Raw genomic sequence first — 57218 nt, forward strand, 5'->3', positions numbered from 1 at the left:
CAGCCCCAGCTGATCCTCGCGCAGCGGCGCGCACGGCAGCGGGCGGGCACCCTTGGCATCCACCTCGCAGACGGTCTCCACGATCGCGTCCGGCGCCAGCTGCGGCACCGTCGTCCCGTTGCGGACGTTCAGGATCAGCCGGGTGCCGCTGTCGCCCAGGATGGCGTGCATCAGGGCCAGCGCCACCCGGTCGTAGCCACCGCCCTCCAGATCAAGGCTGTCGCGCTGCCAGCCGCCACCGGCCGCGCGGCTGTGCGCCATGTACGTCTCCTCGCGCTCCAGCCGGGTCCGCTCCCACAGCGCGTACGCCGCGTCCGGCCCGCCGGCCGCCGCGGCCCGCTTGAAGAACCCGCCCTGCTGCTGGTCGAGGAACTCCCCCCGGGTCTCCCGGGTGTCCCGTACGGAGTCCAGGGTCTCCCGGCGGAAGTAGTAGTAGTGCAGATACTCGTTCGGCAGGGCGCCGATCGTGCGCAGCCAGTCGGCACCGAACAGCCGGCCCTCCTCGAAGGAGCCCAGCGCCCGGTCGTCGGCGAGCAGCCGCGGCAGCAGTTCCGTGCCGTCGACGGTCAACGACCGCAGCCAGCCGAGGTGGTTGAGGCCCACGTAGTCGTACGACGCCCGGCCCGGGGCCGCGAACGCCGAGAGGTCCGCGCCGGCCGCGCGGGCCGCCCGCCGCACCAGTCCCACCGGGGAGTCGCAGATCCCGATGACGCGGTCGCCCAGCACCTGGGCCATCGCCTCGGTGACCATGCCCGCCGGGTTGGTGAAGTTGATGACCCAGGCCCGAGGCGCGAGGGCGGCGACCCGCTCGGCGATGTGCAGGGCCACGGGAATCGTCCGCAGGCCGTACAGCACACCCCCGGCGCCGACCGTTTCCTGGCCGAGCACGCCCTCCGACAGCGGGATCCGCTCGTCCCGGATCCGACCGGCCGTGCCGCCCACCCGGATCGCGGAGAAGACGAAGTCGGCGCCGGTCAGCGCGTCGTCCAGACCGTCCGCGAGCCGCACGGCCACCGGCGCGGGATGCCCCTGCGCCAGCTCGGTGAGCACCTCGGCTATCACCGCCACCCGGCGCGCGTCGGTGTCGTACAGCGTCACCTCGGAGACGGAGCGTGCCGGGTCGTCCAGGAGCGCGCGGTAGACCAGCGGCACCCGGAAACCGCCACCGCCGAGAATCGTGAGCCTCATGGGGCGGAACGTACCCCAGCATCAGGCACACTGGCCGCACGTGCCGGAACGAAAGGGGCGAGCACGGTGAACAGTGGCCGACGCGATGTCCGACCGCCCGCGGGCCCCGGTACCGGGTCGCCGGGCCTCGATCCGCTGGCCGCGGTGCGCGCTGACGGCGACCCGCACACCGACGTCTACCTGACCGGCACGGTCTTCCTGGACATCATCTTCACCGGCCTGGACTCCGCACCCGTACGCGGCACCGAGTCCTGGGCCCGCGGCATGGGCTCCAGCCCCGGCGGCGTCGCCAACATGGCCACCGCCCTGGCCCGCCTGGGACTGCGCACCTCCCTGGCCGCGGCCTTCGGCGACGACATGTACGGCGAGTACTGCTGGGAGGCGCTCGCCCAGGGCGAGGGCATCGACCTGGCCCTGTCCCGGACGATCCCCGGCTGGCACTCCCCGGTCACCGTCTCCATGGCGTACGAGGGCGAGCGCACCATGGTCTCGCACGGCCACGAGGCGCCGCCGCCGGAGTCCGCCTTCAACGGCAGGCACGCGCCGGGCTGCGGGCCGCCGTCCCGCGCCTGCGTCGCCTCGCTCGTGCCCGGCGGACGGGAGGGCTGGCTGGGCTGCGCGGCGGACCGCGGCAGCCGCATCTTCGCCGATGTGGGCTGGGACGACAGCGGCCGCTGGGACCCGGCCGACCTCGCCGATCTCGAACACTGCGAGGCGTTCCTGCCCAACGCCGAGGAGGCGATGCGCTACACCCGCACGAGCAACCCGCGCGCCGCCGCCCGCAAACTCGCCGAACGGGTCCCGCTGGCCGTCGTCACCATGGGCGCGGAGGGTGCCTGCGCGGTGGACGGGCGGACGGGCGAGAGCGTGGAGGTGCCCGCGATCGCCGTCGACGCGCTGGATCCCACCGGCGCGGGGGACGTCTTCGTCGCCGGGTTCGTCACCGGCACCCTCGCCGACTGGCCGCTCGCCGACCGGCTGGCCTTCGCGGGCCTGAGCGCCGCGCTGTCGGTGCAGGAGTTCGGCGGCTCGCTCTCCGCACCGGGCTGGGCCGAGATCGCCGCCTGGTGGCAGCAGGTACGGGCCTGCGAGGCGGGCGCGCCGGCCGCGCTGCGCCGCCAGTACGCCTTCCTCGACGAAGTCCTCCCCGCCGCCGGGCGGCTCTCCCCGCTGGCCCGCGCCGTGCCGACGATCGGCTTCCGCAGCCCGGCCTGAGCGGCGGCCCGCCCGCCGGACGGCAGGCAAGGACGTGCCGCGGCCCCGGCCCGCCACCCGGGCGGCGCAGGAAAACCCCTCGGGCCTGTCAGTGCACCGTCGTACCCTTGGTATCCCAAGGAGACGAGTCAGAGAGGGTTGAGCAGGCCACAGAGCCGGCCCATGACGCAGACACCCATGCAACCGCAGGCCAGCGCCCAGTTCACCGTCCCGGCCAAGCACCCGATGGTGACGGTGCTGGGATCCGGGGACTCGCTACTGCGCGTGATCGAGAATGCCTTCCCGGCGACCGACATCCATGTCCGGGGCAACGAAGTCAGCGCTGTCGGCGACGCTCACGAAGTCGCCCTCGTCCAGCGCCTGTTCGACGAGATGATGCTGGTGCTCCGCACCGGACAACCGATGACGGAGGACGCCGTGGAACGCTCCATCGCCATGCTGCGCTCGGCGGATGACGGTGAGGGCGTCGAGGGCGAGACCCCCGCGGAGGTGCTCACCCAGAACATCCTCTCCAACCGCGGCCGGACGATCCGCCCCAAGACGCTCAACCAGAAGCGCTACGTCGACGCCATCGACCAGCACACCGTCGTCTTCGGCATCGGCCCGGCGGGCACCGGCAAGACCTACCTGGCGATGGCCAAGGCCGTGCAGGCGCTCCAGGCCAAGCAGGTCAACCGCATCATCCTGACCCGCCCCGCGGTCGAGGCCGGCGAGCGGCTGGGCTTCCTGCCCGGCACCCTCTACGAGAAGATCGACCCGTATCTGCGCCCGCTCTACGACGCGCTGCACGACATGCTCGACCCCGACTCCATCCCGCGCCTGATGGCCGCGGGCACCATCGAGGTCGCGCCGCTGGCGTACATGCGCGGCCGGACGCTCAACGACGCCTTCATCATTCTCGACGAGGCGCAGAACACCAATCCCGAGCAGATGAAGATGTTCCTCACCCGCCTCGGCTTCGAATCGAAGATCGTCATCACCGGTGACGTCACCCAGGTCGACCTGCCGGGCAGCACCAAGAGCGGTCTGCGCCAGGTCAGGGAGATCCTGGAGGGCGTCGATGACGTGCACTTCTCCTACCTCACCAGCCAGGATGTCGTCCGGCACAAGCTGGTCGGCCGTATCGTCGACGCATACGAGAAGTACGACAGCCGCAACGGCCAGTGAGCCGCCCGGCCGCCCACCGCGGTCGTAGGCAACTGCCGGTCAGCCCCAAGAAGCGAGAAGTAACTCTCCCCATGTCGATCGACGTCAACAACGAGTCCGGCACGGACATCGACGAGCAGGCCGTCCTGGACGTCGCCCGCTACGCCGTCGCCCGGATGCGCATCCACCCGCTCTCCGAGCTGTCCGTCATCGTCGTGGACGCCGAGGCCATGGAGCAGCTCCACATCCAGTGGATGGACCTCCCCGGTCCGACCGATGTCATGTCCTTCCCGATGGACGAACTGCGTCCGCCGGCCAAGGACGACGAGGAGCCCCCGCAGGGGCTCCTCGGTGACATCGTGCTGTGCCCCGAGGTCGCCAAGCGGCAGGGCGAGGAGGCGCCGACCGGGCACTCCATGGACGAGGAGCTGCAGTTGCTCACCGTCCACGGCGTCCTCCATCTCCTCGGCTACGACCACGAGGAGCCGGACGAGAAGGCCGAGATGTTCGGCCTGCAGGCGGCGATCATCGACGGCTGGCGCGCCGAGAAGGGCCTGACCGGCCCCTCGCCCGCTCCCACCGTGACCTGACCGGCCGGCCCCTGATGACCACCCAGCTGATCGCCGTCGCGGTCCTGCTCGTCGTGATCGCCTGGCTCGCCGCCTGCGCGGAGGCCGGCCTCGCCCGCACGACGAGCTTCCGCGCCGAGGAAGCCGTCAGATCCGGCCGCCGTGGCAGCGCCAAGCTCGCCGCCGTCGCCGCCGACCCCACCCGCTATCTGAACGTCGCACTCCTGGTGCGGGTCGGCTGTGAGATGGCCGCGGGGGTCCTGGTCACCTACGCCTGTCTGCGCTCCTTCGAGGAGACCTGGCAGGCCCTGACCGTCGCCATCGCCGTGATGGTGCTGGTCTCCTATGTCGCCGTCGGCGTCTCGCCCCGCACCATCGGCCGACAGCATCCGCTGAACACCGCGACGGCGGCCGCGTACGTCCTCCTGCCGCTGGCCCGGGTGATGGGCCCGATCCCGCCGCTGCTGATCCTCCTCGGCAACGCCCTCACCCCCGGAAAGGGCTTCCGCAAGGGCCCGTTCGCCTCCGAGGCGGAGCTGCGCTCGCTGGTCGACCTGGCAGAGAAGGAGTCGCTGATCGAGGACGAGGAGCGCCGGATGGTGCACTCCGTCTTCCAGCTCGGCGACACCCTCGTGCGCGAGGTGATGGTGCCGCGTACGGACCTGGTCGCCGTCGAGCGCTACAAGACCATCCGCCAGGCGCTGACCCTCGCGCTGCGCTCGGGCTTCTCGCGTATCCCGGTGACCGGCGAGAACGAGGACGACGTCGTCGGCGTGGTCTATCTCAAGGACCTGGCCCGCAAGGTGCACATCAACCGGGACGCCGAGACCGAGCTGGTCTCCTCGGCGATGCGCCCGGCGGTCTTCGTGCCGGACACCAAGAACGCCGGTGATCTGCTGCGCGAGATGCAGCAGGACCGCAATCACGTCGCGGTGGTCATCGACGAGTACGGCGGCACGGCCGGCATCGTCACCATCGAGGACATCCTGGAGGAGATCGTCGGTGAGATCACCGACGAGTACGACCGGGAGCTGCCGCCCGTCGAGGATCTCGGCGACGGCCGCTACCGCGTCACCGCCCGGCTGGACATCGGCGACCTCGGCGAGCTGTACGGCCTGGCCGAGCTGGACGACGAGGACGTCGAGACGGTCGGCGGCCTGCTCGCCAAGCTCCTCGGCCGGGTCCCGATCGCCGGCGCGACCGCAGAGGTCGACCTCTTCGCCGACGGCTCGGCCGGGTCCGGGGGCGCCCCCACCGATCCGGGACTGACCGGGCTGCGGCTGACCGCGGAGTCGCCGGGCGGCCGCCGCAACAAGATCATCACGGTGTTGTGCGAACCGATCCGCGCGACGGCGGACGCGGGACACGGCCCGGACGAAGGCTGAGCGGCGCGGCGGGCGCGCTGCGGAGCGCGCCCGCCCGCACAGGGGCCCCGGACTAGCCGTCCTGGGCCCCTTTCGCGGTCAGCCGCGCCGCGCGCCACGGGCCGTCCGCAGCCCGAACGTCACCAGCACCGCGACCACCGCGACCAGCGCCGCGTCCAGGCCCAGCGCCAGCTTGATACCGCCGAGCGTGGCGTCCGCGAAGCCGGTGCCGTCGGCGCGAAGCGAGCCGATGTGTGCGGCGGCGACCGCGCTCAGCAGCGGGATGCCGATGGTGATGCCGACCTGCTGGGAGCTGGTGACCAGGCCGGTGGCCAGGCCCTGCTCGGCGTCCGGCACACCGGAGGTGGCGGTCACGCCGTAGGAGATGATCGCCCAGAGGTGCCCGAGGCTGGCGACGGTCACGCCGATCAGGGCGAGCCACATGCCGGACCCGGTGCCGAGCCCGAGCAGGGCGGCGGTGAAGCCGGCCTGCAGCAGCATGCCGACCAGCAGCGTGCGGCGGGCGCCGAGCCTGCCGATGACCTTCGGGGCGACGATGCCCGCTATCGCCGAGACGACTCCCTGCACCCCGAAGAGCAGACCGGTCTCAAAGGCCGACAGCCGCAGCACCTCCTGGAGATACAGCGTCAGCAGGAAGATCACGGTGCTCATCATCGCGAAGGTGGTCAGCCCCGCCAGATTGCCCCAGGCGACCGTACGGCGGCGCAGCATCGGCAGGGACACCAGCGGCTGGGCGGCCCGGGATTCCACGACCACGAACGCGACCAGCAGGGCCACGCCGGCGAGCAGGGTCACGATGACGTCCGGGCGGCCGAAGCCCTCCTCGACGGCGGTCGACAGGGCGTAGATCAGGGCGAGCAGCCCGCCGGTGACGGTGACCGCGCCGGGCACGTCGATCCGCGGTCGCTCCGGGTGCCTCGACTCCGACAACAGCACCGGGGCCGTGGCCAGCACGGCCACGCCGGTCAGGCTCAGCAGGCCCATGGTGGAGCGCCAGCCCAGCGCTTCGGTCATCACTCCGCCCAGCACCATGCCGATGGTGAAGCCCATCGACAGCACGGTCCCGCTGATGCCCAGGGCGCGTTCGCGCTGCGGCCCCTCGGCGAAGGTCGTGGTCAGCAGGGACATTCCGGTGGGCACGATGACCGCGGCGCCCAGGCCCTGGAGCGCCCGGCCGGCCAGGAAGGAGGCCGGTGACCAGGCCAGTGCGGCCAGTACCGAGGCGGCGGTGAACAACGCCAGCCCGATCAGGAACAGCTTGCGCCGGCCGAAGAGGTCGGCGATCCGGCCGAACAGCAGCAGGAAGCCACCGGAGGGCAGGGCGAACGCGGTGACCGCCCACTGGAGGTCGGCCTGGCCCATGCCCAGGTCCTTGCCGAGCACCGGCAGCGCGACGTTCAGGATGGAGAAGTCCAGCGCGATGATGAACTGCGCCGCGCAGAGCAGCAGCAGGATGAGCTTGGCGCGGGTGGTCATCCGCGCGGCCGCCGGCGGTGTGGGGGTTGCGGCCGTGGCGGCGGCAGGGGCCGGGGGAGCGGCCGGGGCGGCCGGCCGGGGTTCGGGACGGAGCGAGGTGTCGGTTGGCATGCAAGGAGCTTGCGGCCGCGGAATACGGGGTGGGGAGCGGGAACTTATCGTGGTGTCCGCACCACCAGCCACGCCGACAGGGGGAGAAACGTGGCCGTGAGCAAGGCAATACCCGACACCTCGCGCCGCAGGCAGGAACTGCGCGAGTTCTTGATGAGCCGCCGCGCCCGGGTCACGCCGGCCGAGGCGGGCCTGCCCGACGGCGGCCGCCGTCGCACGCCGGGCCTGCGCCGCGAGGAGGTCGCCGTTCTCGCCGGGGTCGGCGCGTCCTGGTACCAGTGGCTGGAGCAGGGCCGCGACATCACCGTCTCGCCGCAGGTACTGGACTCCGTGGCCCGCGTGCTGCGGCTCAGCGGCGCCGAGCGACGGCATCTGTACGTCCTGGCGGGGCTCAACCCGCCGCGGCGGCAGGACTCCGAGGAGCTGGAGGTCACCGATGTGTGCGCCGGTCTGCAGCGGCTGATCGACGCGTGGATGCCGTTCCCCGCGCACATCATGGACACCTACTGGAACACCGTCGCCTACAACGAGGCGGCCCATCTCGTCCTCGGCCACGGTAGCCCCGGCGTCTCGCTGAACTGCCTGATCGCGTTCTTCACCGATCCCGTCTACCGCGCGCGGGCGGCCAGCTGGGAGGCGAACGCCCCCTTGGTGGTGGCGCAGTTCCGGGCCGCGTGCTCGGAGCGGCCCGGGGACGAGGGATTCGACGAGGTCATCCGTGAAGTCGCCGCGGCGAGCGAGGAGTTCGCCGCGCTGTGGGCGCTGGGTGATGTCCAGGACGGCGGCCAGCTGCACAAGGAGATGGACCACCCGCTGGTGGGCACGCTGCTCTTCGAGACCACCCAACTCCGCGTTCCGGTACGCCCCGACCTCAACGTCGTGCTGCACAACCCGCGCCCGGAGACGGGCACCGCCGAGAAGCTGGAGTGGCTCACCTCGCCGGAGGGGCGGCGGGGCGGGATGTCCTCGGTCGCGGGCTGAGAGCGCGTCGCGGTCCGCGCGTACGGGGGCGCATCGGTTGGGTGGACCGGTGCGCCGGGAAGCCCGTGCCCCTTGAAGCCGTCGTACGGCGCCCCGCATATGCTCGGCCGTATGAGCGAAGCCGCACCGCTGGACCCCGAAGACCGCAAGATCATCACGCTCGCGCGCTCGGCGCGGGCCCGTAACGGCGTGCCCGAGGGGGCCGCCGTACGCGACGAGACCGGACGCACCTACGTCGCCGGCACCGTCGCCCTGGACTCGTTGCAGCTCAGCGCGCTGCGCACGGCCGTGGCGATGGCCGTCGCCAGCGGGGCCACGTCCCTGGAGGCCGCAGCCGTGGTCACCGAGTCCGAGAGCGCCGACGACGCGGACCGCGCCGCCGTGCGGGACCTCGGCGGCCCCGAGACGCCGGTCCTGGTCGCGGGCCTCGACGGCACCCTGCGCGTCACCGTCCCGGCGGGCGCGCCGCAGGGCTGAGCGGGCGCGGCGACGGCCCTTCCCGGGCCACATCGACGCGGCGCCGACGGACACCGCGCTCGCGCTCAGGGCCGTGTTCGAAGACCGAGCCGTGGGGTCGCGCCCTGCCGGGTGCGGCCCCACTACCGGCCCGTGTGGTCGGAGGGGCCCCGGGGATCGGGGAGAATGGGCGCCATGAGCGTTCGTACAGACTCCTCCGCCCCGCACCGCGCCGGCTTCGCGTGCTTCGTCGGCCGCCCCAATGCGGGCAAGTCCACCCTCACGAACGCTCTCGTCGGCACGAAGGTGGCCATCACCTCCAACCGGCCGCAGACCACCCGCCACACCGTGCGCGGGATCGTGCACCGCCCCGAGGCGCAGCTGGTTCTCGTCGACACCCCGGGTCTGCACAAGCCGCGCACGCTGCTCGGTGAGCGGCTGAACGACGTCGTGCGGACCACCTGGTCCGAGGTCGATGTGATCGGCTTCTGCCTGCCCGCCGACCAGAAGCTGGGCCCCGGTGACCGCTACATCGCCGCCGAACTCGCCGGCATCAAGAAGACCCCCAAGGTCGCCATCGTCACCAAGACCGACCTGGTCGACTCCAAGACCCTCGCCACCCAGCTGATCGCCATCGACCAGCTCGGCAAGGAGCTCGGCATCGAGTGGGCCGAGATCATCCCGGTGTCGGCCGTGGACGCCGAGGGCGCGGCGCGCAATCCCTCCCCGGAGGCCGGCGCGCGAGGGGCGGGACAGGTCTCGCTGCTCGCCGATCTGCTCGTCCCCATGCTGCCGGAGAGCCCGCCGCTCTACCCTGAGGGCGACCTCACCGACGAGCCCGAGCAGGTCATGGTCGCCGAGCTGATCCGCGAGGCCGCTCTGGAGGGCGTACGCGACGAGCTGCCGCACTCCATCGCCGTCGTCGTCGAGGAGATGCTGCCGCGCGAGGACCGGCCGGCCGACAAGCCGCTGCTGGACATCCACGCCAATGTCTACATCGAGCGTCCCAGCCAGAAGGGCATCATCATCGGCCCGAAGGGCCAGCGCCTGAAGGAGGTCGGCATGAAGTCGCGCAAGCACATCGAGGCGCTGCTCGGCACGCCGGTCTACCTCGACCTGCACGTCAAGGTCGCCAAGGACTGGCAGCGCGACCCCAAGCAGCTGCGCAAGCTCGGCTTCTAGGGCCTGTCCGCGCAAGTCCCGTCGTCCGCCCGTAGGGCGGAGCCGTCTTCGGAAGCCGAGCGCGATCGCAAGGCGGAGGGTCGTCCTCGTAGTGGGTCTACGTGGACGATCCCGACAACGCAGCTGGGGTCCGCCTCTGGGGGAGTGGCCAGGCGGGACGGACACGGCCCAGGGCAGCGGGCGGCGGCTCTCAGGCCACGCCCCGGATCCGCCGCACCAGCAGCGCCCCCAGCAGCCCGACGGCTGCCGCGACGAGATACAGCGCCCGGTAGCCGCCGAGGTGGCTCACGATCGGTGCGGCCAGCGCCGGGGCGGCCACCTGCGGCAGCGAGTTGGCGATGTTGAGGATGCCGAGGTCCTTGCCGCGGTGCGCGGCGGCCGGCAGCACCTCGGTCATCAGCGCGAAGTCGACCGAGGTGAAGACCCCGAAGCCGATGCCGAGCAGCGCCGCGGCGCACAGCGCGCCCGGCCAGGTCTGCCAGCCGGCGAGCAGCGCGGTGGCCACCGCCATGACCACGCCGGCCCCCAGCACGAACGGTTTGCGGCGGCCGGCCCGGTCCGAGCGGATCCCGCCGAGGACGACGGTGCCCAGGAGGGTGACGCCGTTGACCGCGGTGAGGATCAGCACCCCGCCCTCGGGGTCGGGCTGGTGCAGGGCGTCCCGCAGGTAGTACAGGAGATAGAGCAGCGCGAGGGCGTTGCCCAGGTTGATCAGGAAGCGGGTCAGCCAGGCCCAGCCGAGGTCGGGGTGGCGGCGGGGGCTGAGCCAGAAGCCGGCGAGGAAGGCCCGCCATGTGAAGGGCGGCCGGTGGGCGGCCGGCAGCGGCGGGTCCTTGTGCAGCAGCAGGTGGGGCAGGGTGGCCAGCACCGTGAAGCCGGCGCAGGCCAGATAGCCGGCGACGACGCCGCCGGCGAGGGTGGCGAGCCCGGTACCGGCGAGGACGCCGAGGATCTGCGCGGCGCCCAGCCAGCCGCCCACCGCGCCGCGCTGCGGCCGCGGCACCCGGTCGGGTACCGCGGCGGTGATCGCCGCGAAGGCCGCGTTGAGCGCGAGCTGCACCAGGCACCAGCCGAGCGCCATTCCCGCGACGGTGCGTGCCCCGGCCAGCAGCGCGAGGGCGGCGGCCCCGCCCAGCACCCCGGCGAGGATCCATGGCGCACGGCGACCGTAGCGGGAGACCGTTCGGTCGGAGAGGGCGCCGAAGAGCGGGTTGGCGACCAGCGAGACCGCGGCGCCCAGGCCGGTCACCCACGCCAGGACGGACTCCTTGGAGGTGCCGGGCGGTGCGAGCGCGGCGGCCTGGAGGGCGAGCAGGATCTGGATCGGCCCGTACCAGCCGGCCCAGATTGCCCCGTTCGCCAGCGACAGCGAAGCCGTCCAGCCACGGCCCGCCCGCCGGTGCGGCTCGGCCGTATCGGCGGGCCCCGTCGCCGGCGTCGCCGCCGCTTCGCTCATCCCCGCGCCTGGTCGCGCAGCGCGTCCCGCAGCCACCGGTAGGAGGTCTTGGGCGTCCGCGCCAAGGTGGCACGGTCCACATGCACCAGACCGAACCGTCGCGCGTACCCCTCCGCCCATTCGAAGTTGTCCAGCAGCGTCCAGACGAAGTAGCCGCGGATGTCGATGCCCGCTTCGAGCGCCTCGTGCAGGGCGCGCAGATGCCCGTCCAGGAACGTGATCCGCTCGCGGTCGTCGAGGCCGTCGTACGAGCAGCCGTTCTCGGTGATCACGATCGGGGGCAGGTTCGCTCCGTACCGCTCGCGGAAGTCACGCAGCAGCTCGGTGAGCGCCCCGGGGACCACCGGCCAGCCGAAGTCGGTCCGCGGATAGCCCTCGATCTCCCTTGGGGCGAAGGGGAGTTCGGCCGGCAGCAGGATGCCGCCGAAGTCGGCGGGGCCGGCCGCGTCCGGGTCCGGGGCGCCCACCAGGGTCGGCTGGTAGTAGTTGATCCCATACCAGTCCAGCGGCTGGGAAATGATCTTCAGGTCGTCGGCGACGGGCCCCGGCAGCAGGGCCGCCAGCCCCTCGTCCGGGTAGCGGCCGAGCAGCAGCGGGTCCGCGAAGAGCCGGTTGAGCAGCAGGTCGTAGAGGTCCGCGGCGGCCGTGTCCGCCTCCGACGCGCTCGCCGCCCAGGTCGGCCCGTGCGAGTTGGCGATGCCGATGTTCCCCGCCCCGCGGGCCCGCAGCGCCTGCACCGCAAGGCCGTGGCCGAGCAGCTGGTGGTGGGCGGCCGGCAGGGCGTCGAAGACCAGCTGCCTGCCCGGCGCGTGCTGCCCCAGGCCGTAACCCAGCAGTGTCAGTTCCGCCGGTTCGTTGAGGGTGATCCAGCGGCCGACGCGGTCCCCCAGCCGGGCCGCGACCGCGTCCGCGTACGCCGCGAAGTGCTCGGCGGTCTCCCGGACGAGCCAGCCGCCGCCCTCCTCCAGTGCCTGGGGGGTGTCCCAGTGGAACAGCGTGGGCACCGGGTCGACGCCCGCCGCCAGCAGCGCGTCCACCAGCCGGTCGTAGAAGTCGAGCCCCGCCTCGTTGACCGCGCCGCTGCCGTCCGGCACCACCCGCGGCCAGGCCACCGAGAAGCGGTACGCGCCGACCCCGAGCCCCTTGAGCAGCGCCACGTCCTCGCGATGGCGGTGGTAGTGATCGGTCGCGATCCGCGCGTCGGACCCGTCCTTGATCCGCCCCGGCTCCGCCGCGAACACATCCCACGCGGACCGCCCTCGCCCGCCCTCCTCCACCGCGCCCTCGATCTGCGGGGCGGACGTCGACACCCCCCACACGAAGTCGCGGGGGAAGCGGGGCAGGGGCTTGGGGGAGACCGGCACCGTTGTCATGAGCCGGATCTTCTTAACCGCCGGTAACAGTGTCAAGAGGTAGGGGCAGCAGGCCAGTTGGGCATCCAGGGATGCTGCTCCGGCCCGCTACGCCCCTTCCTTCAGCACCTTCGTGATCAACTCCCGCTGTTCCTCCGACAGTCGCGGGTCGGAGCAGTACGCCGCCCGGCCGTCCACCGTGATCCGGTAGCTGAAGCCGTCCGGCACCCCCGCCGGAGGACTGTCGTCGGCGGCGGCGAGGCAGCGTTCGGCCAGGGTGTGCCAGTCGTCGGCATCGGGCCGCCCCGAGGTCTCGACCTCGGCGCGGCGCTCGATGCCCGCGAAGCCACCGGTGCGACGGATCTCAATACGCATGACGGCTTCCTACCCCGTGGGGCGCCGGGAAGTGCCGGTGCCGCGCTACTTTGCCGTCACCCCGACCTGCGACCACGCCTTGACCAGGGCCTCCTGCTCGTCGCCCGCGCCGAAGCGGGCTCGGGCGGCGGCGATGGTGAGAGCGGCGAAGTCGGCGAACCGGGCGTCGGTGGCGAGATCGCCGCCGGTCAGCACGTCGTACCAGACCTGACCGGCCCGCTCCCACGCCTTTCCGCCGAGCGCGGTGGCGGCCAGGTAGAAGGCGTGGTTGGGGATGCCGGAGTTGATGTGCACCCCGCCGTTGTCGTCGGACGTGTCGACGAAGTCCTTCATCGTCGCGGGCTGCGGGTCCTTGCCCAGGACGTCGTCGTCGTACGCCGTGCCGGGCGCCTTCATGGAACGCAGGGCCGTGCCGGTGACGTTCGGCCCGAGCAGCCCCGCGCCGATCAGCCAGTCGGCCTGGTCGGCGGTCTGGCCGAGGGCGTACTGCTTGATCAGGGCGCCGAAGACGTCCGAGATCGACTCGTTGAGCGCCCCGGACTGGTCCTTGTAGGCGAGGTTGGCGGTGTACTGCGTGACGCCGTGGGTGAGCTCGTGGCCGATGACGTCGACCGGAATGGTGAAGTCCAGGAACAGGTCGTTGTCCCCGTCGCCGAAGACCATCCGCTCGCCGTCCCAGAAGGCGTTGTCGTACTTCTCGCCGTAGTGGACCGTCGCGTCCAGCGGCAGGCCCGCGCCGTCGATCGACTTCCGGCCGTAGGCCTTCAGATACAGCTCGAAGGTGGCGCCGAGGCCGGCGTGCGCGCGGTTGACGGAGGCGTCGCGCGAGGGGCCGTCGGACTCGGAGTGGACCTTGGCACCGGGCAGCGTCTCCTGGTGCTCGGCGTCGTAGATGGTGCGGTTGGGCTTGTCGGCCCCGGCGGCGGGACGCCCCGGGGCGAAGGTGCGGGCGGCGTTCTCACGGCGCCTGGTGCGCTGTACGGCGTCGTGCTCCAGGGTGCGGCGGGCGGGCTCGTGTCGCGCGGGGTCATCGGACTGCGCCAGCTTGTCGAGGATGTGCGGGGGGACGATGGTGCAGAAGACCGGGTGGGCCGGCGTGACCGGCGAAGTGGTGAGAGCCATGGGAAAACGGTCGCATTGCGTGACGCTCCTGTCACTGCCTGCCGCCGAGATTCCTGAAAACGTGTGGTTGCTCGCACTTCGACCGTTACGTCCGTCCGGTCCCGCATACTGATACGGGCCAACCATTCGCCGCGTTCCTCGGCTACGCTGCTCAGCATCATGCGTTTCGGGCTGCTTCTCCTTAGCTGCCGCGGCGAGGGCCTGTAGTCGTAGGCCGACCCCCTCCCCGCGGAGTTCGGTGTTGCGATCTTTCGCCCCGTCGGCCTCTTCCCGCTCTGAAGAGCAGGGTGGACCCCATGCGGACACACGAGGAGCCCTACGCATCATGACGAACCCGTCGAGCCAGGCAGAGAACGCCGTCGGTCGCCCCACCCCGGTCACCAACGCAACTCAGGCTCAGAAGCCCTCGGGGATGCCGATCGGCAAGTACGGCAGCTACGAGGCCGTGGACATCCCCGATCGCACCTGGCCGAGCCGGCGCATCACCAAGGCCCCCCGCTGGCTGTCGACCGACCTGCGCGACGGCAACCAGGCGCTGATCGACCCGATGTCGCCGGCCCGCAAGCGCGAGATGTTCGACCTCCTGGTGAAGATGGGCTACAAGGAGATCGAGGTCGGCTTCCCCTCGTCCGGTGAGACCGACTTCCAGTTCGTACGCTCCATCATCGAAGAGGGCGCGATCCCCGAGGACGTGACGATCTCCGTCCTGACGCAGGCCCGCGAAGAGCTGATCGAGCGCACCATCGAGTCGCTGCGCGGCGCCCACCGCGCCACGGTCCACCTGTACAACGCCACCGCCCCCACCTTCCGCCGGGTCGTCTTCCGCGGCTCGAAGGAAGAGGTCAAGCAGATCGCGGTGGACGGCACCCGGCTGGTCGTCGAGTACGCCGACAAGATCCTGGGCGACGAGACGATCTTCGGCTACCAGTACAGCCCGGAGATCTTCACCGACACCGAGCTGGACTTCGCCCTGGAGGTCTGCGAGGCGGTCATGGACGTCTGGCAGCCCGAGGAGGGCCGCGAGATCATCCTGAACCTGCCGGCCACCGTCGAGCGCTCCACGCCCAGCACCCACGCCGACCGCTTCGAGTGGATGTCGCGCAACCTCTCCCGGCGGGAGTTCGTCTGCCTGTCGACCCACCCGCACAACGACCGCGGGACCGCCGTCGCCGCCGCCGAGCTGGCCGTCATGGCGGGCGCCGACCGCGTCGAGGGCTGTCTGTTCGGTCAGGGCGAGCGCACCGGCAACGTCGACCTGGTGACGCTGGGGATGAACCTCTTCTCCCAGGGCGTCGACCCGATGATCGACTTCTCGCAGATCGACGAGATCCGTCGTACCAGCGAGTACTGCAACCAGATGGAGATCCACCCGCGCCACCCCTACGCGGGCGATCTGGTCTACACCGCCTTCTCCGGCTCCCACCAGGACGCCATCAAGAAGGGCTTCGACGCGATGGAGGCAGAGGCGGCCGCCGCCGGGAAGACCGTCGACGACATCGAGTGGGCGGTCCCGTACCTGCCCATCGACCCCAAGGACGTCGGCCGCTCCTACGAGGCCGTGATCCGCGTCAACTCGCAGTCCGGCAAGGGCGGTATCGCCTACGTCCTGAAGAACGACCACAAGCTGGACCTGCCGCGCCGGATGCAGATCGAGTTCTCCCGGATCATCCAGGAGAAGACCGACAGCGAGGGCGGCGAGGTCACGCCGACCGCCATCTGGTCCACCTTCCAGGACGAGTACCTGCCCACCCCCGAGAACGCCTGGGGCAGGATCGCGCTGCGTTCCGCGCAGACCTCGACGACGAAGGAGGGCACCGACGCGCTGACCGTCGAAGCCGTGGTGGACGGCGTCGACACGGTGCTGACCGGCAGCGGCAACGGCCCGCTCGCCGCCTTCTTCGACGCGCTGCACGCCGTCGACGTGGATGTGCGCCTGCTGGACTACAGCGAGCACACCCTGAGCGAGGGCGCCGGCGCCCAGGCCGCCGCGTACATCGAGTGCGCGATCGGTGACAAGGTGCTGTGGGGCGTCGGCGTCGACGCCAACATCGTCCGTGCCTCGATCAAGGCGATCGTCTCCGCGGTCAACCGCGCGGGCCGCTGATCCCGGCCCGCTGACCGGCCCACCGCCGGTCCTGCTCTCCCGGCGCCCCCGCCGCTCCCACCGAGCGGCGGGGGCGCCGTGCTGCGGGCGGCCGGCGGCACCGTGCGTTCCGGTCTTTCTTCCGGCCAAGACGGCGGCTCCTCCCGCGCCGCCCGTCCCGGTCCCGGCCCCGGCGTCCACGACCGGCCGGAGCCACGCCCGGGCACTGCAACAGGCTTGCAGGGGGCGGCCGAGGCAACAGGTTGACGCCCGCGCCGGCCTTCTCACCGTCCGCCGCCACCCGGCCCGCGGCAGCTCCGTGCGTAGCGTCCGCACCAGGAATCCCGCAGGTGGCCAGGCCCGGGGCGGCGCGCGACCGCGTCCGGGCGCGGGGCGCGGCCGTCGCGTCGGAGGTTGCCGGGGGCGCCCGCGCCGGCCCCGGGCAAGGAGTCGCCGACGCCGCGCCGAGGCCGGAGGCCCCCGCCGACAGGTGCCCTCCACCGGGCGTCAACGGGCCCGTGGGGCTCACCCCGAAGGGTGGGAGCCCTTCACCATCCGGCCAGTTGTCCGGTACGAGGTACTGACGCCACATCACCTGTGTGGCTAACATCACGTCCAATGCGGCGATGGGGCCGAGGCGTTACGGAGGATGACGTGATGCACAAGATGTGTGTGATGGGCGTGCGCACGTCCTGGCGGATCGTCGCCGACGGCGAGTTCTTCTGCCCGGAGTGCGGCGGGGACCGCAACTACCTCCGGCAGACGGGACGCCGCCGCCTCACCCTCCTCGGCGTGCCCCTGATCTCGCGGGGTGACGCGGGCCCGGTCCTGGAATGCTCCGCCTGTCAGGGCCACTTCGGTCTGGACGCGCTGGACCACCCCACCACCGTCCGTTTCTCCGCGATGCTCCGGGACGCCGTCCACACCGTCACGCTGGCCCTGCTGGCCGCCGGCGGCACGTCCTCCCGCGCGGTACGCGACACCGCCGTCGCCACGGTCCGCGCGGCGGGCTTCGCGGACTGCTCCGAGGACCAGCTGCTCACCCTCCTCGCCGCGCTCGCCGCCGACACCGGCCGGCTCACCGGCACCTACGACGCGGTGACGGGCGGCGGCGCCCCCAACGGCCTCGACCCGTGCGGCACCGCGCTGGCCATAGAGCTTCACGAGTCCCTGGAGCCGCTGGCCCCGCACCTCGCCCCGGCCGGGCGGGAATCGGTCCTCCTCCAGGCCGCCCGTATCGCGCTCGCCGACGGCTCCTACACCCCCGCGGAACGCGAGGTCCTCACCACGGTCGGTACCGCCCTGATGCTGCGCCCGGCCGACACGAACCGGTTGCTGGCTGCGGCGCGCACGCCGTCCTGACCGCCCGCCGCGCCCGCCCGAAGACGCGCGTCCCGAAGGTACGCACCCCGAAGACACTGCGACCCCGCCACCGAGCCGGTGGCGGGGTCGCGGCGTATGAGCGGCCGGGGTCGGGTCAGGCCGGGGTCAGCCGGATCGGGAGGCTGCTCAGGCCACCGGAGATGAAGCCGCCGGTCGGCTCCAGCTCGTCGGCGGGGACGGCGAGTTCGAGGTCGGGGAAGCGCGCGAACAGCGCCGGCAGCGCGATCCGGGCCTCCATCCGGGCCAGCGGCGCGCCCAGGCAGTGGTGCACGCCGTGGCCGAAGGCGAGGTGCTCGGTGGCCTGCCGCTGGATGTCGAAGTGCGACGCGGTCTCGCCGTGCTGCTTCGGGTCCCGGCCGGCGGCCGCGTAGGCCGGCAGGATCGCCTCGCCCTTGCGGATGGTGGGGCCGCCGGGGATGTCGATGTCGTCGACGGCGAAGCGGAGGGGGAGCGCGGCGATGCTGGGCGCCCAGCGCAGGGTCTCCTCGATGACGTCGTTCCACGACGAAGCGCCCGAGAGGACCATCTTCAGCTGGTCGGGGTGCGTCAGCAGCGCGTGGACGGCGTTGCCGAGCAGGTCGACGGTGGTCTCGTGGCCGGCGCCGATCACGAGCAGCAGGGTGTCCAGCAGCTCCTGCTCGGTCATCCGCTGACCCTCGTCGTCCCGCGCCGACACCAGCAGGCTGGTGAGGTCCTCCCCGGGCTCCTCGCGCTTGGTGGCGACCAGCCCGCTGAGCAGCGCGTGAACGGCCGCCCCGGTGGCACCCGCCTGCTCGGGCGTGGCCGTGGTGTCCATGATGGCCTGGACCAGGCGCGCCAGTTCGGTGCGCTGCTCGCCCTCGGGAATGCCGAACAGCTCGCAGATGACCTGCATCGGCAGCGGGTGGGTGAACGCCTCGCGCAGGTCGACGACGGCCCCCGCAGGAACCGCCGCGAGGTCGTCGATCAGGGCGGAGGTGACGCGCTCGACGCACGGGAGCATCGCGTCGGTACGCCGCGCCGTGAACGCCGGGGCGATCAGCTTGCGCAGCCGGCGGTGGTCGGCGCCGTACGCGGTGAACATGTTGGTCACGCCGATCCAGGACTGCAGCCAGCTGCCCCGGATCTCCTCGCGCTGCCACTCCGGCCAGTGGTCCCGGGGGTTCTTGGAGACGCGCGGGTCGGTCAGCAGCTGCTTGAGCAGGCTGTGGCTGGTGACGGACCAGGCCGTGATGCCGCCGGGCAGCTCGATGAGTGCCGCGGGACCTAGCGCGCGGAGGCGGGCTGCCTCTCCGTGGATGTCCGCTCCGACGGGGTCGATGACGACGGGCTGCTGTCCCATGGCGTAGCTCCTGCCTGGTCGGGAGTAATGGGGCTGAAGCGGGCGGGGAGCGCCGCGAGGGCCCGGTGGAAGGCGCCGTTGCGCCACACCAACTCGTCGCGGTCCACGTCGAGTTCGATGTCGGAGAGCCAGGCGGTCAGCCGCTCGATGGCCGTGGTGGCGATCAGCAGGGCGTCGCGCTGGACGGGGCATCCGTGCGGGCCCGCGGCCCAGGACAGGTGCGAGCCGCTGCCCGAGCGGGTCCGCTCCAGCGGCGCGACGCCGAACTGGCTGTTGGCGGCCGCGTAGGACACCATCACCAGTTGCCCCGCCCGCACCCAGGTGCCGTGGAAGAAGACGTCCCGGACGGGGAAGTGGGCCGAGTAGTTCCCCAGCGGCGGGTCGTTCCACAGCACCTCGTTGATGGCGTCGTGCGCGGTCAGCGCACCGCCGGAGAGGGTGTTGTAGTAGCGGTCGTCGGAGAGCATCCGGGCGAGCGCGTTGCCGATGAGGTTGGCGAGCGGTTCGTTGCCCGCGCCCATCGTCAGAATGATGTTGTGGATCAGTTCCTCGTCGGACAGCCCGTTGGGGTGGTCCATGAACCACGAGGTGAGGTCCTTGCCGCGCTGCGCCTTCTTGGAGCCGACCAGCTCCATGATGTAGCTCTCGTACGCGGCGTTGGCGGCGGCGGCCTCCTCGGGGGAGTTGCCCTCCAGCATCCCGGCGATGGCCTCGATGAGCTGGTCGCTGTAGGAGTCGGGCATCCCGAAGAGGTTGTTGAACATCAGCAGCGGGATGAGCCGGGCGTAGTCGGCGATCAGGTCGACCCGGCCCTCCGCGCCGAAGCGCCGGATCAGGGTGTCCGCGGCGTGGTGGACGCGGGCCCGCAGCTCGTGCGGCTCGACGAGGCGGAAGCCGTCGGTGATGACCTCGCGGTAGCGCTCGTGCGCCGCGCCGTCGCTGAAGAAGACGTTGGGGCGCCAGCCCAGCATCGGCATGATCGGCGAGTCGGCCGGGACGGTCTGCATCCAGGCGCGGGAGTCCTTGGACCAGGTGGTGTCGTCGTGCAGCAGGTCCAGCGCGGCCCGGTAGTCGGTGACCAGCAACGCGGTCACCTCCGGCGCGATCTCGACCGGCGCCAGCGCGCCGAACTGCCGCAGGTGCCGGTAGAACCGGTGCGGGTCGGCGGCGAAGTCCGGGCCGTACAGCTTCACCGGCGCGGAGGCGTCGGGCTGGGCCGGGGAGCGGCCGGCCGCCGGGGACGGCACGGCGCCCGCCGGGCAGCCCGGGGGCGGCTGGGGCACGGCCTGGGCCGGGCAGCCGGGGGGCGGGGTGGCGCCCGGCTGGTGCTGCGGGGAGGTCACGGGTTCTCCTCGGGCGTGTGGGCCAGGACATGGCCGACGAGCGCGATCAGCGCGTCGACGGACTGCTCCCGGTCGCGGGCGTCGCACAGCACGAGCGGCGTCTCGGGGTGCAGGTCGAGGGCGTCGCGGAGCTTTTCGACGTCGTACTGCGGCGCGTCGGGGAAGGTGTTGACGGCGACGGCGTAGCGCAGGCCGGCCTCCTCGACGATGTCCATCACCTCGAAGGAGTCCGCCAGCCGGCGGGTGTCGGCGAGGACGAGGGCGCCCAGCGCGCCGCGGGCGATGTCCTCCCACAGGGGCCGGAAGCGCTTCTGTCCGGGCGTGCCGAACAGGTAGAGCACCAGGTCCCCGGGGAGGGTGAGCCGCCCGAAGTCGATGGCGACGGTGGTGGTGGTCTTGTCCCGGACGCCGGCGAGGTCGTCGACGACCGCGCCGGTCTGCGTCATGACTTCTTCGGTGTGCAGCGGCGGAGTTTCGGAGAGCGCACGGATGAGCGTGGTCTTGCCGACTCCGAACGGCCCGGCGACCAGGAGCTTGACGAGCGTCTGGTCGTCACCGGAGAGGTACATGTTGCCGGTGTCAGGACTTGAGAGAGCGGAGTCCATCGAGAACCCTCTCCAGGATCTGCCGGTCGAATTGCTCGGCTTCGGGAATGGGGACACGGGCGTGCAGACGGCCGGCATCGACAAGGTCGGCCACCAGCACCTTCACCACGCTGACGGGCAGGTGAAGGTGGGCTGCGACCTCGGCCAGAGACAGCGCGCCGGGCTGGAGCAGCTCCAGGATCCGCTGCTCTTCCGGTCGTACATCACTGGTGACCGGCATCCCCGAGCTGTGCAGCAGGGAGAGCCGGTCCAACGTGTTGCGGCTGGGGCGGGCGCGTCCGCCGGTCGCCAGATAGGCCGGTACGAGGCGCCTGTTGCTCTGGCGCGGGGTCATGCCGGGCTACCCAGATCCCGCGCCGGGCTGTTCATGACCTTCTTGCCCAGCGTGGTCACCTGGATCTGCATGTGGTGCGCGACGACGCCCATGTTCACCTCCGGTGCGCAGAAGACGGCCAGGCAGGTGTTCTCGCCTGCCGGGATGGCGAAGACGAAGCCCTCGTCGGACTCGATGACGGTCTGTCGCAGCTTGGCGTCGTCCCGACCGGCGAACGCCGCGGTGACGGCACGGCCGGCGCCCTGCAGGGCGGACATCATCGCGGCGACACCCTCGGCGGAGTCGCGCTGCAGACCGGGCGAGCAGCCCTCGATGAAGCCGTCGCCGGAGATGACGGCTGCGTGGATAACATGCGGCAGCTCCAAGAGGGGTGCCAGCACCCAGGTCTTGTCCTCGGTGACACGGCGGCGGGTGGGGCTGTTCATGACTGGGCGTTCCCTTCAGGACTGCGAGGGGGGTCAGGCTGCACTGCGGCTCGGCCGGATTCGGTGCCTTGCTGGAGAGCGGCCCAGCGGGAGGCGGTCTCTTCCGGGGAGCGCGGCGGGCTCGGTTCGGTGCGCGGGGCACTCTGGTCGAGTTCCGAGGCGGGCTGACGGCGGCGCCGGCGCGGCAGTTCACCCTCGGCGGGCGGCGCCTCTGCCGGCAGTTCCTCGGCGCGCGGTGCCTCGGCGCGCGCAGGCTCGGCGCGCGCGGGCTCGGGGGCCTGGGAGCGGTGCCGGGCGGGGGCCGCACCACGGGCCGCGTCCGCAGCGGTGGCGGGCGCCGTGGTGGCGGGCGCCGTGGTGCCGGGCGCCGTCGCTCCGGTGGGGAGCATGCTGGAGGAACGATCCGGCACGCCGGCGCGGCGCGGCAGCGGAGCCATTACGGACATGGGCTGGGCGCTCTCGTCGAGGACGGTGAGGAGGGGGTCCCCCGGGATGTAGACGACCGCGCGCACACCGCCGTACGGGGACGACTCCACGTGCACGCCGTAGCCGTACTGGCGCACCAGCTGACCGGCGGCCGCGAAACCGGACCGCGGCGGGTCGCCGAGCTGGGTCAGCAGCACGTCGTCGCTGCCGGACAGCAGCTCCGTCGCGCGCTTGATCTCGTCGTCGTGCATGCCGACGCCGTAGTCGTCGATGATGACGGAGGCGCCGCGGTTGCCCTGCTGGAGGGTGACGATGACGGGCAGTTCCTGGTGCGAGTGGTGCAGCGCGTTGGCCAGCAGCTCGGTGACCGTGATCGCGATCGGCTCGACCGCGCGGGCGACGACGGCGACCGGGTCGCGCAGCTGGTTGCTGACCTGGACACGCTCGTAGCCGCGCAGCCGGGAGGTGGCGCCGACGACCAGCTCGGCGAGGTAGGAGTCCTCGCGGGTCAGTCCGGGCCAGGCGCCGCACACCACGCCGGTGGCCTGGACGCGGCGCAGCGCCTGCTCGTTGAGGAAGTCCGCGGTCAGCAGGTCCTGGGCGACGTTGGGGTCGTCGTAGCGGTGCTGCATCTCCTGGAGCGCCGTCTGGAGCTGGTAGAGCAGCGCCTGAATGGTGGTGGTCGCGCCCCGCAGGGTGGACTGGGCGGCGGCGTCGACGCGCTGCCGCTCCGTGGTGACCGCCTCGCTGATCTGGTCCAGCACCGCGCTCAGCGCGTGGTCGGTCTCCGACCCGGCGAAGCGGGAGTCCACCAGGCCCCGTACGGGCACGTGCGGGTGGGCGAGCGCCATCGTGAGGTCGGGGATACGAGCCCCGGCCAGATGCCGGATCTCGGCTTCGGTGGCCCGAAGCCGGGCCGACAACTCCGTGTTGCTGTGGAGTGTGGCGCTGTTCTGTTCCTCAGCGGAGGTCAGGCGCGCTCTGAGATCGACGCGCTGCTTCCATGCGCGGATCAAGAACGCCGCCAGGACCACGGCGGCGGCCGTACCTGCGCTGAGGCACCACAACAGCGCCTCCGGTATGGATGTCATCGAGATCCTCGTGTGGGGTACTGACTGGGTCGGCCGGCCGTCACGGCGTCGTGTTTGCCGATCATCACCGGATGCTACCGGGGAGTTGACGTCCCGTGAGGGCCAGTTCCCGGGGGCGACGGAGAAGTACGGAAGGTCACCTTCCGCCCCCGATGACCGGACGATAACGTGATGCGGCCCTGCCAACCAGGGGGATGGCAGGGCCGATGATCCGGTGAGGCGGAGTCAGGACGCCCGCAGCGATCCGCCTTTGACTCCTTCGACAAAGGCGGTCCAGCCCGCGGCCGGCACGACCAGCACGGGGCCGAGCGGATCCTTGCTGTCCCGGACGGGGACGACACCGGGGAGGTCGTCGACGACCTCGATGCAGTTGTCGGAGGCGGCGCTGCTGTAGCTGCTCTTGCGCCACTGGGCGCAGCTCAGGTCGTACTTGCTCATGGCGTCCTGTAGCTCTCCGCCGCCGAGTCGATCAGGGCCAGGGACGCCTTCGGCGACAGTGCGGCGGCCCTCAGAAGATCGTATTTCGCGCGTGCGTGTTTCACCAGTGACGGATCATCCAGCAGCTGGCCCCAAAACAGCCCTTCTGTATAGAGCGTGGGCGGGGCGTCATCGAACTCCATGAGCCTCAGTGGGTGGTTCATGGCCGCGTGCGCCCCCTCGGCAGACGCAATCACCTGGACTATCACCCTGTGGCTGTGTGCGAGGCCCGAGACATGATCGAGTTGCGTGGCCATGCAGGCAGCTCCACCGACCGGAATCCGCAGCATTTGCTCGTGCACGATCGCCCAATACAACGGCTTCGTAGAGTCTTTGAGGATGTGCGCTCGCGCCAGCCGTGTCGCGATCCTTTGCTCCCTGACCTCGTCCAACTCGAACGGCTCCGCCGCCAGCATCAGCGCGCGGGCGTAGCCCGCTGTCTGAAGCAGCCCAGGCACGAGCACGGGCTCGAATTCGCAGATCTCGGTAGCGAGAGCCTCCAGCTCGGCCACCGCCGCGAAGTAAGACTCGAACGGCGAGGCGCCGATCAGCTTCCGCCACATCCTCTCGAAAAAACGGTCGGATTGTAGGGCCTCGTCGATCCGGATGGCCACATCCAACTGCGGCTTACGAATCGCCTGCTCGAACTGACCGATATAGCCGCCGGATACGAATACCCGGCGGCCTAAGGCGTCCTGCGTCAAGCCCGCATCCTCCCTTCGCCGCTTGAGTTCCGAGCCGAAGAACTCCCACGCCGCCTGTCGCTGACCATTGGCCATGGCTGACTCCCTTGTCCTGCCCGCCAGTTGTAGTGCTGACCTCATTGCGCAGCCTAGTTCCGTCCCGTCACGCTCTGAATGCGAACGGTAGGAATTCTCACGGAAAGTGTGACCGGTGATGCAGCGGATCAAGGCAGTGGAAAGTGCGACGAAGGAATTGCGCGAAGCCCTCGCACGCGAAGGCATCGTGCTGCCTTCGCTGCGCCCCGACCCCGTCTCGTGCGCGAATGAGTACATGCTGCCGCTCGTGGAATTGGGGCGGTGCACGATCGCGGTCGCGCAGCGGCTGACAGAGGCCCTGGGGGACCGGTGAGCGCGGCAGACCGCCCCCCGCTCGGCTCGTTCGTCATGGACACCCGTAGCGCGCGGGTCGGCAAGGTCGTGGCGGCCGACGGCGACCGCCTCCGGCTGCTGCCGATCGGGGGCGGCGGGAAGTGGGACTGCGCCGCGGGCGCCGCACGCCCGGCGACGGTCACGGAGCGGCTGAGCGCGGCCACCGCGTACCTGAACGCGCGCAGCAGAGGGGAGGCGGTCTGAGGCAGGGGACGCGGTCTGAGGCGGGCAGTCAGGGACCTCGTCAACCACTTCTAGGATATTGCGCGTTCGCCACCAGCGGCCCCTTCTCCCGTGAGGAGGCGGCCGCACCGTGAGGGGAAGTCAATGTCGCAACACCGAGCAGGCGTCATCGAGCGGAACATATGGGCCTCGCCGGCGCTCTTCGTGTTGGTTGCGTGGGTGCTGTTCAAGGCGGGCGAGGTGCCGGGCGCCTGGTACGCGTACGGGGCGGGCTGGCTGCCGGCCCTGGCCATGCTCGGCTGGTGCGCGGCCCGACGCCGCGGGCCCGGCATCGGCGCCGTCGTCGGCTTCGGGGTGCTGCTGATCATGGGCGGCCTGTTCTGGCTGAACCACGGGTAATCACCGCGATGATCGAAGTCGCCCGTCGTGGGCTCACGAAGCCGTACGGTCCCGAGCGCGTCGTGGACGATCCGTCGAACACCGTGCGGCCCGGAGCCGTCACCGGATTCCTCGGGCAGGGCGGCGGCCGGGGCGGGACGGCCGATCGGGGCCGGCCGCCGATGCGGGACAATGGCTCCCATGAGTCTGTTCCGCGACGACGGCATCGTGCTGCGCACCCAGAAGCTGGGTGAGGCGGACCGGATCATCACGCTGCTCACCCGTGGCCACGGACGGGTCCGTGCCGTGGCCCGCGGGGTGCGGCGGACGAAATCGAAGTTCGGGGCGCGCCTGGAGCCTTTCTCGCACGTCGATGTGCAGTTCTTCGCGCGCGGCGGCGAGCTGATCGGCCGAGGGCTGCCGCTGTGCACCCAGAGCGAGACGATCGCCGCGTACGGCGGCGGGATCGTGACGGACTACGCCCGCTACACGGCCGGCACCGCGATGCTGGAGACCGCCGAGCGGTTCACCGACCACGAGGGCGAGCCCGCCGTACAGCAGTATCTGCTGCTGGTCGGCGGGCTGCGGACGCTCGCCAACGGTGAGCACGAACCGCATCTGGTGCTGGACGCCTTCCTGCTGCGCTCCCTCGCCGTCAACGGCTACGCGCCCAGTTTCGACACCTGTGCGAAGTGTGGCCTGCCCGGTCCCAACCGGTTCTTCTCGGTGGCGGCGGGCGGCGTCATATGCGGCGACTGCCGGGTGCCGGGGAGCGTCGTACCCTCCTCTGAGGCCATCGGGCTCCTGGGCGCGCTGCTCACCGGCGACTGGGAGACGGCGGACGCCTGCGAGGCGCGGCATGTCCGGGAGGGCAGCGGCCTCGTCGCGGCGTATCTGCACTGGCATCTGGAGCGGGGCCTGCGCTCTCTCCGGTACGTGGAGAAGTAGCACCGCCACGTAGCGAAACAGCGGAAACCGAGACAGCCCTCAACGAGGCATACGAGACATGGGAGACGTGGGCCGCATGGCACGACGCGGGATTCTGGGCCGTAATCGACGCGAGTACGAGACGCCCGAACCGCACCCTTCCGGTGCGCGGCCGCCGAAGATCCCCGGCGAGCTCATTCCGAACCATGTGGCCGTCGTCATGGACGGCAACGGCCGGTGGGCGAAGGAGCGCGGGCTGCCGCGTACCGAGGGCCACAAGGTCGGCGAGGGCGTCGTCATGGACGTCCTCAAGGGCTGCATCGAGATGGGCGTGAAGAACCTCTCGCTGTACGCGTTCTCCACCGAGAACTGGAAGCGCTCGCCCGACGAGGTGCGCTTCCTGATGAACTTCAACCGCGATGTCATCCGGCGCCGCCGCGATGAGATGGACGCGCTGGGAATCCGGATCCGCTGGGTCGGGCGGATGCCCAAGCTGTGGAAGTCCGTCGTGCAGGAACTCCAGGTCGCGCAGGAGCAGACCAAGGACAACGACGCCATGACGCTGTACTTCTGCGTCAATTACGGCGGCCGTGCGGAGATCGCGGACGCGGCGGCGGCGATCGCGGCGGATGTGCGGGCCGGAAAGCTCGACCCGTCCAAGGTCAACGAGAAGACCGTCGCGAAGTACATGTACTACCCGGACATGCCGGATGTGGATCTCTTCGTCCGGCCGTCCGGCGAGCAGCGGACGTCGAATTACCTGATCTGGCAGAGCGCGTACGCCGAGATGGTCTTCCAGGACATCCTGTGGCCGGACTTCGACCGGCGGAACCTGTGGGACGCCTGCCACGAATACGCCCGGCGCGACCGCCGGTTCGGCGCGGCCCCGGAGGAAGGCGGGCCGGCGGCGAAGTAGGCCGGGACGGCAGCAGAGAACGCGGCACGGGCCGCCTCCGAGGGGAGGCGGCCCGTGCCGCGTCTCAGCTCCTGCCGCGTGCTCCGCGGTACCTACCGCTCCTGCGCGGCCTGAGCGGCGCACTCGCCGCAGGTACCGAAGATCTCGATGGTGTGTCCGACATCACGGAAGCCGTGCTCGGCGGCGATCTGGTCGGCCCACTTCTCGACCGCGGGACCCTCCACCTCGACAGCCTTGCCGCAGGCCCGGCACACCAGGTGGTGGTGGTGATCATCGGTGCTGCACCGGCGGTAGACGGACTCGCCGTCGCTGGTCCGCAGCACATCGACCTCGCCGGCGTCGGCGAGGGATTGCAGCGTCCGGTAGACGGTGGTCAGCCCGACCGAGTCACCCCGGTGCTTGAGCATGTCATGGAGCTCCTGCGCGCTGCGGAACTCATCCACCTCGTCGAGTGCGGCCGAGACAGCGGTCCGCTGCCGCGTCGACCGGCCGCGTACCGGAGATCCCGCGCTCGTCGCCACCGTTGCCTCCCTAGGACGTCAGGTATTCCCCCGCTGGCGGGGCCCTCCCGCGCCAAGGGGCGCGAGCGAGTCCGGCCATTGTGCCAGGTGATGACCGGACCCCTGGTGGGACGCTTACGCCTCCCTCCGTCTGCGTGTCGCAGCCGGCCCGCGGTGGTCACACGCTGACGTCGTCCGCCGGGGTGTCCTTCCCGGGTACCTCCAGAGTGCACCTCTCGGCGGCCGCCGCCGAGGCCCTGGCACGTTTTTTCGCAAGGGGCGCCGCCAGACCCGTGAAGAGTACGAAGAGGCCGATGGCGAAGAGCACGATGGTCGCGCCGGACGGCACGTCCACGTAGTACGAGGTCGCGGTGCCGGTAACGGTGACCGCGATGCCGATGCCGATGGCCACCGCGAAGGTCATAGCGAAGCTGCGACTGAGCTGCTGAGCGGCCGCGACCGGGATCACCATCAGCGCGCTGACCAGCAGCAGACCGACGACCCGCATGGCGACCGTGACGGTCACCGCGGCGGTGACGGCGACCAGCAGATTCAGCAGTCGCACCGGCAGACCGGTGACCCGGGCGAACTCCTCGTCCTGGCAGACCGCGAACAGCTGCCGGCGCAGACCGACGGTGATCAGCAGCACCAGCCCGGCCAGCACACAGATCGTCGTCATGTCCTGCGGCGAGACGGTGGTGATCGAGCCGAAGAGATACGTGCCGAGGTTGGCGTTGGACCCGGCGTCCGAGAGGTTCATCAGCATCACGCCGCCCGCCATACCGCCGTAGAACAGCATCGCCAGCGCGAGATCGCCGCGGGTCTTGCCGTACCAGCGGATCAGCTCCATGACGACGGAGCCGAGCACCGCGACGGCGGTGGCGACCCAGATCGGGCTGGTGTTGAGCAGGAAGCCGAGGCCGACGCCGGTGAGGGCGACATGGCCGATGCCGTCGCCCATCAGGGCCTGCCGGCGCTGGACGAGGTAGATGCCGATGGCCGGAGCGGTGACGCCGACGATCAGTGCGGCGATCAGCGCCCGCTGCATGAAGGCGTAGTTGAGGATTTCCATCAGGTCAGCAGCCCCGTCCGGATCGGTTCCGCGGCCACGTCGGCGTGCGGGTGGACATGGTCATGGCCGGGCAGCGCGTGCTGGCCGACGGCCGCGGGCGGCGGACCGTCGTGCACGACGCAGCCGTCCCGCAGGACCACCGCGCGGTCGATCAACGGCTCCAGCGGGCCCAGTTCATGCAGCACGAGCAGCACGGTGACGCCGGCCGCGACTTGTTCGCGCAGCGCGCCGGCCAGCACCTCCTGGCTGGCCAGGTCGACGCCGGCCATCGGCTCGTCCATGATCAGCAGTTCCGGGTCGCCGGCCAGCGCGCGGGCGATCAGCACCCGCTGGTGCTGGCCGCCGGAGAGCGCGTTGACGGAGTCCTTGGCGCGGTCGGCCATGCCCACCAGCTCCAGGGCACGGTGCACCGCCGCCCGGTCGCTCTTGCGCAGCATCCCGAGCTTCGTACGGGCCAGCCGCCCGGCCACCACGACCTCGCGGACGGTGGCGGGCACACCGCTGGAGGCGGTGGTGCGCTGCGGGACGTAACCGATGCGGGCCCACTGCCGGAAGCGCCGGAACGGGGTACCGAAAAGCGACAGTTCGCCGCCGGTGAGAGGCACCTGGCCTATCACCGAGCGCACCGCCGTGGACTTGCCCGAGCCGTTCGCGCCGAGCAGCGCGACGACCTCGCCGCTGCGGACGGTGAGATCGACGCCGCGCAGCACGGGGCGCCCGCCCAGCGCTGCGGCGGCCCCGCGCAGGTCGATGACCGGCTGTTCCATGGTGACCTCCGTCACGTGGTGGGTCGTCTGCCGCGCGGTGCGCTCCGTCACGCGCTGCGCTCGATCTGTCACTTGTTGTCGAATGCCTTCTGGAGGGCGGCGAGATTGGCCTGCATCACGCCGAAGTAGTCCTTGCCGCGGGACTTGTCCGTGATCCCTTCGAGCGGGTCCAGCACGTCGGTCTTCAGGCCCAGGTCGCCGGCCAGCGACTTGGCGGTCGCCGGGTTGGCGATCGTCTCGAAGAAGACCGTGGAGACATGGTGCTTCTTGGCGAGGGCGTGGAGTTCCTTGACGCGGTTGGCGCTGGGCTCGGACTCGGGGTCGAGGCCACTGATGGCCTCCTCGGTCAGGCCGTAGCGCTCGGCGAGGTAGCCGAAGGCCGCGTGAGTGGTGATGAAGGTCTGGGAAGGCCGGTTCTTCAGGCCGTCCTTGAACTCCGTGTTCAGCCCGTCCAGCTTCTTGACCAGGGCATCGGTGTTCTTCTGGTAGTCGGCCTTGTGGTCCGGGTCCGCCTTGGCGAGGGTCTTGTTCACACCCTTCGCGACCTCGGCGTACTTCACGGGATCGAGCCAGATGTGCGGGTCGCTGCCACCCTCGGACTCGGAGTGCGAGTGGTTGTCGCCGGTGGAGTGGTGGTGCCCGTCGACCTCGGTGCCGTGCTTTTCGAGGCCGGTCAGGGAGGCCGCGTCGGCGACGTTGCGGACGTCGGACTGCTGGACGGCGTCGTCCACGGCGGGCTGCAGGCCCTTGAGGTAGACGACCGCGTCGGATTCGCCGAGCTGCGCGGTCTGCTTGGGGCTGAGCTCCAGGTCGTGCGGCTCGACGCCCGGCTCGGTGAGGTTGGAGACCTCGACGTGCTTCCCGCCGATCTCCTCGGCGAGGAACTGCATGGGATAGAAGGACGCCGTCACCTGCACCTTGCCGTTGCTGCCGCCGGCGTCGGGGGTGGAGCAGGCGGACAGGGCGAGCAGTCCGAGCGCCGAGGTGCCGGCTATGACTGCGGTGGATATGTAACGGCGTACGTTCATGACAGTCATTTTCAACAAAGTTGGAAACGGTTGTCAACAAAGTGGCCGGGCGCACACGGGGGCGCACACTGGAGACAAGCCCGCCGACGATGACCCCGGAACCGATTTGATCCAGGGGGTACGGCCGCCGGTACCCTGAGCTATTCGCCCGTCCGCCTACCGACCACCACCCCGTATCGAGGCGCTGGGCGCTGCCCCATCCATCGTTCGTCGTCGTTAATGAAGAGAGCACCGTGGCCGCCGACAAGATCGATACCATCGTCAGCCTGAGCAAGCGCCGTGGCTTCGTATACCCCTCCAGTGAGATCTACGGCGGTTCCCGCGCTGCCTGGGATTACGGGCCCCTGGGCGTCGAGCTCAAGGAGAACATCAAGCGCCAGTGGTGGCGCTCCATGGTCACCTCGCGCGAAGACGTTGTCGGTATCGACTCGTCCGTGATCCTGGCCCCCGAGGTGTGGCAGGCGTCCGGCCACGTGGCCACCTTCACCGACCCGCTCACCGAGTGCACCTCCTGCCACAAGCGGTTCCGCGCGGACCACCTTGAAGAGGCGTACGAGGCGAAGCACGGCAAGCTGCCCGAGAACGGCATGGCCGACATCAACTGCCCGCACTGCGGCAACAAGGGCGGCTTCACCGAGCCCAAGCAGTTCTCCGGCCTGCTCTCCACCCACCTCGGCCCGTCCCAGGACACCGCCTCGGTCGCCTACCTGCGCCCCGAGACCGCCCAGGGCATTTTCACCAACTTCGCCCAGGTGCAGCAGACTTCGCGCAAGAAGCCGCCGTTCGGCATCGCGCAGATGGGCAAGTCCTTCCGGAACGAGATCACTCCGGGCAACTTCATCTTCCGGACCCGTGAGTTCGAGCAGATGGAGATGGAGTTCTTCGTCAAGCCGGGCGAGGACGAGCAGTGGCAGGAATACTGGATGGAGCAGCGGTGGAACTGGTACACCGACCTCGGTCTCCGCGAGGAGAACATCCGGTGGTTCGAGCACCCCGCCGAGAAGCTCTCGCACTACTCCAAGCGCACCGCTGACATCGAGTACCGCTTCAACTTCGGCGGCAGCGAGTTCTCCGAGCTGGAGGGTGTGGCCAACCGCACCGACTACGACCTGGGTGCGCACTCCAAGGCGTCCGGCCAGGACCTCTCGTACTTCGACCAGGAGGCCGGCGAGCGCTGGACTCCGTACGTCATCGAGCCGGCGGCCGGCGTGAACCGCGCGATGCTGGCCTTCATGCTCGACGCGTACATCGAGGACGAGGCGCCCAACGCCAAGGGCAAGATGGAGAAGCGCACGGTCATGCGTCTCGACCCGCGCCTGGCGCCGGTCAAGGTCGCGGTCCTGCCGCTGTCCCGCAACCCGCAGCTCTCCCCGAAGGCCAAGGGCCTGGCGGCGGACCTGCGCAAGAACTGGAACATCGAGTTCGACGACGCGGGCGCCATCGGCCGTCGCTACCGTCGCCAGGACGAGATCGGCACCCCGTTCTGCGTCACCGTCGACTTCGACACCCTCGACGACAACGCCGTCACGGTGCGCGAGCGCGACACCATGAAGCAGGAGCGGGTCAGCCTGGACCAGATCCAGGCGTACCTGGGTGCGCGACTGCCGGGCTGCTGAGCCCTCACGGGCCCGCGCTCCGCGGACACATCCGCGAAGCGCCCCCGTTGACTCAAGCGCCGGTCAGGCTTCGGAGATTCTCCGGCCTGACCGGCGCTTTTGCGTGGTGGGGCGGGTGTTGAGGGTGTTCGTTCGCGGTGATTGGCTTTCCCCCCCGGGGCCCCGCCCCCGCCCCCCGCCCTCCGCCCCGCTGTCGTCATTCGGTTGTTCAGCACGCGCGAGGCACGCACCCGTGCCAGGCACGGTGCCGCGCCAGGCATACAGGCGCGCTGCCGCGCCAGGCACGGTGCCGCGCCAGGCATACAGGCGCGCTGCCGCGCCAGGCATACAGGCACGGTGCCGCTGTCCGTTCAAGCACGCAGGCGCAGGCACCCAGACTTGTAGCCGCGCGGCGCTGTTCGTTCATGTGCGCTGCCTCGCAGGCGCACTGCCGTGCAGCCGCTGTCCGTACAGGCGCTCAGGCCGCAGGTAATGCAGACGTGCAGGCCCGCAGGTATGCAGGGGTCCTGCCGCGCAGACGTGCAGCCGCTGTCCGTTCAGGGGTTCCGGCTCAACTTCTGTGGTGACGCTCCAACGCTCGGTGGATCGGGTCGGCGAACGCAGGGAACCGGCAGCTCAGAGCGATGGTCCGACGCGACCACGAACGCGCACAGCACAGCTCCAGAAAAGTTGAGCCAGGACCCGTTCAGGCGCGCAGGCCGCGCAATACCAGGCTGCGGACGGCGTCGAAGTCGGTGGCGATGTCCGGGCGGGACCACTCCGCGGCGTAGCAGGGGTCGTGGAACCGGCCGGTGGCGTCGAAGACCGCGCGAGCCGTGGTGGTCGGCGAGGCGGTGTCGAAGGCGCCCTCGGTGACGCCGGCTTCGATGATGGTGGTGAGCTGGGATTCGAGGTCGGTGATGTGGCGGTCGACCGCGCCGCCGCTCTCCCCGACGAGCGTCATGTAGGTCGCGAAGAGTTCGGGGTCGTCTCCCGCCTTGTGGCGCTTGGCCTCGAAGAGGGCGGTGAGCCAACGGTCCAGGCGGTCGGCGGCCGGGCCCTCCTCGGTGACGATGGCCGTCAGTTCCTGGCTCGTACGGTCCAGCCAACGCTCCGTGACCGCTTCCCGCAGCGCCGCTTTCGTGCGGAAGTGGCGGTAGACGCTGCCGTGGCTGACGCCCAGGGCGCGCGCGACATCGACGACCGTGGCCTTCGCCGGGCCGTAGCGGCGCAGCACCTCCTCGGTGGCTTCGAGGATGCGCTCGGGGGTCAACGTCTCGGGGGGCATGGGGCGGACGGCCTTTCGGAGGGAGGCGGGCGGAGGGCGGCGGGGCGCCGAGGAGGTGCCTACGCCGGATACCTACGGACGGTACCTGGCGCCCCCTGGGGCCCGCCCCGGCCGGTCAGCGCTCGCTGTCCAGGTGAGCCATCTGCGCGGCGGGGTAGCGGTCTCCGGCGGCGGCTCCGACCGGCACCGCGGCCTCGATCGCGGCCAGGTCATCGGCGTCCAGCCGGTAGTCCGCGGCGCCGAGCGCCTCGGCCAGACGGTCGCGGCGGCGGGCGCCGACCAGCGGGACGATGTCCTCCCCGCGGGAGAGCACCCAGGCGATGGCCGTCTGGGCGACCGAGACGTTCTTCTGCTCCGAGATCTTGCGCAGCGCGTCCACCAGATCGAGGTTGCGGTCGAGGTTCTCGCCCTGGAAGCGCGGAGACATCCCGCGGAAGTCGTTGGCGCCGAGCTTGCGGTCGCGCTGCCAGTGGCCGCTGATCAGGCCGCGGGCGAGCACGCCGTAAGCGGTGATGCCGATGCCCAGTTCGCGAGCGGTGGGCAGGATCTCGTCCTCGATCCCTCGGGAGATGAGGCTGTACTCGATCTGGAGGTCGGAGATCGGGGCGACGGCGGCGGCCCGGCGGAGGGTCTCGGCGCCGACCTCGGAGAGGCCGATGTGGCGGACATGGCCGGCCTCGACCAGCTCGGCGATGGCGCCGATGGTCTCCTCGACAGGGACGGCCGGGTCGAGCCGGGCGATGCGGTAGATGTCGATGTGGTCGCGGCCGAGGCGCTGGAGGGAGTAGGCGGCGAAGTTCTTGACCGCGTCGGGGCGGCCGTCGTAGCCGGCGAAGGCGCCTTCGACGGTGCGCAGGGCGCCGAACTTGACGCTCGTCAGCGCCTTTTCGCGGGCGGCGGCGGGCGCTGTCCGCAGCGCTTCGTTGATCAGCAGTTCGTTGTGGCCCATGCCGTAGAAATCGCCGGTGTCGAGCAGGGTGATGCCGGCGTCGAGGGCGGCGTGAATCGTCGCGATGGATTCGGCGCGGTCGGCGTCGCCGTAGAGGGCGGACATGCCCATGCAGCCGAGGCCGAGGGCGGAGGTCTGCGGGCCGGTGGTGCCGAGGGTACGGGTCTGCACAGTGCGCTCCAGAGGGGTGGCGGGGCGAGGGCGCGAGCGGCCGGTGAGGTGGTCCCGCACAGCAGCTCGTGAGACAACTATGACATGACGGCTGACAGATTTCAATATTTGTCAGTCGGTGCGTGGAGGGGGGAGTCGGACTGGCCCCGCCTCGTCGGTGAATCCACTCGTCGGCGACGCCCCGACGGCTTCTCACGGCGGCTTCTCGCGGCGGAATCTCCCAACGGAATCTCACGACGGAGGCTCCCAGCGCTGGGCCCTCCGGTGGGACCTGCCGCTGGGAGCCTCCGTCGGCCCGTCCTCGATCAGCGCACGGCGCGCGGCAGCCGGAGGGCGAGTGCGGTGGTGCCCAGGACGATGAGCAGTTGCCCGAGAAGGACCGTGAGCAGCGCGTCGCGGATGCCGAGGGACGGCAGGAGAGCGAGGAACAGGGTGCCGAGGGTGGCGACGCCGAGGGCCAGCCCCGACTGCTGGGTGGTCACCATGACGCCGCTGCCCACGCCGGCCTGCGTCACCGGCAGCTCGCTCAGCACGATGCGCACCAGCACCGGGAGCACCAGGCCCTGGCCCACGCCGAGGACCGCCATGCCCGGAGCGAGGCCGGCCACCGACACATCGGGCCAGCCCGCGCGGAAGGTCAGCGCCAGGGCGAGCAGCCCGGTCGCCTGGATCAGCGAGCCGGCCAGGACCACGCGCCGGCCGAAGCGCTGTACCAGCCGTGGCCCGGCCAGCGAGGCGAGGAAGAAGGTGACGCACAGGGGCGCCAGGGCCAGCCCGGCCGCGAACGGCCCGTAGCGCAGGCCGTTCTGCAGGGCGACGGCCACCACGAACATGAAGCCGCCGAAGCCCACGGAGAACGGCACCAGCATGGACAGCCCGCTGTGCACGGAGGGGATGCGCAGAAGCGAGGGCGGGACCAGCGGGGTGCGGCCCGCCTGTTCGGCGCGGCGCTCGACGAGGACGAACGCGGTGGCGACGAACGGGAAGACGCCGAGGAGCAGCCAGGACCACAGGGGCCAGCCGGCCGCCCGGCCCTCGGTCAGCGGCAGCAGCAGCGTGATCAGCGAGGCGGCGAGCAGCGCGGTGCCGGGGCCGTCGACCCGGGACGGACGCGGGGAGCGCGTCTCGGGGACGGTACGGGCGGCCAGCAGCCAGGCCCCGGCGGCGATCGGGACGTTCACGAGGAAGACCGCGCGCCAGCCGCTGCCCGCGAGGTCCGCGGAGACCAGCAGCCCGCCGAGCACCTGGCCGACGGCGCTGGAGACGCCGGCCGTGCCGCCGTACAGGCTGACCGCCTTGGCGCGCCGCTTGCCGGTCGTCGTCGCCTGGATGGTGGCCAGTACCTGCGGCAGCAGCAGCGCGGCCGCGGCGCCCTGGGCGACCCTGGCGATCACCAGCGTCCACGCGTCCGGCGCCAGCCCGCAGGCGAGCGAGGTCACGCCGAAGGCTGCCAGGCCCCACAGGAACAGACGTCGGCGACCGATCATGTCGCCGAGCCGGCCGCCGAGGACCAGCAGCATGGCGTACGAGACGCCGTAGCCGGCGACCACCATCTCCAGCATCGCGGGACCCGCGTGCAGATCACGGTCGATCGTCGGCAGGGCGACGTTGACGATGAAGAAGTCGATCAGTGGGAGGGCCGCGCCGAGGAGCACGGTCAGCAGGCCGAGCGGGGTCAGCAGGGGGGTGGCCGGGGTGGTGGCCGCTGCGGACGCCGGAGAAGCCGGCGAAGCCGGAGAAGGGGCCGGGGTCGTGCCGGCCGGGGCGTGCGGGTCGGTGGTCTGGACTCGGGTATCGCTCACAGGACGACGATCGCCGGAGGCTCAGGGGGGTACCAGAGTCTTCTTATCCTGGTACCGGTGCTACCTGGCAACCGGCTGCCGGCTGCGGCACCCTGGAGGCATGAGCGTGGACGTGACCAGGACGCAGGCTGCCACAGACGACCGTGGCCCGGCTGCCGCGCAGGCCGCCGCCCAGGGTGACCGAAGGGGCAGCCGCACCGGGACCCGTGCGGACGACGCCGTCCGGCGGGCCGAGCTGGCCGCGTTCCTGCGCAGCAGGCGGGAGCGGATCACTCCCGAGCAGGTCCGGCTGCCGCGCGGCAGCCGCCGGCGCACCCCTGGGCTGCGCCGCGAGGAGGTCGCGCAGCTGGCCGCGGTCGGGGTCACTTGGTACACCTGGCTCGAACAGGCCCGGGACATCCATGTCTCGCCGCAGGTGCTGGACGCGGTGGCCCGTGCGCTGCTGCTCGACGGCGCCGAGCGCAGCCATCTGTTCTCGCTGGCCGGAGAGGTCGATCCGCAGCCCGGCACCGAGTGCACCGGCGTCACCGAAGGGATGTGGCAGGTACTGCACCAGCTCTCGCCGTTCCCCGCGGTGGTGCAGAACAGCCGGTTCGACATCCTGGCCCATAACCGGGCCTACGGGCAGCTGATGTGTGATCTCGACGCGCTGCCCAAGGAGGACCGCAACTGCATGTGGCTGGCGTTCACCCACGCGGAGTGGCGGTCCAGGGTGGTCGATCTGGACACCACGGCCCGGCTGATGGCCGCCAAGTTCCGGGCGTCGATGGCCGAGCATGTCGCGGAGCCCGCCTGGAAGGCGCTGCTCGCGCGGCTGTCGGAGGCGTCGCCCGAGTTCCGGGAGGTCTGGGCGCGGCATGAGGTCGTCCGCCCGTCGAGCAGCACGAAGGTCTTCCGGCACCCGGAGGTGGGCCTGCTGCAGCTGTCCGCGACGAGCTTGTGGACGGGCCCCAACCCGGGCCCCAAGGTGCTGGCCTACACGCCCGTGGACGAGGCTTCGCGGGAGCGGCTGGAACGGCTGGATCGCCTCGTGCGGCGGGAGCGGTCGGCGGAGCCGGCGTTCGCCGGGGCGTGAACCGCAACCCCTGCGTGGCCCGGCCGTGACGCCGCGAACTCCGTGACGCCGGTGACGCGGGTGACGCTGTCAGGCGTCGGGCTGCCAGGCGTAAGGCCGCGGCACCACAGCCCGTTTCCCGCACCGCGAACCCCTGCGCGGTCAGGAGTTGGCGTTCGCCGCACTCCGGTCGGGGGATCCCTCGTCGAAGAGGGCGGCCGTGCGCCGGGCGGTGCCGCGTGCCCAGGCGCCGGTGGTCAGGGCGCCGAGCGCGAGGACCGCCGCGCCGCAGCCGGTGATGATCCACCATGCCGGGCGGGCGGCCGCGGTGAAGGCGGCGTCGCTCGCCGCGTCGTGGGCCCCGCTCGCCAGCACGGCGCCGATCACCGCGACGCCGAGCGTCTGCCCGACCTGCCTGCTGGTGGAGGCGACCGCGGCGGCCACCCCCGCCTGGGCCCGCGGCATCCCGGACACCGCGGTGTTGGTGATCGGTGCGTTGACCAGCCCGAAGCCGATGCCGAACAGGACGTAGCCGGTGAACAGCAGCGCCGTGCTCGACTCGGCGTCGAACGCGGCGAACAACACCCCGCTCAGAGCCATCATGATGCCCGCGAGCAGCAGGGACAGCCGGGGACCACGGCTGCCGACCAGCCGGCCGGACAGCGGCGCGAAGACCAGCGTCATGCTTGCCATGGGCAGCATGTAGAGGCCCGCGTCCAGGGCGGACAGGCCACGGACGTTCTGCAGATAGAGGGTGTTCATGAACAGGAAGCCGCCGAGCGAGGCGAAGGCGCATACGGCGATGGCGGTGGCCCCGCTGAACGGCGCGCTGTGGAAGAACCGCAGATCGATCAGGGGTTCACGGCGCCGCCGCTCGTAGCCGAGCAGACCCGCGAGGGAGGCAAGCGCCAGCAGGGCGAAGCCGAGAATCTGCGGGGAGTGCCAGCCGGCTTCGGGGGCCTCGATGATCGCGTACGTCAGCGAGCCGAGCAGCGTGATCACCAGCAGCTGGCCGACGGGGTCGACGCGGCGCGGTGCGGGGGCGCGCGACTCGGGGACGTAGCGCAGGGTGAGGAACAGCGCCAGGGCGGCGATCGGGACGTTGAGCCAGAAGATCGAGCGCCAGCCGGCGGTCTGCACCAGCAGTCCGCCGATGACCGGACCGGCCGCCATGCTGATGCCGACGACGCCGCCCCAGATCCCGATGGCGCGGGCCCGCTCGCGCGGCTCGGTGAAGGTGTTGGTGATGATCGACATCGCGACCGGGTTGAGCATCGAGCCACCCACGGCCTGCACCATCCGGAAGACGACCAGCCACTGCAGATCGGCCGCGAGGCTGCACAGCAGCGACCCGAGGGCGAAGACGACCAGCCCGATCAGGAAGATCCGGCGCCGGCCCAGCCGGTCGGCGGTCGAGCCGGACAGCATCAGCAGCGACGCCAGCACGAGGGTGTAGGCGTCGATGGTCCACTGCATGCCGGAGACCGAGGCGTGCAGCTCGCGCTGCATCGACGGCAGGGCGACGTTGAGGATGGTGTTGTCGAGGCTGACGATCAGCAGGCTCATGCAGCAGATCGCCAGCACGAGCAGGCGCCGCCGGTGGCTGAGCTCAGGCATGGTTGAACGTTACAACGACGTGGTGACCGGTCCTGGCGTGACCGGTCGCCCGGTGCGGGACAATGGGAGGTCGCACGACCGTGCCGCCCCGTCCGGCCCGCGACCCACCTCACCCGACCGCCGAAGGAATCCGCCTCCCATGACTTTGCTGCAGATCGGTCCGCACACGGTGCAGCCGCCTGTCGTGCTCGCACCGATGGCCGGGATCACCAACGCCCCGTTCCGGACGCTGTGCCGGGAGTTCAGCGGTGGCAAGGGCCTGTTCGTCAGCGAGATGATCACGACGCGGGCGCTGGTCGAGCGCAACGAGAAGACCATGCAACTGATCCACTTCGACGCGACCGAGAAGCCGCGCTCCATCCAGCTGTACGGCGTCGACCCGGACACCGTCGGCAAGGCCGTCCGCATGATCGCCGACGAGGACCTCGCCGATCACATCGATCTGAACTTCGGCTGCCCGGTGCCGAAGGTGACCCGCAAGGGCGGCGGCTCCGCGCTGCCGTACAAGCGGAATCTGCTGCGCTCGATCCTGCGCGAGGCGGTGGCGAACGCGGGCGCGCTGCCGGTGACGATGAAGATGCGCAAGGGCATCGACGACGACCACATCACCTACCTCGACGCCGGGCGGATCGCCGTCGAGGAGGGGGTCACCGCGATCGCGCTGCACGGCCGGACCGCGGCCCAGCACTACAGCGGCACGGCCGACTGGGACGCCATCGCGCGGCTGAGGGAGCACGTCCCGGAGATTCCGGTGCTCGGCAACGGCGACATCTGGTCGGCGGACGACGCCGTGCGGATGATGCGCGAGACGGGTTGCGACGGCGTCGTCGTGGGACGCGGCTGCCTGGGCCGGCCGTGGCTCTTCGGCGATCTGGTGGCGGCGTTCGAGGGCACGGGTACGGCCGCGCAGCCGACGTTCAAGGAGGTCGCGGCCGTGATGCTGCGGCACGCCACGCTGCTCGGCGAGTGGATCGGGGACGAGACGCGCGGCGTGATCGATTTCCGTAAGCACGTCGCCTGGTACACCAAGGGCTTCTCGATCGGCTCCGAGATGCGCCGGAATCTGGCGGTGACCTCCTCTCTCGACCAGCTGGACGCCCTGCTGTCCGAGCTGGACCTGGACCAGCCGTGGCCGGCGGGCGCGGACGGCCCCCGCGGGCGTACCTCGGGCCGCGACCGGGTCGTCCTGCCCGACGGCTGGCTGAACGACCCGTACGACTGCGCGGGCGTGGACGCGGACGCGGAGCTGGACACCTCGGGCGGCTGAACCCACCCGGCGTGCCCGGCCGCGACCGTCACCGGGCGGCGCCACGCCGCGTGCGGCGCAGGCGGCGCTGGGCCGGACGGTGGGAGCGCTCGGATCAATGGCGGTATCGAGCTCCTGCGGCGGGAATGGATGGGGCGCGCGGCGCACACGCGAGGGCGTACGGGCGACCCCAGGGAGATGCTGTGGTGAGCGGGCACCGTTCCATCAGGGACACGGAGAAGGCGGTACAGGCCAAGCTCGGCGACGCGGCCATCCGCCACGAGCCGATGGCCGCGGTGGCGAACATCTACCGCGCCGCGGCCGCCGTACGCCAGCACCTCGAGAACTCGGTGCTGCGCACCGTCGACCTGACCTGGACCGCCTTCGTCGTCCTCTGGGTGGTGTGGATCTGGGGCGAGCGGGAGACCCGCCGGGTCGCCGAGGAGGCGGGGATCTCCAAGGGCACGCTCACCGGCGTCGCCCGCACCCTGCAGAGCCGCGGCCTGCTGGAGCGCAACGGCCACCCCACCGACGGCCGGCTCGCGCTGCTCTCGCTCACGCCCGAGGGCGAGCGGCTGATGGCCCGCCTCTTCCCGCAGTTCAACGCCGAGGAAGCCTTCGTCACGGACGGGCTGGCGGACGACGAGGCGCTGACGCTGGCGGACCTGCTGCGCCGCGTCGTGGTGCAGGTCGAGACGCACGGCGCGGACCGCAGGCTGGAGCTGCTGGACGGCAAGGACCCGCGGCCACGACGCAGCGGGCGACGCGCGAAGAGCTGAGCGGGCAGGTCCCACATCCGGTCCGCTCAGCTGAGCGGCATCCGTCCGCCGAGCCGTATACGACCCCGGACGTCGACGCGCTGTTCCCGCCGCTCGCGAACTATGGCTTGATGCGGACGCTCGCGCCGCATGGACCGGCGGGCGCTCCCGGCCTGGCCCGTGGGCCCCGATCGCGTGGCTCGCGGGGGGCAGCTGTCGACGGCGCGGGGCGGGCCCGCGCGCAGGTGGGCGCCTCTCTCGACCAGGTGGCCGAAAGTGCGCCGGCAGCGCTGGTCCCTTCCGCCGCGGAGGTCGCCTTCGGGGCCCGCGGGGAGGCTCGGACCTCGCGGTTCAGGTCCGTCCGACGGCCCGCCAGGGGGTCCGGATGGTGGAATCCGGAGCCCTTCCAGCGCGTGATTCTCGCCACCTCTGATAGGGGGTGCGCTCAGATGAGCGTTTCGAGTGGGACTCCACCTCTCCAATGGTGGCACCGGGTGCCACGCGTCATGCGTTCGATTGATCAAGGGATCTGTTGCTTTCCGTAGCACAGATGCCGACTTCCGGTTGCGTAGCGGAGTGCTGCATTCAGGTAATGAAGTCAGGGGGAAAGTGGAGATCACTTTCGATCTACTGGCGGACGGCTGGTTACGCGCGCATGTCGACCAAGTGGACGTACCCATGTGCCTTCGATCTGGGTATGTTCCTCGCCGTCAGGGCAGCCGTCCGCGAGGAGTCCAGTTCCGTGTCGGAAACACAAGATCCCCACGTAACCCAGCACGAGACCGCGAAGTTCGTCTACGACTTCACCGAGGGCAACAGGGACCTCAAGGACCTCCTCGGTGGCAAGGGCGCGAACCTCGCCGAGATGACCAACCTGGGTCTTCCCGTCCCCCCGGGCTTCACCATCACCACCGAGGCATGCAAGGTCTACCTCGACAGTGGTACGGAGCCTGCGGCACTGCGTGCCGAGGTCTCGCAGCACCTCGACGCCCTTGAGCAGAAGATGGGCAAGAAGCTCGGCCAGGCCGACGACCCGCTGCTCGTATCGGTGCGTTCCGGTGCGAAGTTCTCCATGCCCGGCATGATGGACACCGTTCTCAACATCGGGCTGTCGGACGCGTCGGTTTCCGGCCTCGCCGCGCAGGCCGGTGACGACCGGTTCGCGTGGGACTCCTACCGCCGCCTCATCCAGATGTTCGGCAAGACCGTGCTGGACGTCGACGGCGAGCTGTTCGAGGAGGCGCTGGAGGAGGCCAAGCAGGCCAAGGGCGTCAGCGTCGATGTCGACCTGGACGCCGCCGATCTCCAGGCGCTCGTCGACCAGTTCAAGCAGATCGTCGCCAAGGAGACCGGGCGGGACTTCCCGCAGGAGCCCCGCGAGCAGATGGACCTCGCCGTGCGCGCGGTCTTCGACTCGTGGAACACCGACCGCGCCAAGCTCTACCGCCGCCAGGAGCGCATCCCCGGCGACCTCGGCACCGCGGTCAACGTCTGCTCGATGGTCTTCGGCAACCTCGGCCCCGACTCGGGCACCGGCGTCGCCTTCACCCGCGACCCCGCCAGCGGCCACCAGGGCGTCTACGGCGACTACCTGCAGAACGCGCAGGGCGAGGACGTCGTGGCCGGTATCCGCAACACCGTGCCGCTCGCCGACCTCGAAGGCATCGACAAGGCGTCGTACGACGAGCTGATGCACATCATGGAAACGCTCGAAACGCACTACAAGGACCTGTGCGACATCGAGTTCACCATCGAGAGCGGCAAGCTGTGGATGCTGCAGACCCGCGTAGGCAAGCGCACCGCGGGCGCCGCCTTCCGTATCGCCACGCAGCTCGTCGACCAGGGCCTGATCGACGAGGCCGAGGCCCTCCAGCGGGTCAACGGCGCGCAGCTCGCGCAGCTGATGTTCCCCCGCTTCGACCTGGGCGCGAAGTCCGAGATGATCGGCCGCGGCATCGCCGCGTCGCCCGGCGCCGCGGTCGGCAAGGCCGTCTTCGACTCCTACACCGCCGTCAAGTGGTCCCGGTCCGGCGAGAAGGTCATCCTCATCCGCCGGGAGACCAACCCCGACGACCTCAACGGCATGATCGCCGCCGAGGGCATCCTCACCTCCCGCGGCGGCAAGACCTCGCACGCCGCCGTCGTCGCCCGCGGCATGGGCAAGACCTGTGTCTGCGGCGCCGAGGACCTGGAGGTCGACACCAAGTCCCGCCGGATGACGACCCCCGAGGGCACCGTCATCGAGGAAGGCGACGTCGTCTCCATCGACGGCTCCTCCGGCAAGGTCTACATCGGCGAGGTACCGGTCGTACCGTCCCCGGTCGTGGAGTACTTCGAGGGCCGGATGCACGCCGGCGCCGAGGACGCGGACGAGCTGGTCAAGGCCGTCCACCGGATCATGGCGTACGCGGACCGGGTGCGCCGGCTGCGCGTGCGGGCCAACGCCGACAACGCCGAGGACGCCGCCCGCGCCCGCCGCTTCGGCGCCCAGGGCATCGGCCTGTGCCGCACCGAGCACATGTTCCTCGGTGAGCGCCGCGAGATGGTCGAGCGCCTCATCCTGGCCGACACCGAGACCGACCGGGACGCCGCGCTCAGCCAGCTGCTGCCGCTGCAGAAGGCCGACTTCATCGAGCTGTTCGAGGCGATGGACGGCCTGCCGGTCACGGTCCGCCTCCTCGACCCGCCGCTGCACGAGTTCCTGCCCGACATCACCGAGCTGTCGGTACGGGTCGCGCTCGCCGAGGCCCGCAAGGACGCCAACGAGAACGACCTGCGCCTGCTCCAGGCCGTGCACAAGCTGCACGAGCAGAACCCGATGCTGGGTCTGCGCGGTGTGCGTCTGGGCCTCGTCATCCCCGGTCTGTTCGCCATGCAGGTACGGGCGATCGCCGAGGCCGCGGCCGACCGGAAGAACGCCAAGGGCGACCCGCGCGCGGAGATCATGATTCCGCTGGTGGGCACCGTCCAGGAGCTGGAGATCGTCCGCGAGGAGGCCGAGCAGGTCATCGCCGAGGTCGAGAAGGCACGCGGCGTCAGCCTCAAGCTCACCCTCGGCACGATGATCGAGCTGCCCCGCGCCGCGCTGACGGCCGGCCAGATCGCGGAGTCCGCGGACTTCTTCTCGTTCGGCACGAACGACCTCACGCAGACCGTGTGGGGCTTCTCCCGCGACGACGTCGAGGCCAGCTTCTTCACCGCGTACCTGGAGAAGGGCATCTTCGGCGTCAGCCCGTTCGAGACGATCGACAAGGACGGCGTCGGCTCGCTGGTCCGCAACGCCGCCGAGGCGGGCCGTGCCACGCGCCCCGACCTCAAGCTCGGTGTGTGCGGTGAGCACGGCGGTGACCCGGAGTCGGTGCACTTCTTCCACGAGGTGGGCCTGGACTACGTCTCCTGCTCGCCGTTCCGCATCCCGGTCGCACGACTGGAAGCGGGCCGTGCGGCGGCCGAGTCCAAGGGCAGTGACAGCCGCTAGTCCCAGCGGCACGGGGACCCTGGGCGCACAGCGCGCCCGGGGGACCCGGGGAAACCACCGGAGTCCGCGGCCCGGCACCAGACCCTCAGCCGCCCGGCTGTCGGCTCCGGAACCCCAACGAGGGCGGCACCTGTGCGGAGGTGCCGCCCTCGCTTTTCTCCGGACTCCCCCCTCGGGAGTTGCCGCCACCCCAGTCGGCGAGGGAAGGCGGCCTTCAACGGAGCGCCGAGCGGCCGGTCATTTGCCCATCACCCCCCACGGGATCGAGCAATCCGTTCCGTTCGCGTCGCCGTCGAATTGAGTACAGCATTCCTGTCGCCCTCCTGGTGGCGCGACCCTTTTCAAGTCTGGCCAAAAGGGCATGGTGACAGGGCGTGTTGGCGTGCATACTCAGGCGTAGCCGGGGGCCGACTGAGGAAACCAAGGGTGGGGGTTCGGTGTTACGCGTCCATTTCAGTGGACTCGATCTGGCCCGCGTGCGGATTGCCGCACGCCCGGACGCGCTGTGGGAGACCGTTTTAAGTTTTCACCGCCTACGTGACAGACGGGACGACCCGGCGTTCGGCAAATGGCGTTCGGCGACCCGTGGAAAGTTGAATGGCGAAACGCGACTGCTGGCGCCACTCGTGCCCACGCGCGGTTATTTTCCGGATTTCCTGACGCCCGCCGAAGGGCTGCTCGGGATGGACGACGCCCTGTGCGCCCTGCGCGAGACGCCCGCCGTCCGGCTGCACGAGGAGCTCTCCCGGCTCTCCACGGCCCGGCCGCTCCCGCCGTGGATACGGACGATGGCCGAGGGCGACACCCGCCCGCTCGGCCGGCTCGCCGGGGTCCTTCAGCGTTACTACGAAGCGGCCGTCGCGCCGCACTGGCCGCGTCTGCAAGGCCGTATCGAAGCCGACCGGGCCGCGCGCGGGCGGGCCCTGCTCGACGGCGGAGCGGACCGGCTGCTCGCCTCGCTCCCGCCGATGATGCGCTGGCGGGCGCCCGTCCTGGAGGCCGACTATCCGGTGGACCGCGACCTCCACCTCAACGGCCGGGGACTGCTGCTGCTGCCTTCGTACTTCTGCCGCCGCACCCCGGTGACCTTCCGCAACCCGGATCTGACGCCCGTGCTGGTCTACCCGGTCGAGCACCAGACGCCCCGCCTGGCGCCGACGACCCCGCCGGAGCGCTCCCTGGGCCGCCTCGTCGGCCAGACCCGCTCCGCGATCCTGCGGGGCATCGGCGTCGGCTGCACCACCAGCGAACTGGCCCGCCGGGTCGACGTCTCGCTGGCCTCCGCCAGCCAGCACGCGACCGTACTGCGCGACGCCGGGCTGCTGGTCACCCTGCGCCAGGGCAACGCCGTGCTGCACACCCTCACTCCGCTGGGCGCGGCACTGCTGCGTGGCGCGCGCCCGGCGGAGGCAGCGGTCTGCGAGCGGCAGGTCTGACACCGTGGGCGGCCGGTCAGAACGGCCGGTCGCCCGCGATGGCCACCCGTTCGGCGACGCGGCGGTGCGAGCCGTAGTCGTTCACCGCGTAGTGCTGGGTGGCACGGTTGTCCCAGAACGCGACGTCCCCGGCCTGCCAGCTGAACCGCACCTGGAACTCCGGCACCTGCGCCTGCTGGAACAGCAGCCGCAGCAGCCGGTCGCTCTCCGCCTGCGCGAGCCCCACGATCCGCGTGGTGAACGAGGCGTTGACGAACAGCATCCGCCGCCCGGTCTCCGGATGGCGGCGCACGACCGGATGCTCGACGGGCGGGAACTCGTCCTGATACGGGTCCAGTTGCTCGGCCGAGTAGAAGCGGGAGAAGCCCGGGAGGTAGTCGTGCACGGCCCGCGCCCCGTCGATGCGCTCACGGATGTCCGCCGGCAGGTTGTCGTACGCGGCAGCCATGTCGGCCCACATCGTGTCACCACCCGCCGGCGGCACCTCCCGCAGCTGCAACACCGCGCCCAGGGCGGGGCGCGCCCGGAACGTCACATCCGTGTGCCAGACGTTCTCGAAGGTCGGGACCGCGTCCGCCGCCTTGTCGAAGCGCACCACATCCCGCGCGTCGCCCCGCGCCAACAGCGGATTGGTCTCCAACTCGCCCCAGTTCCGGGCGAATGCGCGCTGTGCGTCGGAAGCCAGATGCTGACCTCGGAAGAACAGCACCTTCCACTCCAGCAGCGCCCGGTTCAGCTCCGCGCGCAAGGCCGGCGAGAGCGGCCGGGACAGGTCCACACCACGGATCTCGGCCCCGATCGTGGCGGCCTGCGGCACCACCTCGAAGAGTTCGTAGGGCCGGTCGTCCCAGTCGCCGGGCGTCCGGCGCAGGAGGCGATGGCCCTCGTACAGCCCGTCGGCGGGGATGCGGTGATCGCGCAGGGCGGCGGGAGTGGCGGACGTGGCGGGAACGGCGGAATCGACGATGGCCGTCAACTGATCCTCCTGGGAAGGGAGAGGCAACGCAGGGCGTGCCGCGGAAGGAGAAGGCAGGCGGAGCTACGGGGAGGGAACTACGTCGTGAACCGGGGCCGAGGGCCGGCGGCGAGCGCCGGCGGTCGGAGCACCGTCAGGACGTAACGAGACAACAGGCCGGGGGAGAACCCACCCGGCCGCGGCGGCAGAGGAAGCTCAGGCCGCGGGGCGCGCACTCGCCGTGGGGGCCGCGGTGTCGCGGCTCCGCCTCACGGGATTCGAGTTGCGTGCTCATGTCCCGCACCGTACCTCATGACTCAGTCGTCGATACCGGTGCGTTCCACACCCGCCACGATGTAGCGCTGGAGCAGCAAGAAAACGATCACCAGCGGGGCGATCGAGACGGCCGCCGCGACAAACAGTTCGTGCAGGTTGAGGCTCTGCGCGGTGGTGAACGTGGACAGCGCTACCTGGACCGTCCACGCCTCCTGGTCCTGGCCGATCACCAGCGGCCACAGGAACGCGTTCCAGGCTCCGATGAACACGATCGTGCCGACCGCCGCGAACACCGGCCGGGAATTGGGCACGACGATGCGCCAGTACGTCCGCCAGTACCCGAGCCCGTCGACCCGTGCCGCATCCTCCAGCTCCTTGGGGAAGCCGAGGAAGTACTGCCGGAAGATGAAGCAGGCGAAGGCGCTGAACAGGGTCGGCACGACCAGACCGCGCAGCGTCGAGATCCAGCCGAGCGACGACACCAGCACGAAGCTCGGCACGAACGTCACGGCCGCCGGAACCATCAGCGTCCCCAGGATCGCGGAGAAGACGACATGGGAGTGCCGGTAGGGAATCCGGGCCAGGCCGTACCCCGCCAGGGAGGCGAGAACCACCGTCCCCACGGTCGTCGACACCGCGATCAGGGAGGAATTCAGCAGGGCCCGGCCCAACGGCAGACCCGGGTCCTGGAACACCTCGGCCAGATTGGACCACTGCAGCTCACGCGGGAAGAACGTCCAGTCGGGCGCCGTGATGTCCCGCTCCGTCGACAGCCCGTTGCGCACCAGCAGATAGAACGGGATCAGGAACAGCAGCGCCAGGACGAGCACGACGACGATCCGCAGCGCACGCCCGGCCCGGACGAGGGCGTCATGCGTCGTGGCGGGAACCATGCGGGACATCGCGCTCATTCCTCCTTGCGGCCGAGGCCGAACCAGCGGGCCTGGACCACGGTCGCCAGCGCGATGATCAGCGCCAGAATCACCGCACCCGCACTGCCGAGCCCGAGATTCTGCTCCCGCCCCAGCGCCGTGTAGTACAGATAGACCAACGGGGGCCGGGCGTACGGCGGATACCCGCGCGCGTCACTCAGCAGGTTGTAGAACTCGTCGAACGCCTGGAACGCGTTGATCACCAACAGCAGCACCACCGCCACGGAGGTGGCACGCAGCTGCGGGAACGTGATGTGCCGGAAGACCTGCCAGCCGGGCCGCGCACCGTCCACCGCCGCCGCCTCGTACAGCTGCGGGGAGATCCGCTGCAGCCCCGCCAGGAACAGAATCATGTAGAACCCGGCCTGCAGCCACAGCCGTACGGTCACGATGACCAGCCAGTACCAGGGCGGATCGGTGATCGACAGCCAGGCGGTCTGATCCGCGCCGAACCACCCCAGCACCGTATTGGCCAGCCCGAACCGCACCCCGTTGAAGATCGACAGCTTCCAGATCAGCGCCGCGACGACATACGAGCACGCCGTCGGCAGGAAGAACACCGACCGGAAGAACGCCCGGGCGACGCGCAGCCGGTTGACCATCAGCGCGAGCCCGAGCGAGAGCGCATACGTCGCCGGCACGATGAAGGCCGTGAACAGGGCGAACGTCCCCAGACTGCCGAGGAACGCCCCATCGGTCAGCATCGCGCCGTAGTTCCCCAACCCGACGAAGTCCGAACCCTTCGGGCTCACCGTGTTGTGCGCGTCGAAGAAACTGAGATAGACGCTCCACGCCAACGGCACGTACGTGAACAGCCCCAGCCCGACCGCGAACGGCCCGACGAAGACCCAGAACCAGAGGTTGCGACGCTGCGGCCCGAGCAGGCGAGCGGCGAAGGTGCCCCGTCCGGCAGCCGCCTTCCCGGTCGCCGTCGCCTGCGCCTTCGGGTTCACCGCCGCCGGATCTGCTGCGGCGTCGGGCTCGCCCACCGCCGTACGGTCCGCCGTCACGTCTTCCTGACCCGCTGAAGCTCGGCGTTGACCTTGCGCACCACGCGCTTCAGCTCACTCTCCGGGTTCGCGCCGTCCTTGATGATGCGGCTCAGCGCATCCTGGTAGGCGGTACGGTCCGCGGTCGTCCACAGCAGTGGCTCGGCGTAGCCGTGGTCCGTCGCGTACCGCACCGCATCCGCGGCCGCCCCCTCCCGCAGCTGCTGGGCCTTCTTCGCCAACGAGATCCGCGCCGGGATGTGGAACCCGTACGACAGCGCGAAGTCCTGCTGGAAATCGGTCCGGTCCACCCACAGCCACTTGGCGAACGCCTTCGCCTCCTCCTTGCGCGCGCTCCGCGCGCTGACCGCGGAACCGTACGCGCCCACCGGAACGGACGGCTTGCCTGCACTCCCGTCCTTCGGGAACGGCAGCACCCCGAAGTCATCCCCCAACGCCTTCTTGATCTGCGGCAGCGCCCACAGCCCCGACCACTGCATCGCGGTCAGCCCCTGGATGAAGGCGGCCGGATCGGACCAGTCCGTAGGTGCCCCGAGCAGCAGGGACTTGTCGGCGTACAGCTGCCGGACCTTGCCGAGCGCGCGGGCGGCCGACGGGTCGTCGAACCCGACCTTCCCGTCCTCACCGATCAGACTCAGCCCGGCAGCGAACAGCGGGGTCCCGCCGAGCACCCCCACCCCACCGTCATTCCCCAGGAAAAGCCCCTTGGTCTTCTTCGTGGTCAGCTTCCTCGCCGCGTCCACCAACTCATCGAGCGTCCGCGGGGGTTCGACGCCCGCGTCCTTCAGCAGGCTCTTCCGGTAATAGAGCAACTGCATGTCGACGACCTGCGGGATGCCCCAGATCTTGTCCCGCCAGATCTTCGGGGCGAGCACGGCCTGGTTGAAGTCATCCTTGACCGGCTCGACGACATCGGTCAGATCGGCGACCTGCCCGCCCTGAATCTGGTCCAGCAACGGCCCGTTGACCTCGAAGACATCCGGCCCCGAGTCGGTCAGCAGCGCCGCCGCCGTCTGCCGGTCGTAGTCGCCCGGCCGCCACTGCACCGTGACGTCCGCCTTCTTGTACGCGGCGGCGTACCGCTTCACGGCCTGCTGGGTGCCGGGCTCGCCGTACTGGTGGTACCACTGACTGATCGCCGGCCCCGAACCCGAGCCGCCACGACCGGTGTTGGAGCCACAAGCCGTGGCCAACGCCGTGGCGAGGGCCACCCCACCGCCGGCCGCCAGCACCCGCCGCCTGCCGATACTCGCCTTCACGTCGCGTCGCCCCCTACGTCGTCGCCTGCTGCCTGCCGTCTGCTGCCTGCGGCTTGCTGGTACCCGACCGCTGCATGCTGCCCGCCGTTGATCGTCGATCACCGCGTGGCGCGATGGCCCACTCTGCCGCACGGTCGTGAAGCGCGCATTGCATCTCCACGAAGCACCCTTACGAACCAGGCTCGGGGACGATTTATGCCCGGGGAGGGGCGAGGGCAGGGGCAGGGGCGCTACCCGGGTCGGTGCACTACAGCGTGTCCGGCCGGTGGAACCTGCGATAGAGAGTGATCGCACTCTCAGGCGGACGCATCGGAAGCCGGCAGATCGTCCCGCTGTCCTTGCACACCACGACGCACGTACCACCCGGACTCCTCATCCGCGGACGTCGACGCCCACCTTCCGCCGCCGGTACTTCCGGAAGAGGCGGCAGTGTCGCGAACACCAGGTATCCGACATCGAATTCCCGAACCCGCAACGGCGCCGACGTCCCGTCCGGCCACACGGGGGCGAACCGCGTCCGAGCGATCTCCACGGCCTCCTCAGCACTCGTCGGTACGGTCCACCCACCCTCCTCCTCTGCGCCGGCCGCGTCGGCCGGGTCGTCCCTCGGGTCTTCTGGCTCAGGGTTGGGGTGGTGGCGCTTGCGATAGAGGGCGATCGCCGACTTCGGAGGGAAGTTGGGCACGTAGGTCAACACCCCGTCAGTTTTGGAGATGACGAGGTGGCTGCCGCCGAATGCACGCGGCTCGGTCCGGGGAAACGTGGCGTAGATGAGGTAGCCGATGTCGAACTCTTCGACGTGCAGGGGGGCCGGAGTGCCGTCGCGGCAGAGAGGCTTGAAATGACTACCGGCGATTTCCAGCGCTTCCTCGGGAGTCGCCGGCGTGCGGTTCTCGACTTCCGGTGGGTCGCTCGCCGGCGCGTGATCTCCTGGCTCGGTATTAGGGATTGTGGAAGGCGTAAGCCCAGGCTGGTGCTTCGGCCCCCTCTGGATCGATGCGCCTGTGGGCGGCGAGGACGTGATCGGGCAGGAGGTTCGCCTCGTCGTCGCCTTCAACAAGCCCCTTGAGCAGGAGACCGGTGATCCACAGCGCGACCATGGTGAGGAAGTTTTCCAGGCTGTGCGCGGCGGGCAGGCCCGCAAGGTGCTCCTCACCTGGCTCCGAAGGGATGCGCAGTACGTGGCCCGTGGGGGCGTCGATGACGAGAGCGCCTCCCATCCAGAAGCCAATCTGGAAAAACGGGCCGGATTCCTCGACGGGTGCGACGTCTGACGGCCAGGGGACTTCATCAAAGATGCGCATGCGGTGATCACCGTGCGGATAGATGCCCAGGCCGTCCTCGTCGCTCATTTCGGGCAGACCGAATTCGGTGAGCGTGCGGCGCATTGGCTCGTCCGTGAGCCCCTCGGGAATCATGCCCGCCGAGAATTTGTGAATGCTCTGGGCTCCGTAAAGCTCGGCCAGATCTGCAGGGCTGGGCGGAGGGGTTGCGGCAGGAGTGACCGCGGTGGTGAAGGCGTAGCTTCCTGAAAAGGGTTGAAATCCGGGAAAGTTGAGCCCGGAGAACGTATCCGCATCCGCGGGCTCGATGGCGAACAGGCCTCCTGGGCCGCCGAAGATCACCTGATTGTCGAGGTGAAGCGGGGGGCTGTCGAGAAACAGGTCGTGAACCGCATCCTCGTCGGACATGGCGTCTTCGAAGTCGGCGACGGTTTCAGGTCCCGGACGGCCTTCCCCTTGCCCAGAGGGCCAGGCGAGGTCGGGGCGGCACTCCTCTGGGATCTCTTCTTTCCAAGGGCCGGCAAGGTGCTCACCGGTGGCCGCGTCCCAGATGTCCGCGCGAGAAGACCAGGTATAGAGGCCGGCGACGGCGGGGCGGCCCTGCCAGCGGACTTCGGCCAGCCCGTCGACGGGACCCGGTACGAGGTAGCTCCAGTGGTAGCCGCCCGGCGGGCGCCAGCGCGTCCACTTCGCCTTCCAAGGAAGCCGCACGCCGGAGTCAGCCACGGCGTCAGCGAACGCCCGGTCGCCGCGGGCGGTGGCGATCAGATGCAGCCACGAAGCCCATTCGGCCTGGCGCGGCGGAACAACGCCGTAGGACCACAGCTGGACCGCTGCGCCGGCGGCGGCATTCCCCGGCACGTCGCCGATGTAAGCGCAGCGCGCGGCATCCAACAGCGCCGTCTGCGGGACATTGGCCATCATCCCCCCGTTCTGCAAGAGATCCTCGAAGAGGCCCCGGCGTCCGCTGCCTTCGGTCGATACCGATTCGACAAAGTCGGCCTGTGCGGCATGCATGACAAGCCCCGTTGCGGCGTACCGCCCTTCGGGGCCCGATTCGGCCCAGCCCTCCGGATGGCGGAACTCCAGGCAGCTGCGCTTCAACCACTCGGCCATGTGCCGGTCGACCCGGCAGATCTCGTCCTCCGTCATGCCTCGACGCAGCCGCTCCGCCAGGCTCTCATCGGCGAAAGCCACGCCGTGCTCACCGGACAACAGGTGGGGCGAAAAATCTTCCAGCACGCTGTGGAGCACGGTTTCGGAAACGCGTTCCCCGCCAAGGGCATTGGTGAGTTCGGCCCACACGCGCATTGGCACGATCCGGGGCCGAGCCAGCGACAACGCGCGAACCGGGATCGGCCAGTCCACCTCGGTGGTGACAGGACTCAGTAGGCGGAAGGCGACTTTGGCGAGGCGGGGCAGCCTTTCGGGGGTGAGATGAACAAGTACGCCGACCGTGCCTCCCTCCAAGTCTCCGATGGTCGTGGACAGCACACGATCCGGTTCGGACGAACCGCGAGTACAGCCCGCCCGATGAGCGTTTGCAATGAGGACGAGTCGGTTCTGCCCCAGCTGCTTGAGCCCATGACGCCAATCCCAGCGGTTGCCGGGGGACAGATCGATACCGAGGCGCTGCAGCACCTCGGCATGCACTTCCTCGGCCGTCCGCCCAGCGGCGTCCAACAGGACGCTGCCTTCAATTCGGCGGTGCACCTCGCCCAGAAAAGCAGCGCCGTCGGACCCTGAGGGGTCCACGAGATTGGCCCAGTTGTCTCCGGGGCGCCAGTTCTGCCACCAAGTGACGACGAGGGAGGTGATTTCTTGACCGGAGGCACCTGAGCCTGCTTGATCGCGGTCGAACATGTCTCTTCCTCTTGGTTGGTGGCTTTGCATGTGCTCGTCCGGCGCCGAGTCGGTCAGCAAGGCGGCCGTCGCCTGACAGCTGCACTCATGTCTCTGGTCGCCCCGGGCGCGGCGCGGTCGCACGCCGGACTTGATCCGGAAGTCCCGGATCGGCTGAGGATCCGCTTTACGATCCTGACGAGCACGGTAATTATGCTGAGGGCGTCACTGAACGGAGAATGTTGCCTCCTGGATCTCCATTCCTCCCACGACGATCAGCATCGCCGAAAGGGTTGACCACGGCTGGATCGCAGTGGCACATCGCGAAGTGGCGCACGGACGCTTCAAGGGGCCACTGCGTATCTGATCAGTTCTCGTCCGGCCTGGGCTCAGGGTTGAGGACGGTCGCCAGCGCGCCTCTACGTTCCACCATCAGGGGTTTCGCGCAAGGTGTGAGGCGCGCGCCACCCTGCCGGCGGCAGGCGTGGCGCAAGTCGGTTGGGCCGACCAGCCTCCCACCCCGTCGCGGCGGAACCGGCCCCAGGGCGATGCCGTACCCCACCGTCGCATGGCCGCCACAACTCCGATGCGCTATGTCACCACACGGAGTCGCCCAGCAGCCCGCGCATCCAGGCGGGGGACTCCGCACCTCTTTCGTCGATCCCTTCCAATCCTTCCTCGAGTTGATACCGCAGTTCGCGCTGCTCAGGATCGCGCGGAGCCATCGCCATGAAATGCGAGGCAAGCTTGCGGAGTTGCAGCATTGCCACGAAGGAGAGGAGATCTGACGCGGTCACCTTGTCCGGGCTCCAGTCCTCAGGCTCGTCTTGGGCCTGGGCACGCAGAACCATTCCGGTTGCTCCGTCGATAACGACGGCCCCACCCCACCATTGTCCGATGTGGAAGAAGGGGCCCTCAGCGTCGTCAGGCTGCTCGCCGTCACGCCAGGGGGCGCTCGTCGGCAGTTCGCCCACGTCGGGAAGAGAGAGTTCGAGCCCGCCCACCTCGCCCAATGGCAGACCTACCTCCAGGAGGACTCTGCGTGTTGTGGTGTCACGAAGCCCGGCCGGCAGTCTTTCCGGAAGAATCCTTGCGACGACATCGGGCGCGAAAACCCTTTGGCAGGCGTTGTGTTCAGGAGCGAGGAGCTCCGCTGGGGGAGGACCGGTCACACTGCGGTATGGCCAAACCTGATCCTCTTCCCTGGTTGGATCGAGTTGCGCGCAAGTCGATCGGGTGCCGACCGGATCGACCGCGAAGACACCGCCCGGCCCGGCGACCACCAGTGAGTCGCCCACGTGCAGGGCACACGGCAGCCAAACCCGGTCAGGCCCCTTGCCGTAGCTGCGCGCGGCTTCGTTCGCGAGGTTCTTGAATGTCAGTTCCTCGTCACGCCCATCGTGCCAGGCCATCGCAGCCAGGATTTCGTCCGGGACGACGGTGTCGAAGTGGGGAGCCAGCAACTCTCCGGTCGCCGCATCCCACATCCAGATCGGCCGGACCGCATCTCGGAATTCCCCCCACCCGAGAATGACTGGCCTATCCCGCCACAGCGCGTGAGCCAGACCAGCTACGGGGCCGGGCTCGATGAAGTGAGGCTGCCAGCTGCCGGGCGGCCGCCAGTGCGTCCAACGGCACCGCCACGGAAGCGAATGCCAGCTGACAGAGGCGATGTCCTGCGCGATTCTCCTCTCGCCTCGCGAGGTAGCGAACAGATGGAGCCAGGCCGCCCATTCACCCTGATGGCCAGGGCGGACGCCGTAGGAATGTGCGTAGAACGCGTCTGACGCGAGGGTGTCCACCGGGGCTCCGCGGCGGAGGCAGGAAGCCGCGTCGAGCAGGGCATCCTGGGAGAGGAGGGCGAGAGCCGTGCCGTGTCGCAGCAACCGCCGGAAATCTCCGGCGTTGACCGCATGCATGGCGATCGCTCTCGCGGTGTAATCCGCGGTGGTTGCTGGCGCGGGATTCTCTTCGGCGGCTGTGTCATGCATTAGGGCGGCCGTGTCGAGCAGCCATGTCACGACTCCACGGTGAGCACGCTCCGCGACCTCGTCGCTGACCGTGCTGCGCAATGCATCGGCCAACGACTCGTCCGCAAATGTCACGGTGCCGCGGTCTGACACCTCAAGCGCCGGGTGTTGCGAGGCGATCTCTTCGAGACCTGCCTCGTCCCACGTTCGCGAGGTGACAGTCGTTGCCAGGACACGCCATACGGCCAAAGGCACGGTCCGTGCCTCGGCGAGCGCAAGAGCAAGAATTTCAGGCGAAGGGGCGGAGCGGGCGCCTTTGCTGCGCTCAACTTCGGGGGGATCCAGCACGTACCGAGGGCGGTCCACGCTGAGGAAGTCCTCCTCGTCGTTGATCTCCACGACGATGCCGAGACCGTGAGACTCCGCGAGTTCGTCCAGCCGGGATTCGATGATCCGCCGAGGGTGGGAGGACCGGCGTGTACGGCCGGCACGGTGAACGTTCAGAAGCAGCACGAGGGCTCCCCTGTCCGCCTGCTCCTCCTGGGACCGCTCTTTGATTGCCTCGCACAGCTCTTCGGCGGTCCGCCCAGTTGCGTCGATGACGATTGCGTCCGGGATCTCTTGGGACAGCCCTCGCAGCACACCGGTGCGGCCGGAGCATGGAGGGCCGGCAACCTCTCGCACCTCCGGCACCCAATTGGGGTTGCGCCACCAGCTACTGAGCTGGGCAACGGCATCCCGCTGGGTCACTTCGTGGCGCACAACTCTCCTCTGCTGCCAATCGCTCCGAAACAACTGGGTCGACCTCGATGTAGCCCTCTCCACAGGTGACACAAATGCCGGCATTGCCCCCGCGGCCGGTCCTCGTACGCTTGGACAACGTGTACGTGAACCCGCTGCATGGAGCCTCGGTCGTCCTCCGGCCGACAACGGAGCCCGACAATGCAACGCTCGACCGGATCGTCAGAGAACCGGCTGTCGCGGCGTGGTGGTCGGTGCCGGACGACTACGCGGACATGCTCGCCATCGTCGTTGAAGGCGAGGTCATCGGGGCGATCCAGTTCGACGAGGAGACCGACCCCGAGTTCCGCCACGCAAGCATCGACATCTTCCTCACGGCGAGCCGGCATGGCCAGGTCTCGGCACGGACGCCGTACGCACACTGGCCCGTTGGCTGGCCCACGAGCGCGGCCCCGCTCACCGTTCCTGCAGGACCGACCCGCTCGATCCGTCCAGCACCACAGCGCCCCCATCCATGAACCGAAGCGATCGAAGTCATGGGGTCGGGGCCGTTGTTCTCCTGTGGATTGGAGGGGGAGCACGCCGGTGGGAGCCGGGGTGCGGTGCACTTGCGATCGTTACAGCAAGTGAGCGGTGCTTCATGTCCGTGTAGCAAGGCTTTTTGGCTAGGGTTCGTGCCATGACCGATGACATCCAGATCCTTATCGAGCAGATTTGTAGTGCTGACCCTGACGAACAGGACACAGCCGAACGGGAACTGAGTGGAATTGGTTCACGTGCTGTTGAATCTTTGCTGCCACTTTTGCGCGCTGTGGCCGGGCGTGGTCGCCTCCGAGCACAGTCCTGCATCCGGTCGATCGGCTCAGAGGCTGTGCCTGTCTTGCAGCGGATCCGGCAGCAGGGGCCAGGGCGACTTCGGCGTCCCGCGCTGCAGGCATTGGCTGATTTGTCTGGGGGCGAAGCGCTGTCCGAACGGGACATCAAGGCCGTGGAACGGCTGGTGCGCATCAAGCTCGTCGATGAAAGTCCTGAGGACCTGCCGGTTGGGCGCTGGCTTGCTGTGACCAACGCACAGGTTGACGACATCCTGCAGGCGCTGGGGCTGGTTGATGCCCGGCCGGCGACTGTTGAAATGGGAATTTGCGCAGCCGTTGACCTTGAAAACTCTATT

The 57218-nt window shown here is 70.2% G+C and carries 49 protein-coding genes and 1 pseudogene (2 of these 50 cut by a window edge); 22 read left to right on the forward strand and 28 right to left on the reverse strand.

Going from position 1 to position 57218, the window contains the following annotated elements:
* A protein-coding gene (locus ACH4FH_RS22605; RefSeq protein ID WP_398557674.1) for a 6-phospho-beta-glucosidase crosses the window boundary here: on the reverse strand, positions 1-1188 show its 5' portion. Its footprint begins 153 nt before the window's first position; 1188 of the gene's 1341 nt are visible here — the first part of the coding sequence; the start codon lies at positions 1186-1188; the stop codon falls past the left edge of the window.
* Between the two features lie 66 nt (positions 1189-1254).
* Between ACH4FH_RS22605 and ACH4FH_RS22610 the strand changes: the two genes are divergently transcribed.
* The 4 genes from ACH4FH_RS22610 (at position 1255) to ACH4FH_RS22625 (ending at position 5503) form a co-directional block, all read left to right on the forward strand.
* Complete coding sequence (locus ACH4FH_RS22610) at positions 1255-2403, forward strand: carbohydrate kinase family protein (RefSeq protein ID WP_398557675.1); 1149 nt, start codon at positions 1255-1257, stop codon at positions 2401-2403.
* Between the two features lie 162 nt (positions 2404-2565).
* Entirely contained in the window at positions 2566-3570 is a 1005-nt protein-coding gene (locus tag ACH4FH_RS22615) for a PhoH family protein (RefSeq protein WP_398557676.1), read from the forward strand.
* A gap of 71 nt (positions 3571-3641) precedes the next feature.
* Positions 3642-4139, forward strand: a complete 498-nt coding sequence (gene ybeY, locus ACH4FH_RS22620) for an rRNA maturation RNase YbeY (protein WP_398557677.1) — start codon at positions 3642-3644, stop codon at positions 4137-4139.
* A gap of 14 nt (positions 4140-4153) precedes the next feature.
* Positions 4154-5503 (forward strand): hemolysin family protein, encoded by a 1350-nt coding sequence (locus ACH4FH_RS22625; protein WP_398557678.1) that lies wholly within the window; start codon positions 4154-4156, stop codon positions 5501-5503.
* A gap of 78 nt (positions 5504-5581) precedes the next feature.
* Here the strand turns inward: ACH4FH_RS22625 and ACH4FH_RS22630 are convergent, their stop codons facing one another.
* The gene (locus ACH4FH_RS22630) at positions 5582-7090 is read right to left on the reverse strand and encodes an MFS transporter (protein ID WP_398557679.1); all 1509 of its coding nucleotides are present in this window, start codon (positions 7088-7090) and stop codon (positions 5582-5584) included.
* Between the two features lie 153 nt (positions 7091-7243).
* Between ACH4FH_RS22630 and ACH4FH_RS22635 the strand changes: the two genes are divergently transcribed.
* The 3 genes from ACH4FH_RS22635 to era all read left to right on the forward strand — a co-directional run bounded on the left by ACH4FH_RS22635 (position 7244) and on the right by era (position 9709).
* Positions 7244-8071 (forward strand): helix-turn-helix transcriptional regulator, encoded by an 828-nt coding sequence (locus tag ACH4FH_RS22635; RefSeq protein ID WP_398557846.1) that lies wholly within the window; start codon positions 7244-7246, stop codon positions 8069-8071.
* Positions 8072-8182: 111 nt separating this feature from the next.
* A complete protein-coding gene (locus ACH4FH_RS22640; RefSeq protein WP_398557680.1) occupies positions 8183-8548 on the forward strand; it encodes a cytidine deaminase in 366 nt (121 codons plus the stop codon).
* Between the two features lie 174 nt (positions 8549-8722).
* A complete protein-coding gene (era, locus tag ACH4FH_RS22645) occupies positions 8723-9709 on the forward strand; it encodes a GTPase Era (RefSeq protein WP_398557681.1) in 987 nt (328 codons plus the stop codon).
* A 190-nt stretch (positions 9710-9899) separates the two neighbouring features.
* Here era and ACH4FH_RS22650 read toward each other — a convergent pair whose 3' ends face one another.
* The 4 genes from ACH4FH_RS22650 to ACH4FH_RS22665 all read right to left on the reverse strand — a co-directional run bounded on the left by ACH4FH_RS22650 (position 9900) and on the right by ACH4FH_RS22665 (position 14014).
* Positions 9900-11165, reverse strand: coding sequence for an MFS transporter (locus ACH4FH_RS22650; protein WP_398557682.1), 1266 nt, complete (start codon positions 11163-11165; stop codon positions 9900-9902).
* A complete protein-coding gene (locus ACH4FH_RS22655; RefSeq protein WP_398557683.1) occupies positions 11162-12538 on the reverse strand; it encodes a GH1 family beta-glucosidase in 1377 nt (458 codons plus the stop codon). Before ACH4FH_RS22655 ends, ACH4FH_RS22650 begins: the two co-directional genes overlap by 4 nt.
* Positions 12539-12625: 87 nt before the next feature.
* Positions 12626-12892, reverse strand: a complete 267-nt coding sequence (locus ACH4FH_RS22660) for a protealysin inhibitor emfourin (protein ID WP_398557684.1) — start codon at positions 12890-12892, stop codon at positions 12626-12628.
* A 45-nt stretch (positions 12893-12937) separates the two neighbouring features.
* Positions 12938-14014, reverse strand: coding sequence for a M4 family metallopeptidase (locus ACH4FH_RS22665; RefSeq protein ID WP_398557685.1), 1077 nt, complete (start codon positions 14012-14014; stop codon positions 12938-12940).
* Between the two features lie 325 nt (positions 14015-14339).
* On the opposite strand from ACH4FH_RS22665, the gene leuA reads away from it, so the two are divergent.
* Both leuA and ACH4FH_RS22675 read left to right on the forward strand, forming a co-directional pair.
* Positions 14340-16118, forward strand: a complete 1779-nt coding sequence (leuA, locus tag ACH4FH_RS22670) for a 2-isopropylmalate synthase (RefSeq protein ID WP_398557686.1) — start codon at positions 14340-14342, stop codon at positions 16116-16118.
* Positions 16119-16754: 636 nt separating this feature from the next.
* A complete protein-coding gene (locus tag ACH4FH_RS22675; RefSeq protein ID WP_398557687.1) occupies positions 16755-17459 on the forward strand; it encodes a TerB family tellurite resistance protein in 705 nt (234 codons plus the stop codon).
* A gap of 115 nt (positions 17460-17574) precedes the next feature.
* On the opposite strand, the gene ACH4FH_RS22680 is transcribed toward ACH4FH_RS22675, so the two are convergent.
* From ACH4FH_RS22680 to ACH4FH_RS22715, 8 genes are all read right to left on the reverse strand, one after another.
* The gene (locus ACH4FH_RS22680) at positions 17575-18801 is read right to left on the reverse strand and encodes a cytochrome P450 (RefSeq protein WP_398557688.1); all 1227 of its coding nucleotides are present in this window, start codon (positions 18799-18801) and stop codon (positions 17575-17577) included.
* Positions 18726-20144 (reverse strand): cytochrome P450, encoded by a 1419-nt coding sequence (locus ACH4FH_RS22685; RefSeq protein WP_398557689.1) that lies wholly within the window; start codon positions 20142-20144, stop codon positions 18726-18728. The genes ACH4FH_RS22680 and ACH4FH_RS22685 overlap by 76 nt, the downstream gene beginning before the upstream one ends.
* On the reverse strand, positions 20141-20749 hold the full coding sequence (locus tag ACH4FH_RS22690; RefSeq protein ID WP_398557690.1) for a GTP-binding protein: 609 nt from the start codon (positions 20747-20749) through the stop codon (positions 20141-20143). The genes ACH4FH_RS22685 and ACH4FH_RS22690 overlap by 4 nt, the downstream gene beginning before the upstream one ends.
* Positions 20724-21083 (reverse strand): DUF742 domain-containing protein, encoded by a 360-nt coding sequence (locus ACH4FH_RS22695; protein ID WP_398557691.1) that lies wholly within the window; start codon positions 21081-21083, stop codon positions 20724-20726. The genes ACH4FH_RS22690 and ACH4FH_RS22695 overlap by 26 nt, the downstream gene beginning before the upstream one ends.
* Positions 21080-21508, reverse strand: a complete 429-nt coding sequence (locus ACH4FH_RS22700) for a roadblock/LC7 domain-containing protein (protein WP_398557692.1) — start codon at positions 21506-21508, stop codon at positions 21080-21082. Before ACH4FH_RS22700 ends, ACH4FH_RS22695 begins: the two co-directional genes overlap by 4 nt.
* Positions 21505-23025: an ATP-binding protein gene (locus ACH4FH_RS22705; protein ID WP_398557693.1), complete on the reverse strand. Its 1521-nt coding sequence runs from the start codon at positions 23023-23025 to the stop codon at positions 21505-21507. The genes ACH4FH_RS22700 and ACH4FH_RS22705 overlap by 4 nt, the downstream gene beginning before the upstream one ends.
* A 225-nt stretch (positions 23026-23250) precedes the next feature.
* Entirely contained in the window at positions 23251-23463 is a 213-nt protein-coding gene (locus ACH4FH_RS22710) for a DUF397 domain-containing protein (protein WP_398557694.1), read from the reverse strand.
* On the reverse strand, positions 23460-24281 hold the full coding sequence (locus ACH4FH_RS22715; RefSeq protein WP_398557695.1) for a helix-turn-helix domain-containing protein: 822 nt from the start codon (positions 24279-24281) through the stop codon (positions 23460-23462). The genes ACH4FH_RS22710 and ACH4FH_RS22715 overlap by 4 nt, the downstream gene beginning before the upstream one ends.
* 118 nt (positions 24282-24399) lie before the next feature.
* Here ACH4FH_RS22715 and ACH4FH_RS22720 point away from each other — a divergent pair, with 118 nt between their 5' ends.
* The 5 genes from ACH4FH_RS22720 to ACH4FH_RS22740 all read left to right on the forward strand — a co-directional run bounded on the left by ACH4FH_RS22720 (position 24400) and on the right by ACH4FH_RS22740 (position 27018).
* Positions 24400-24594 carry a hypothetical protein gene (locus ACH4FH_RS22720; RefSeq protein WP_398557847.1) on the forward strand — a complete coding sequence of 65 codons (195 nt, stop codon included), beginning with the start codon at positions 24400-24402 and terminating at the stop codon, positions 24592-24594.
* Positions 24591-24818, forward strand: a complete 228-nt coding sequence (locus ACH4FH_RS22725) for a hypothetical protein (protein ID WP_398557696.1) — start codon at positions 24591-24593, stop codon at positions 24816-24818. Before ACH4FH_RS22720 ends, ACH4FH_RS22725 begins: the two co-directional genes overlap by 4 nt.
* 123 nt (positions 24819-24941) lie before the next feature.
* Positions 24942-25196 (forward strand): hypothetical protein, encoded by a 255-nt coding sequence (locus ACH4FH_RS22730; RefSeq protein WP_398557697.1) that lies wholly within the window; start codon positions 24942-24944, stop codon positions 25194-25196.
* Positions 25197-25376: 180 nt separating this feature from the next.
* Complete coding sequence (gene recO, locus ACH4FH_RS22735) at positions 25377-26123, forward strand: DNA repair protein RecO (protein WP_398557698.1); 747 nt, start codon at positions 25377-25379, stop codon at positions 26121-26123.
* Positions 26124-26199: 76 nt separating this feature from the next.
* Positions 26200-27018 (forward strand): isoprenyl transferase, encoded by an 819-nt coding sequence (locus ACH4FH_RS22740; protein ID WP_398557699.1) that lies wholly within the window; start codon positions 26200-26202, stop codon positions 27016-27018.
* A 92-nt stretch (positions 27019-27110) separates the two neighbouring features.
* Here the strand turns inward: ACH4FH_RS22740 and ACH4FH_RS22745 are convergent, their stop codons facing one another.
* The 4 genes from ACH4FH_RS22745 to ACH4FH_RS22760 form a co-directional block, all read right to left on the reverse strand.
* A complete protein-coding gene (locus ACH4FH_RS22745) occupies positions 27111-27539 on the reverse strand; it encodes a Fur family transcriptional regulator (RefSeq protein ID WP_398557700.1) in 429 nt (142 codons plus the stop codon).
* Positions 27540-27696: 157 nt separating this feature from the next.
* Complete coding sequence (locus ACH4FH_RS22750; RefSeq protein ID WP_398557701.1) at positions 27697-28590, reverse strand: metal ABC transporter permease; 894 nt, start codon at positions 28588-28590, stop codon at positions 27697-27699.
* A complete protein-coding gene (locus ACH4FH_RS22755) occupies positions 28590-29357 on the reverse strand; it encodes a metal ABC transporter ATP-binding protein (RefSeq protein ID WP_398557848.1) in 768 nt (255 codons plus the stop codon). The genes ACH4FH_RS22750 and ACH4FH_RS22755 overlap by 1 nt, the downstream gene beginning before the upstream one ends.
* A 68-nt stretch (positions 29358-29425) precedes the next feature.
* Positions 29426-30385, reverse strand: a complete 960-nt coding sequence (locus tag ACH4FH_RS22760; RefSeq protein ID WP_398557702.1) for a metal ABC transporter substrate-binding protein — start codon at positions 30383-30385, stop codon at positions 29426-29428.
* Between the two features lie 233 nt (positions 30386-30618).
* Here ACH4FH_RS22760 and ACH4FH_RS22765 point away from each other — a divergent pair, with 233 nt between their 5' ends.
* Positions 30619-32001 carry a glycine--tRNA ligase gene (locus ACH4FH_RS22765; protein ID WP_398557703.1) on the forward strand — a complete coding sequence of 461 codons (1383 nt, stop codon included), beginning with the start codon at positions 30619-30621 and terminating at the stop codon, positions 31999-32001.
* A 685-nt stretch (positions 32002-32686) separates the two neighbouring features.
* Here ACH4FH_RS22765 and ACH4FH_RS22770 read toward each other — a convergent pair.
* From ACH4FH_RS22770 to ACH4FH_RS22780, 3 genes are all read right to left on the reverse strand, one after another.
* Positions 32687-33268, reverse strand: a complete 582-nt coding sequence (locus ACH4FH_RS22770) for a TetR family transcriptional regulator (protein WP_398557704.1) — start codon at positions 33266-33268, stop codon at positions 32687-32689.
* A gap of 115 nt (positions 33269-33383) precedes the next feature.
* A complete protein-coding gene (locus tag ACH4FH_RS22775; protein WP_398557705.1) occupies positions 33384-34388 on the reverse strand; it encodes an aldo/keto reductase in 1005 nt (334 codons plus the stop codon).
* 305 nt (positions 34389-34693) lie between these two features.
* Positions 34694-36190, reverse strand: coding sequence for an MFS transporter (locus ACH4FH_RS22780; protein WP_398557706.1), 1497 nt, complete (start codon positions 36188-36190; stop codon positions 34694-34696).
* A gap of 100 nt (positions 36191-36290) precedes the next feature.
* Here ACH4FH_RS22780 and ACH4FH_RS22785 point away from each other — a divergent pair, with 100 nt between their 5' ends.
* Positions 36291-37265, forward strand: coding sequence for a helix-turn-helix transcriptional regulator (locus ACH4FH_RS22785; RefSeq protein WP_398557707.1), 975 nt, complete (start codon positions 36291-36293; stop codon positions 37263-37265).
* Between the two features lie 141 nt (positions 37266-37406).
* Here the strand turns inward: ACH4FH_RS22785 and ACH4FH_RS22790 are convergent, their stop codons facing one another.
* Positions 37407-38861, reverse strand: coding sequence for an MFS transporter (locus ACH4FH_RS22790; RefSeq protein ID WP_398557708.1), 1455 nt, complete (start codon positions 38859-38861; stop codon positions 37407-37409).
* 139 nt (positions 38862-39000) lie between these two features.
* Here ACH4FH_RS22790 and dusB point away from each other — a divergent pair, with 139 nt between their 5' ends.
* From dusB to ACH4FH_RS22810, 4 genes are all read left to right on the forward strand, one after another.
* The gene (gene dusB, locus ACH4FH_RS22795; protein WP_398557709.1) at positions 39001-40128 is read left to right on the forward strand and encodes a tRNA dihydrouridine synthase DusB; all 1128 of its coding nucleotides are present in this window, start codon (positions 39001-39003) and stop codon (positions 40126-40128) included.
* 185 nt (positions 40129-40313) lie between these two features.
* Positions 40314-40886 (forward strand): MarR family winged helix-turn-helix transcriptional regulator, encoded by a 573-nt coding sequence (locus ACH4FH_RS22800; RefSeq protein WP_398557710.1) that lies wholly within the window; start codon positions 40314-40316, stop codon positions 40884-40886.
* Positions 40887-41607: 721 nt separating this feature from the next.
* Positions 41608-44343 (forward strand): pyruvate, phosphate dikinase, encoded by a 2736-nt coding sequence (ppdK, locus tag ACH4FH_RS22805; RefSeq protein ID WP_398557711.1) that lies wholly within the window; start codon positions 41608-41610, stop codon positions 44341-44343.
* Between the two features lie 593 nt (positions 44344-44936).
* On the forward strand, positions 44937-45779 hold the full coding sequence (locus ACH4FH_RS22810) for an ArsR/SmtB family transcription factor (RefSeq protein ID WP_398557712.1): 843 nt from the start codon (positions 44937-44939) through the stop codon (positions 45777-45779).
* A gap of 16 nt (positions 45780-45795) precedes the next feature.
* On the opposite strand, the gene ACH4FH_RS22815 is transcribed toward ACH4FH_RS22810, so the two are convergent.
* The 6 genes from ACH4FH_RS22815 to ACH4FH_RS22840 form a co-directional block, all read right to left on the reverse strand.
* A complete protein-coding gene (locus ACH4FH_RS22815; RefSeq protein ID WP_398557713.1) occupies positions 45796-46755 on the reverse strand; it encodes a TauD/TfdA dioxygenase family protein in 960 nt (319 codons plus the stop codon).
* A gap of 296 nt (positions 46756-47051) precedes the next feature.
* Complete coding sequence (locus ACH4FH_RS22820; protein ID WP_398557714.1) at positions 47052-47921, reverse strand: carbohydrate ABC transporter permease; 870 nt, start codon at positions 47919-47921, stop codon at positions 47052-47054.
* A complete protein-coding gene (locus ACH4FH_RS22825) occupies positions 47918-48826 on the reverse strand; it encodes a carbohydrate ABC transporter permease (protein WP_398557849.1) in 909 nt (302 codons plus the stop codon). The genes ACH4FH_RS22820 and ACH4FH_RS22825 overlap by 4 nt, the downstream gene beginning before the upstream one ends.
* Before the next feature lie 122 nt (positions 48827-48948).
* Positions 48949-50145 (reverse strand): ABC transporter substrate-binding protein, encoded by a 1197-nt coding sequence (locus tag ACH4FH_RS22830; RefSeq protein WP_398557850.1) that lies wholly within the window; start codon positions 50143-50145, stop codon positions 48949-48951.
* Between the two features lie 1007 nt (positions 50146-51152).
* Positions 51153-53357: an SUKH-4 family immunity protein gene (locus ACH4FH_RS22835; RefSeq protein WP_398557715.1), complete on the reverse strand. Its 2205-nt coding sequence runs from the start codon at positions 53355-53357 to the stop codon at positions 51153-51155.
* 575 nt (positions 53358-53932) lie between these two features.
* Complete coding sequence (locus ACH4FH_RS22840) at positions 53933-56068, reverse strand: SUKH-4 family immunity protein (RefSeq protein ID WP_398557716.1); 2136 nt, start codon at positions 56066-56068, stop codon at positions 53933-53935.
* Positions 56069-56142: 74 nt separating this feature from the next.
* Here ACH4FH_RS22840 and ACH4FH_RS22845 point away from each other — a divergent pair.
* Positions 56143-56699: pseudogene (locus tag ACH4FH_RS22845) on the forward strand (GNAT family N-acetyltransferase).
* Positions 56700-56726: 27 nt separating this feature from the next.
* Positions 56727-57218, forward strand: partial view of a hypothetical protein gene (locus ACH4FH_RS22850; protein WP_398557717.1) — the 5' end (the start) only. It continues 492 nt past the right edge of the window; 492 of the gene's 984 nt are visible here — the first part of the coding sequence; the start codon lies at positions 56727-56729; its stop codon lies beyond the right edge, outside the window.

This window comes from Streptomyces sp. NPDC017993, assembly GCF_044328065.1.
Lineage (GTDB): Bacteria > Actinomycetota > Actinomycetes > Streptomycetales > Streptomycetaceae > Streptomyces.

Coding starts and splice junctions, on each gene's coding strand:
- leuA (WP_398557686.1), top strand. CDS start 14,340: ATGACGAACCCGTCGAGCCAGGCAGAGAACGCCGTCGGTCGCCCCACC.
- ACH4FH_RS22750 (WP_398557701.1), bottom strand. CDS start 28,590: ATGGAAATCCTCAACTACGCCTTCATGCAGCGGGCGCTGATCGCCGCA.
- ACH4FH_RS22835 (WP_398557715.1), bottom strand. CDS start 53,357: ATGTTCGACCGCGATCAAGCAGGCTCAGGTGCCTCCGGTCAAGAAATC.
- ACH4FH_RS22740 (WP_398557699.1), top strand. CDS start 26,200: ATGGCACGACGCGGGATTCTGGGCCGTAATCGACGCGAGTACGAGACG.
- ACH4FH_RS22690 (WP_398557690.1), bottom strand. CDS start 20,749: ATGGACTCCGCTCTCTCAAGTCCTGACACCGGCAACATGTACCTCTCC.
- recO (WP_398557698.1), top strand. CDS start 25,377: ATGAGTCTGTTCCGCGACGACGGCATCGTGCTGCGCACCCAGAAGCTG.
- ACH4FH_RS22705 (WP_398557693.1), bottom strand. CDS start 23,025: ATGACATCCATACCGGAGGCGCTGTTGTGGTGCCTCAGCGCAGGTACG.
- ACH4FH_RS22700 (WP_398557692.1), bottom strand. CDS start 21,508: ATGAACAGCCCCACCCGCCGCCGTGTCACCGAGGACAAGACCTGGGTG.
- ACH4FH_RS22790 (WP_398557708.1), bottom strand. CDS start 38,861: ATGCCTGAGCTCAGCCACCGGCGGCGCCTGCTCGTGCTGGCGATCTGC.
- ACH4FH_RS22635 (WP_398557846.1), top strand. CDS start 7,244: ATGAGCCGCCGCGCCCGGGTCACGCCGGCCGAGGCGGGCCTGCCCGAC.
- ACH4FH_RS22665 (WP_398557685.1), bottom strand. CDS start 14,014: ATGGCTCTCACCACTTCGCCGGTCACGCCGGCCCACCCGGTCTTCTGC.
- ACH4FH_RS22650 (WP_398557682.1), bottom strand. CDS start 11,165: ATGAGCGAAGCGGCGGCGACGCCGGCGACGGGGCCCGCCGATACGGCC.
- ACH4FH_RS22680 (WP_398557688.1), bottom strand. CDS start 18,801: ATGGGACAGCAGCCCGTCGTCATCGACCCCGTCGGAGCGGACATCCAC.
- ACH4FH_RS22640 (WP_398557680.1), top strand. CDS start 8,183: ATGAGCGAAGCCGCACCGCTGGACCCCGAAGACCGCAAGATCATCACG.
- ACH4FH_RS22785 (WP_398557707.1), top strand. CDS start 36,291: ATGAGCGTGGACGTGACCAGGACGCAGGCTGCCACAGACGACCGTGGC.
- ACH4FH_RS22770 (WP_398557704.1), bottom strand. CDS start 33,268: ATGCCCCCCGAGACGTTGACCCCCGAGCGCATCCTCGAAGCCACCGAG.
- ACH4FH_RS22660 (WP_398557684.1), bottom strand. CDS start 12,892: ATGCGTATTGAGATCCGTCGCACCGGTGGCTTCGCGGGCATCGAGCGC.
- ACH4FH_RS22710 (WP_398557694.1), bottom strand. CDS start 23,463: ATGAGCAAGTACGACCTGAGCTGCGCCCAGTGGCGCAAGAGCAGCTAC.
- ACH4FH_RS22655 (WP_398557683.1), bottom strand. CDS start 12,538: ATGACAACGGTGCCGGTCTCCCCCAAGCCCCTGCCCCGCTTCCCCCGC.
- ACH4FH_RS22760 (WP_398557702.1), bottom strand. CDS start 30,385: ATGAACGTACGCCGTTACATATCCACCGCAGTCATAGCCGGCACCTCG.
- dusB (WP_398557709.1), top strand. CDS start 39,001: ATGACTTTGCTGCAGATCGGTCCGCACACGGTGCAGCCGCCTGTCGTG.
- ACH4FH_RS22695 (WP_398557691.1), bottom strand. CDS start 21,083: ATGACCCCGCGCCAGAGCAACAGGCGCCTCGTACCGGCCTATCTGGCG.
- ACH4FH_RS22630 (WP_398557679.1), bottom strand. CDS start 7,090: ATGCCAACCGACACCTCGCTCCGTCCCGAACCCCGGCCGGCCGCCCCG.
- ACH4FH_RS22625 (WP_398557678.1), top strand. CDS start 4,154: ATGACCACCCAGCTGATCGCCGTCGCGGTCCTGCTCGTCGTGATCGCC.
- ACH4FH_RS22615 (WP_398557676.1), top strand. CDS start 2,566: ATGACGCAGACACCCATGCAACCGCAGGCCAGCGCCCAGTTCACCGTC.
- ACH4FH_RS22755 (WP_398557848.1), bottom strand. CDS start 29,357: ATGGAACAGCCGGTCATCGACCTGCGCGGGGCCGCCGCAGCGCTGGGC.
- ybeY (WP_398557677.1), top strand. CDS start 3,642: ATGTCGATCGACGTCAACAACGAGTCCGGCACGGACATCGACGAGCAG.
- ACH4FH_RS22715 (WP_398557695.1), bottom strand. CDS start 24,281: ATGGCCAATGGTCAGCGACAGGCGGCGTGGGAGTTCTTCGGCTCGGAA.
- ACH4FH_RS22730 (WP_398557697.1), top strand. CDS start 24,942: ATGTCGCAACACCGAGCAGGCGTCATCGAGCGGAACATATGGGCCTCG.
- ACH4FH_RS22720 (WP_398557847.1), top strand. CDS start 24,400: ATGCAGCGGATCAAGGCAGTGGAAAGTGCGACGAAGGAATTGCGCGAA.
- ACH4FH_RS22675 (WP_398557687.1), top strand. CDS start 16,755: ATGCACAAGATGTGTGTGATGGGCGTGCGCACGTCCTGGCGGATCGTC.
- era (WP_398557681.1), top strand. CDS start 8,723: ATGAGCGTTCGTACAGACTCCTCCGCCCCGCACCGCGCCGGCTTCGCG.
- ACH4FH_RS22820 (WP_398557714.1), bottom strand. CDS start 47,921: ATGAGCGCGATGTCCCGCATGGTTCCCGCCACGACGCATGACGCCCTC.